The organism is Parapedobacter flavus (genome assembly GCF_035818675.1).
Taxonomy (GTDB): Bacteria; Bacteroidota; Bacteroidia; order Sphingobacteriales; family Sphingobacteriaceae; genus Parapedobacter; species Parapedobacter flavus.
Genome location: NZ_JAYKZZ010000021.1, coordinates 1 through 52,572 on the forward strand (window position 1 = coordinate 1; position 52,572 = coordinate 52,572).

Annotated in this window: 44 protein-coding genes; 32 read left to right on the forward strand and 12 right to left on the reverse strand. The window is 51.2% G+C overall.

Annotated features, from left to right (window positions below):
- Positions 1 to 226 precede the first annotated feature (226 nt).
- Together U9S71_RS16700 and U9S71_RS16705 are read left to right on the forward strand one after the other, a co-directional pair.
- The gene (locus U9S71_RS16700) at positions 227 to 1,540 is read left to right on the forward strand and encodes a Gfo/Idh/MocA family protein (protein ID WP_326328765.1); all 1,314 of its coding nucleotides are present in this window, start codon (positions 227 to 229) and stop codon (positions 1,538 to 1,540) included.
- Positions 1,541 to 1,639: 99 nt separating this feature from the next.
- Positions 1,640 to 2,356 carry an MIP family channel protein gene (locus U9S71_RS16705; RefSeq protein WP_326328766.1) on the forward strand — a complete coding sequence of 239 codons (717 nt, stop codon included), beginning with the start codon at positions 1,640 to 1,642 and terminating at the stop codon, positions 2,354 to 2,356.
- A gap of 44 nt (positions 2,357 to 2,400) precedes the next feature.
- Here U9S71_RS16705 and U9S71_RS16710 read toward each other — a convergent pair whose 3' ends face one another.
- Positions 2,401 to 4,275 carry a TonB-dependent receptor plug domain-containing protein gene (locus U9S71_RS16710; protein WP_326328767.1) on the reverse strand — a complete coding sequence of 625 codons (1,875 nt, stop codon included), beginning with the start codon at positions 4,273 to 4,275 and terminating at the stop codon, positions 2,401 to 2,403.
- A 63-nt stretch (positions 4,276 to 4,338) separates the two neighbouring features.
- On the opposite strand from U9S71_RS16710, the gene U9S71_RS16715 reads away from it, so the two are divergent.
- Positions 4,339 to 5,817, forward strand: coding sequence for an aminotransferase-like domain-containing protein (locus U9S71_RS16715; protein WP_326328768.1), 1,479 nt, complete (start codon positions 4,339 to 4,341; stop codon positions 5,815 to 5,817).
- A 96-nt stretch (positions 5,818 to 5,913) separates the two neighbouring features.
- A complete protein-coding gene (locus U9S71_RS16720) occupies positions 5,914 to 6,483 on the forward strand; it encodes a hypothetical protein (RefSeq protein WP_326328769.1) in 570 nt (189 codons plus the stop codon).
- A gap of 17 nt (positions 6,484 to 6,500) precedes the next feature.
- On the opposite strand, the gene U9S71_RS16725 is transcribed toward U9S71_RS16720, so the two are convergent.
- Complete coding sequence (locus U9S71_RS16725; RefSeq protein ID WP_326328770.1) at positions 6,501 to 7,448, reverse strand: zinc dependent phospholipase C family protein; 948 nt, start codon at positions 7,446 to 7,448, stop codon at positions 6,501 to 6,503.
- 269 nt (positions 7,449 to 7,717) lie between these two features.
- On the opposite strand from U9S71_RS16725, the gene U9S71_RS16730 reads away from it, so the two are divergent.
- The 3 genes from U9S71_RS16730 to U9S71_RS16740 all read left to right on the forward strand — a co-directional run bounded on the left by U9S71_RS16730 (position 7,718) and on the right by U9S71_RS16740 (position 10,858).
- Positions 7,718 to 8,719 (forward strand): glycosyltransferase family protein, encoded by a 1,002-nt coding sequence (locus U9S71_RS16730; RefSeq protein WP_326328771.1) that lies wholly within the window; start codon positions 7,718 to 7,720, stop codon positions 8,717 to 8,719.
- On the forward strand, positions 8,720 to 10,057 hold the full coding sequence (locus U9S71_RS16735; protein ID WP_326328773.1) for a GH1 family beta-glucosidase: 1,338 nt from the start codon (positions 8,720 to 8,722) through the stop codon (positions 10,055 to 10,057).
- 114 nt (positions 10,058 to 10,171) lie between these two features.
- Positions 10,172 to 10,858: a DedA family protein gene (locus tag U9S71_RS16740; RefSeq protein ID WP_326328774.1), complete on the forward strand. Its 687-nt coding sequence runs from the start codon at positions 10,172 to 10,174 to the stop codon at positions 10,856 to 10,858.
- 83 nt (positions 10,859 to 10,941) lie between these two features.
- Here U9S71_RS16740 and U9S71_RS16745 read toward each other — a convergent pair whose 3' ends face one another.
- Positions 10,942 to 13,491, reverse strand: coding sequence for an ATP-dependent Clp protease ATP-binding subunit (locus U9S71_RS16745; protein ID WP_326328775.1), 2,550 nt, complete (start codon positions 13,489 to 13,491; stop codon positions 10,942 to 10,944).
- Between the two features lie 212 nt (positions 13,492 to 13,703).
- On the opposite strand from U9S71_RS16745, the gene ettA reads away from it, so the two are divergent.
- From ettA to ccoS, 7 genes are all read left to right on the forward strand, one after another.
- Positions 13,704 to 15,383, forward strand: coding sequence for an energy-dependent translational throttle protein EttA (ettA, locus tag U9S71_RS16750; RefSeq protein ID WP_326328776.1), 1,680 nt, complete (start codon positions 13,704 to 13,706; stop codon positions 15,381 to 15,383).
- A gap of 6 nt (positions 15,384 to 15,389) precedes the next feature.
- Positions 15,390 to 16,595: a PAS domain-containing sensor histidine kinase gene (locus U9S71_RS16755; RefSeq protein ID WP_326328777.1), complete on the forward strand. Its 1,206-nt coding sequence runs from the start codon at positions 15,390 to 15,392 to the stop codon at positions 16,593 to 16,595.
- Positions 16,596 to 16,597: 2 nt separating this feature from the next.
- Positions 16,598 to 17,668 carry a response regulator gene (locus U9S71_RS16760; protein WP_326328778.1) on the forward strand — a complete coding sequence of 357 codons (1,071 nt, stop codon included), beginning with the start codon at positions 16,598 to 16,600 and terminating at the stop codon, positions 17,666 to 17,668.
- Between the two features lie 102 nt (positions 17,669 to 17,770).
- Positions 17,771 to 18,295, forward strand: coding sequence for a Rossmann-fold NAD(P)-binding domain-containing protein (locus tag U9S71_RS16765; protein WP_326328819.1), 525 nt, complete (start codon positions 17,771 to 17,773; stop codon positions 18,293 to 18,295).
- A complete protein-coding gene (hemN, locus tag U9S71_RS16770; RefSeq protein ID WP_326328779.1) occupies positions 18,276 to 19,646 on the forward strand; it encodes an oxygen-independent coproporphyrinogen III oxidase in 1,371 nt (456 codons plus the stop codon). The genes U9S71_RS16765 and hemN overlap by 20 nt, the downstream gene beginning before the upstream one ends.
- 13 nt (positions 19,647 to 19,659) lie before the next feature.
- A complete protein-coding gene (locus U9S71_RS16775; protein ID WP_326328780.1) occupies positions 19,660 to 22,074 on the forward strand; it encodes a heavy metal translocating P-type ATPase in 2,415 nt (804 codons plus the stop codon).
- Positions 22,071 to 22,253, forward strand: coding sequence for a cbb3-type cytochrome oxidase assembly protein CcoS (gene ccoS, locus U9S71_RS16780; RefSeq protein ID WP_326328781.1), 183 nt, complete (start codon positions 22,071 to 22,073; stop codon positions 22,251 to 22,253). Before U9S71_RS16775 ends, ccoS begins: the two co-directional genes overlap by 4 nt.
- Before the next feature lie 50 nt (positions 22,254 to 22,303).
- Here the strand turns inward: ccoS and U9S71_RS16785 are convergent, their stop codons facing one another.
- Entirely contained in the window at positions 22,304 to 23,071 is a 768-nt protein-coding gene (locus U9S71_RS16785; protein ID WP_326328782.1) for a DUF1444 domain-containing protein, read from the reverse strand.
- Positions 23,072 to 23,478: 407 nt separating this feature from the next.
- Here U9S71_RS16785 and U9S71_RS16790 point away from each other — a divergent pair, with 407 nt between their 5' ends.
- The 3 genes from U9S71_RS16790 to U9S71_RS16800 are packed head-to-tail and all read left to right on the forward strand — an operon-like array spanning position 23,479 to position 24,250.
- Positions 23,479 to 23,697, forward strand: coding sequence for a hypothetical protein (locus U9S71_RS16790; protein WP_326328783.1), 219 nt, complete (start codon positions 23,479 to 23,481; stop codon positions 23,695 to 23,697).
- A complete protein-coding gene (locus U9S71_RS16795; RefSeq protein ID WP_326328784.1) occupies positions 23,684 to 24,100 on the forward strand; it encodes a putative toxin-antitoxin system toxin component, PIN family in 417 nt (138 codons plus the stop codon). The genes U9S71_RS16790 and U9S71_RS16795 overlap by 14 nt, the downstream gene beginning before the upstream one ends.
- A 36-nt stretch (positions 24,101 to 24,136) precedes the next feature.
- Complete coding sequence (locus tag U9S71_RS16800) at positions 24,137 to 24,250, forward strand: cbb3-type cytochrome oxidase assembly protein (RefSeq protein ID WP_326328785.1); 114 nt, start codon at positions 24,137 to 24,139, stop codon at positions 24,248 to 24,250.
- On the opposite strand, the gene U9S71_RS16805 is transcribed toward U9S71_RS16800, so the two are convergent.
- From U9S71_RS16805 to U9S71_RS16825, 5 genes are read right to left on the reverse strand one after another with little or no spacing between them, the layout of a single operon-like run.
- Complete coding sequence (locus U9S71_RS16805) at positions 24,222 to 24,821, reverse strand: hypothetical protein (RefSeq protein ID WP_326328786.1); 600 nt, start codon at positions 24,819 to 24,821, stop codon at positions 24,222 to 24,224. The genes U9S71_RS16800 and U9S71_RS16805 overlap by 29 nt on opposite strands.
- Positions 24,811 to 25,470, reverse strand: a complete 660-nt coding sequence (locus U9S71_RS16810) for a hypothetical protein (RefSeq protein WP_326328787.1) — start codon at positions 25,468 to 25,470, stop codon at positions 24,811 to 24,813. Before U9S71_RS16810 ends, U9S71_RS16805 begins: the two co-directional genes overlap by 11 nt.
- Before the next feature lie 46 nt (positions 25,471 to 25,516).
- On the reverse strand, positions 25,517 to 26,140 hold the full coding sequence (locus tag U9S71_RS16815; protein WP_326328788.1) for a hypothetical protein: 624 nt from the start codon (positions 26,138 to 26,140) through the stop codon (positions 25,517 to 25,519).
- A 42-nt stretch (positions 26,141 to 26,182) separates the two neighbouring features.
- Positions 26,183 to 26,689: a hypothetical protein gene (locus tag U9S71_RS16820; RefSeq protein WP_326328790.1), complete on the reverse strand. Its 507-nt coding sequence runs from the start codon at positions 26,687 to 26,689 to the stop codon at positions 26,183 to 26,185.
- 41 nt (positions 26,690 to 26,730) lie between these two features.
- Positions 26,731 to 27,261: an outer membrane beta-barrel protein gene (locus tag U9S71_RS16825; RefSeq protein WP_326328791.1), complete on the reverse strand. Its 531-nt coding sequence runs from the start codon at positions 27,259 to 27,261 to the stop codon at positions 26,731 to 26,733.
- 260 nt (positions 27,262 to 27,521) lie between these two features.
- On the opposite strand from U9S71_RS16825, the gene U9S71_RS16830 reads away from it, so the two are divergent.
- The 8 genes from U9S71_RS16830 to U9S71_RS16865 all read left to right on the forward strand — a co-directional run bounded on the left by U9S71_RS16830 (position 27,522) and on the right by U9S71_RS16865 (position 43,993).
- The gene (locus U9S71_RS16830) at positions 27,522 to 28,085 is read left to right on the forward strand and encodes a hypothetical protein (RefSeq protein WP_326328792.1); all 564 of its coding nucleotides are present in this window, start codon (positions 27,522 to 27,524) and stop codon (positions 28,083 to 28,085) included.
- A 19-nt stretch (positions 28,086 to 28,104) separates the two neighbouring features.
- On the forward strand, positions 28,105 to 29,823 hold the full coding sequence (locus tag U9S71_RS16835) for a hypothetical protein (RefSeq protein WP_326328793.1): 1,719 nt from the start codon (positions 28,105 to 28,107) through the stop codon (positions 29,821 to 29,823).
- A gap of 9 nt (positions 29,824 to 29,832) precedes the next feature.
- The gene (locus U9S71_RS16840) at positions 29,833 to 36,288 is read left to right on the forward strand and encodes a carboxypeptidase-like regulatory domain-containing protein (RefSeq protein ID WP_326328794.1); all 6,456 of its coding nucleotides are present in this window, start codon (positions 29,833 to 29,835) and stop codon (positions 36,286 to 36,288) included.
- Positions 36,289 to 36,307: 19 nt separating this feature from the next.
- Complete coding sequence (locus U9S71_RS16845) at positions 36,308 to 38,347, forward strand: fibronectin type III domain-containing protein (RefSeq protein ID WP_326328795.1); 2,040 nt, start codon at positions 36,308 to 36,310, stop codon at positions 38,345 to 38,347.
- Positions 38,348 to 38,395: 48 nt separating this feature from the next.
- A complete protein-coding gene (locus U9S71_RS16850; protein WP_326328796.1) occupies positions 38,396 to 40,414 on the forward strand; it encodes a histidine kinase in 2,019 nt (672 codons plus the stop codon).
- Positions 40,415 to 40,417: 3 nt separating this feature from the next.
- Positions 40,418 to 41,173, forward strand: coding sequence for a LytR/AlgR family response regulator transcription factor (locus U9S71_RS16855; RefSeq protein WP_326328797.1), 756 nt, complete (start codon positions 40,418 to 40,420; stop codon positions 41,171 to 41,173).
- Positions 41,170 to 43,167, forward strand: a complete 1,998-nt coding sequence (locus U9S71_RS16860; RefSeq protein ID WP_326328798.1) for a tetratricopeptide repeat-containing sensor histidine kinase — start codon at positions 41,170 to 41,172, stop codon at positions 43,165 to 43,167. The genes U9S71_RS16855 and U9S71_RS16860 overlap by 4 nt, the downstream gene beginning before the upstream one ends.
- Before the next feature lie 67 nt (positions 43,168 to 43,234).
- Positions 43,235 to 43,993, forward strand: coding sequence for a LytR/AlgR family response regulator transcription factor (locus U9S71_RS16865; RefSeq protein ID WP_326328799.1), 759 nt, complete (start codon positions 43,235 to 43,237; stop codon positions 43,991 to 43,993).
- A gap of 16 nt (positions 43,994 to 44,009) precedes the next feature.
- On the opposite strand, the gene U9S71_RS16870 is transcribed toward U9S71_RS16865, so the two are convergent.
- A complete protein-coding gene (locus U9S71_RS16870; RefSeq protein ID WP_326328801.1) occupies positions 44,010 to 44,291 on the reverse strand; it encodes a hypothetical protein in 282 nt (93 codons plus the stop codon).
- Positions 44,292 to 44,534: 243 nt separating this feature from the next.
- Between U9S71_RS16870 and ccoN the strand changes: the two genes are divergently transcribed.
- The 7 genes from ccoN to U9S71_RS16905 all read left to right on the forward strand — a co-directional run bounded on the left by ccoN (position 44,535) and on the right by U9S71_RS16905 (position 50,816).
- Positions 44,535 to 46,661 carry a cytochrome-c oxidase, cbb3-type subunit I gene (gene ccoN / locus U9S71_RS16875; RefSeq protein ID WP_326328803.1) on the forward strand — a complete coding sequence of 709 codons (2,127 nt, stop codon included), beginning with the start codon at positions 44,535 to 44,537 and terminating at the stop codon, positions 46,659 to 46,661.
- Positions 46,662 to 46,679: 18 nt separating this feature from the next.
- Positions 46,680 to 46,865, forward strand: a complete 186-nt coding sequence (locus U9S71_RS16880) for a hypothetical protein (RefSeq protein WP_326328805.1) — start codon at positions 46,680 to 46,682, stop codon at positions 46,863 to 46,865.
- Positions 46,866 to 46,877: 12 nt separating this feature from the next.
- Entirely contained in the window at positions 46,878 to 47,759 is an 882-nt protein-coding gene (locus U9S71_RS16885) for a cbb3-type cytochrome c oxidase N-terminal domain-containing protein (RefSeq protein WP_326328807.1), read from the forward strand.
- Positions 47,760 to 47,780: 21 nt separating this feature from the next.
- Positions 47,781 to 49,145 (forward strand): cytochrome c oxidase accessory protein CcoG, encoded by a 1,365-nt coding sequence (gene ccoG, locus U9S71_RS16890; protein WP_326328809.1) that lies wholly within the window; start codon positions 47,781 to 47,783, stop codon positions 49,143 to 49,145.
- Between the two features lie 11 nt (positions 49,146 to 49,156).
- The gene (locus tag U9S71_RS16895) at positions 49,157 to 49,360 is read left to right on the forward strand and encodes a FixH family protein (protein ID WP_326328811.1); all 204 of its coding nucleotides are present in this window, start codon (positions 49,157 to 49,159) and stop codon (positions 49,358 to 49,360) included.
- A gap of 6 nt (positions 49,361 to 49,366) precedes the next feature.
- Positions 49,367 to 50,062, forward strand: coding sequence for a sulfite exporter TauE/SafE family protein (locus U9S71_RS16900; RefSeq protein WP_326328812.1), 696 nt, complete (start codon positions 49,367 to 49,369; stop codon positions 50,060 to 50,062).
- 94 nt (positions 50,063 to 50,156) lie between these two features.
- Entirely contained in the window at positions 50,157 to 50,816 is a 660-nt protein-coding gene (locus U9S71_RS16905; protein ID WP_326328814.1) for a hypothetical protein, read from the forward strand.
- Between the two features lie 206 nt (positions 50,817 to 51,022).
- Here the strand turns inward: U9S71_RS16905 and U9S71_RS16910 are convergent, their stop codons facing one another.
- The gene (locus tag U9S71_RS16910; RefSeq protein ID WP_326328815.1) at positions 51,023 to 51,814 is read right to left on the reverse strand and encodes a CPBP family intramembrane glutamic endopeptidase; all 792 of its coding nucleotides are present in this window, start codon (positions 51,812 to 51,814) and stop codon (positions 51,023 to 51,025) included.
- Between the two features lie 288 nt (positions 51,815 to 52,102).
- Complete coding sequence (locus U9S71_RS16915) at positions 52,103 to 52,507, reverse strand: hypothetical protein (RefSeq protein ID WP_326328817.1); 405 nt, start codon at positions 52,505 to 52,507, stop codon at positions 52,103 to 52,105.
- Positions 52,508 to 52,572: the final 65 nt, after the last annotated feature.

The following is a 52,572-nucleotide window of genomic DNA, read 5'->3' on the forward strand; positions in this document are numbered from 1 at the left end:
TCGCCGTTGCACCAGCGCGCAGCCGGAACAACAAATGCGGCATAGCCGGAGCACTTTGGTTACTTGGGTGCGTCCAAGTAACATGCCCGGCCGGCATAGAGGCCGGAAAGCCCTGCGTGCAAAAGCATAAAGCATCTCGCGCCGTAGCCAACAGTAGTGTGTTTCCCTAAAAATGTATATATTGGGGACCTATTTTGAGATGCTGAAACAATATTAAATAACAATCATGACAGACAACACCTTGCGTGCGGACGGGGGCGCTTCCCGTCGTTCATTTCTAAAGACGGCCGGCACAATGGCCGCTATCCTGCCGCTCGCGCATCCGTTCAGTTTCGCGGGCGAGCTTTTTCCCGCCAAAAAAAAGATACTTAAGATCGGGTTAATCGGCTGCGGGGGGCGTGGAACAGGGGCTGCCGCGCAGGCATTACGTGCCGACCCAGATGTGGAGCTGGTGGCCATGGGCGATATTTTCGAGGACCAGATCGCCACGGCATACGACGCATTGATGAAAGTCGAGCCGTCTAAAATCAAGATAAAAAACAAGCATAAATACATTGGGTTCGATGCCTATCAAAAAGTGATCGACGCGGGTGTAGATGTGGTCTTGTTAGCCACGCCACCGGTGTTTCGGCCGTTGCACCTTGAGGCAGCGGTAAATGCCGATAAGCATGTTTTTTGCGAAAAACCTGTCGCCATCGACCCCCCCGGTGTCCGCCGAGTGCTGGAAGCCGTGCGCAAATCGAAAGATAAAAACCTAGCGCTGATGTCCGGTTTCTGCTTCCGCTACGCAAACCCCAACCGAGCGGTCTTCGGGCGTGTAGGCGATGGGGCCATCGGTGATGTGCTGTCGCTATCGTCGTTCCGGTATGGTGGCGATCTCAGTTTGAAGCCCCGTCAAGCGGGTTGGTCGGACCTCGAATTCCAGCTGCGCAATTGGTTTTATTACAATTGGATGTCGGGCGATCTTGTTATCGAGCAAGCTGTACATAGTTTGGATATGATGTCGTGGGTGATGGGTGATATTTCGCCAGAGAAAGCCATCGGTAGCGGCGGGCGGCAAGTACGGGTAGATAAGGAGAAAGGAAATGTGTTCGATCATTTTTCTGTGGAGTTGACCTACCCCGGTGACGTGAAGGGTTACCATTTTGCGCGGCAGCAAACCGGCGTTGCCAACCGGAATAGTGTCGATGTCGTCGGAACAAATGGGAAGATGGCGGTCAATATTGGTAGCCAATACGAAATTCTCGGTACGAACGCATGGAAATACAATGGCCCCAACAATAACATGTACCAAACGGAACACGATGAGCTGTTTGCTTCCATCCGTTCGGGTACGCCCATCAATGATGGCGACTGGATGACCAACAGTACCATGGTTGGTATACTGTCTACATTGGCGGCATACAGCGGCACGGAAGTGACGTGGGAGCGGGCGCTGAACTCGAACGTCAGGTTCGGGCCTAGTCCCGAAGAATTCCACATGGATATGGGGGCACAGGCCATTCCCGTAGCCAAGCCGGGCAGCGGCCTGACGATCTAATCGTGGAAAAGCCCTGCTGTAGTGGGGCTTTTTTTATGTAAAAAAATCAACGTACTTCCGAGAAAGCTGTTACCTTTGGGTAAACCATTTTATAAAATCATGGAAATTAAAACTTCAACGAAATTCGTAGCCGAGATGATTGGCACCTTTGGATTGGTGCTTTTTGGTTGCGGGGCAGCTGCGGTTGCAGGAGCGGACACCCTAGCCGGCCTTTCGGGCTTGGGCCTATTGGGCATCGCATTGGCGTTTGGTCTGTCGGTAGTGGTGTTTGCATACGCGATCGGCGGCATCACGGGTTGCCACATCAATCCGGCCATTACCATCGCGATGTTGGTCAACGGCAAGATTTCCGTAGGCGATGCCATTGCCTACATCGTTGCCCAATTCATCGGTGCATTACTGGGCGCATTTGTGCTGCAGCAGGTGCTAAGTGGCCAGCTGGACGGTTTCACACCGGGCGAGTGGGCCTACGGTGCCAACGGCTGGGGTGCAGGCTACCAGAATGAATACGGCACCACGTCGGCGTTCCTGGCAGAAGCCATACTGACCTTCCTCTTCCTTTTCGTCATCCTCGGTACCACCTCCAAATGGGGTAACGGCACGATGGCGGGATTAGCTATCGGTTTTACGCTGGTGCTCATCCATCTAGTCGCCATCCCGATTACCGGTACATCTGTCAACCCTGCACGGAGCTTTGGCCCTGCTATTTTAGCCGGTGGTGCTGCGTTAAGTCAGCTGTGGCTGTTTATCGTCGCCCCCATCGTTGGGGCTGTGGTGGCAGCCATCGTATGGCGGCTGCTGGAAACGAAAAATTAATATTTATCAGGTATCCCGGTTTATCGGGATACCTGTTCTTACTTTCAAATCCCGTATTTAACCCCCAAACTAAACCATCTTCCCGGCAGCGGTACGGCGGCCGCTTCGATATAGGTGGCGTCAAATAGGTTTTGCACGTCTACGTAGAGATCAATAGGGCTGAGGCGATAGCCGAGCCGTGCGTCGCCCAGAAAGTAGCTCTTATAGCTAATGCGTTCGTTGAGCCGCGCTGCGACGGTAGCGGAAAACCGGCCCGACGAGAAATGGATGTTGGCGGTTGCCTGATGGCGCAGGCTTTCAATGACGTACTTAGAGAGGAAGCCTGCATTGTGGCTGTCGTCGAATTGGGGCGCTAACCATGTATAGCCGAGTCCCACCATCCACGTGGCCTCGGTCTGCCCACGGAATAGCCGGTAATTTCCGGAAAAGGTGAGCCCCTGCGTGCGGTTCCGCTGAAAGTTGTGGGGTTGCCAGGGCTCATCCAACGATAGCCGTACCCAATCGATGAAATTGTCCATGTTTCGGTAGAAGTAACCCACATGGGCGACCGTGCGGTTGTCGGCATACTTGATGCCACCCTCCGCATGCCAAGCGCTTTCCGATTGCAGCAGCGGATTGCCGATGTTGCCCGGTCGTTGGTCGAGATAAAGGTCGGTAAACGAGGGGATACGCTGGCCAGTGCCCGTGTGGGCCACCAGTTTCCATCGCTCGCTGAGCTGGTACCCCAGGTCGATTCCGGGAAATACTTGCCAGCCATAGTCCGAATTGTAATTCACATAGGCACCGGCGCTGAGCAGTAGCCGGTTTATTTTCTCAGTTTTGAATTCAGCATACAGTCCGTAATTATCACGGTTATGGTCGCCGATATTGCTGCTTCGGATGATTTCGTTGCGCATCTCTAGTCCAACGCCAATATCACCCACTGCCGTTTGCAGCGTGCTGTTGATTTCGGTGTTGATGGCGTGACCATGGTGCTGGCTCCGTGCGCGGCCCAGGTCGTGGCGGAAATAGCGATAATCATCGTATGCATAACGGTAGCTGACCCGTGGCGATATCGTCAGCTTGTCGGTCACGTGGCTCTGGTACCCCACAGCTGCCAGTACGGTTTGTACCACCTCGCGCGATTCTTTATCGCCCGGCGCGGCATAGAATCCGTTGGCACCGAAGCCATTGGATACATAGCCGCCCATCAGTGACAAGGCGTCCATGCCGTTTGTGGGTATTTCGCCCTGATAAAACACCTTGTTGTTACGGAAGGCGGTGTTATACCGGTAACCATTCCCTGATTCGTGGTTACCATAAAGCGAATGGCGGCCGGCATTGCCGACTACGGTGGCTCCGAGCTGTATGCCCCTTCCGTAGAAAAGCGCGTCGTTGTTTGCGGTATCGCGCTTAAACCCCGACCCGGTGTAAGCATGGGCCGACAACCCTGAATCGTCAGGTGTTTTCGTCACGATGTTGATGGCGCCCGTTAGGCTGTTGATGCCATAAATACGCGCGGCGGGCCCACGGATGATTTCAATACGTTCAATGGCGTCTGTCGGGATGGGCAGGTTGAGGCTGTTATGCGCCGTCTGTGCGTCCAATACCTTCACGCCGTTGACCAAGATGAGCGTCTGCTCAAAGCTGCCCCCATCGATACTTACATCGGCCTGCGTGCCAAAAGGCCCCCGTTGGCGAAGGTCTACGCCACTGATGTAGCCAAGGAGTTCGTTGATCGACCGGGCGGGCATAGCATCGATCTGTTTCCTGTCGATGATCTGGATGTTGCGGTTTTGTTTCGCGAAGGGCAATTGCATCCGGTTTTCCGTAATGATGACTTCCCCGAGTGGTATGGCGCTGGTATCCTCTTGGGCAATGGCCGAACCGGAACATACTACTGCTAAAATGGTGTAGGCTTCTTTAAAATATCGTGTCATTCGATTGATTTTTTGCAAAAGTCGTAACTTGCCGGCACATCAAAAGGTGCCAGTTTTTATTTTATGGCTAGTCCGGTTTCAGTACCTTATCAAAGTTTCATCCAGGTAGCCCGCGGTGCGAGCCATCCGGTTTACCTGCAGGTGGCCCACCAGCTGATCAATGCCATCCAGCGCGGCTATCTGCTGGACGGCCACAAGCTGCCGGGTAGCCGCCAGCTCGCCAAGTTGCTCGGGCTGCACCGAAATACCGTGGTAGCCACCTATACGGAGTTGGAGGCACAGGGATGGATAACCATCTATCCTAGCCGGGGGGCATTCGTGAGAAACGCGAAGCGGGATAGACCCCAAAGGCTTTCTACGGCGGAAAGCCCTGCGCTCATGGGCTACCCTGTGCGGACAGGCTTCTCCTTTAAACGGTGGTCCGTATTAGACGACCCGTTCGATCATGCGCCGGCCCGGTTCATGCTGGATGACGGGCTTCCCGACCCGAGGCTGTCGCACGTGGGCTACCTGTCGCGCTTGCTGCATACCAACATGAAGCGGAAGGGTAACCAGCGAAAGCTGGGTTATCACCCCTCAATGAGCCGCACGTACTATAAGGAACAACTAGTCAATTTCCTCAATCTCACACGGGGGCTGCATATTTCCGACAACAACATCTTGGTCACCCGGAGCCTCGAACTGAGTGTCTACATCGTGGCGGAGACATTGCTGTCGGCCGGCGACACCGTAGTGGTGGGCGAGCTCAGCTATTTCGCCACCAACATGATCTTCCAGAAAGCGGGTGCCACGGTGCTCACGATGCCGGTGGATGACGAAGGAATCGATGTCGAAGCGGTCCGTCGACTCTGCGAGCGTCGGGCCATCCGTATGCTGTACATCACGCCGCACCACCATTACCCCACCACCGCTGCGCTGAGCGCCCAGCGACGGGTGGAGTTGCTGGAACTGTCAGCCGCCTACGGGTTTATCATTTTGGAAGATGACTACGACTACGACTACCACTACGATGGGAGCCCCCTGCTGCCGATGGCAAGTGCCGATACAGCTGGTATGGTAGTGTATGTCGGTACCTTTGGCAAGTCGATGGCTCCTGGATTTCGCTCGGGCTTTATCGTAGCGCCCGGGGAGCTGATTGCGGAGATGGACAAACTGCTGGGCATCATGGATCGGTATGGCGACACGCTTACCGAAGCCGCACTCGGCGAGATGATTGCCGACGGTGAAATCCATCGTTATCTCAAGAAGACCGTGCGGGAGTACAGGGTGCGCCGCAATCATATGGTCGGCCTGCTAGCTAGTCATTTGGGCGACCGGGTTGATGCGGCGGTGCCCTCGGGCGGTCTGGCCGTGTGGACCAAATGGCCGGCCGATTATAATTTAATGCGTTTACGCGATGCCTGTGCCCGGCGCGACCTCTACCTGCCCCGTTACTTACTCTATCAATCGGAACGTTACTGCGGCATACGCCTCGGGTTTGGAAGCCTGTCGATGGAGGAGGCCACGGAGGTGATTGAAATTATCGGGAGTATTAATCCTTGATAACCAGCTGTTAAAATACACCAAATTAGGTATTGCCCGTCGCATCGATAGTTTATTCCTTTGTTATATCGATTACTTAATAAAACTTAATGGATTATGAAGACATTCAAATTATTGATGCTGGTTCTTGGAATGATTGCGCTTACGCAAACAGCTTGCGAGAAGGGTGATGCAGGGCCTGTTGGACCTGAAGGAGAACAAGGCGTGCAGGGTGAAAAGGGTGATAAAGGCGACAAGGGCGACAAAGGGGATGATGGGAATGCGAATGTAGTGCTTTATGAGCTCGGTTCGCACACCTTCACGGGTACGTTGAACCTCGAACTATCCGTTTCCAGAGCGATTGTAGACAACAGTATGGTCCTGGTATATTACAACCCTTCCAATGAGGCGGAAACGGCATGGTTTGCCTCCCCCGGATTGGGATCATCCGGCAATTACCAAACGCGGAATTTTCTTTATCAGTTTAACGCGTCGCCAAGTGTTTACCGACTCGGGATCCGGGCGCTGCAGCCCGATGGTAGCACACCTTACGGGTTACCGCTCACGTTTAGGAAGATCAAGGTGGTATTCGCCGAAGCGTCATCTGTCCTTTCCGCACAGGCTAGGGGGGAGCTGGATTTGCAAGATTACGGTGCGGTGAAAGCGGCATTTAATATTGCCGATTGATCTCGTCAGGAAGAAGGTCAATGCCACTCCTCCCTGCCGAGCAGTTTATCACCGGCTGCGGGCGGTGGTATCGAATCCGTGGCCGGTGATTCCTGTGGTAAGTGCCGGATGTCTGGCTGCCCGGCATCCACCCAAGCCGAAAACCAGAAACTGCCGATGCTTTTTATGGCGCCGCGCATCCGCCGCTCCACCATACCGTCCAGCGCTTTGTGGTAGGCGGCCGAATAGGCATCCGAGTAGGTGCGGATCAGTAGGTTATTCCGGGACACGTAGCCGTATTTCCGGTCGGCTGGGAATGTGTCGTTCAGCTGTGCCTCGACAGCCAGTACCGAGTCGACGAGGGCATAGCTCCCCTGCACAATGCGCCACGCTTCATCGACCGGCGACTGGATATATTCCGCACGGCCCACGAAAAAGTCGTATCCCTCCGAAAACAGCTCCGGCAACCGGCTCTCCCAAAACGCATGGATACCCACCTGGTTGGTCTGCTGACCATTGTAGTTGCTCGTGGTGTGCAGTGGCACATGGGCATCGGCAAGGTAATGGCCAATGTCTGACGAGTGGCGCAGTATCCGCCGGAAATCCTTTTCGCTGAACGCCCTGACCAGGGCGTAATAACTCCGGTTGATTTGCCAGGGGAGTACGCCGCGTAACAATAGCCTACGCTCGCTGAATTTCTCCACGGCGGCTGTCCAATGGACAGGGATGCTATCGAACGGTTGGGGGCCATATTCATCGGCATCGATGAAATGGCGGGGCGACTCGGCGCTGTCTGCGTAACACCGTTTGTCCGGATCCACGGCATGCTCCGTCATGTAGTCCACATGGTGCTTATAAAACCCGGCCATGTCTGTGGGCAGCGTAAATACCGCCATCCGGTTGATCAGCTTATGCGCGTGGAACCCCCACGAAGAAAAGAATATCACCGTAATGAGCGCTATGGGTAACAGGTAGATGCGGTTCATGCATTAAAGGTAAGCCATATGGCGAAAAATCACAAATCGTTCATCTCTTTTTAACGCTTGCATCATATCAAATCCCGTCCTTCGGTACCGAGGAAGTATACTATCATAGTTATGAAGCACATGTTATATTGGTTATCGGGTTTGAAAATCCGTATTTTTTGCCGTTTTTTGGTGTCGGCGTTCAGGCATTAATAAATGGCAGTCGATAATTGATCACTGAACGTGAGTCTAATGTCTGTTGTCTAGTGTCTAACGTCTAATAGCTCAACATGAAAATTCTCTATGCAGTTCAGGGTACGGGCAACGGCCACTTAAGCCGGGCAATGGATGTGGTGCCCTGTTTGCAGCGGCGGGCGGTTGTCGACGTACTGGTGAGCGGTATCCAGGCCGATCTGGAATTGCCGTTCCCCGTAAAATACCGCATGCATGGCCTCAGCTTCATCTTTGGGAAAAACGGTGGGGTAGACCTATGGAAGACGTTCATGAGTTCCACCGTCCGCAGGCTCATCCACGAAGTGGACACCCTTCCCATCGAAGACTACGACTTGATCATCAACGATTTCGAGCCTATTTCCGCTTGGGCTTGCCATACGCGCGATAAAGAATGCATCGGGCTCAGCCACCAAGCCGCCACCATGGATGCACAGGCACCCAAACCCAAAGAGCAGGATATGCTGGGTAAGTTCATCATGCGCAACTACGCGCCCGCGTCGATCAACTACGGCTTTCATTTCCGGCCCTACAACAACCGGATTTATACGCCGGTAATCCGCCAGCAGGTGCGGCAGCTCGACGTGTCCGACGGTGCGCATTATACGGTGTACCTGCCCGCTTACGATGATGCGCGGCTACTGAAGGAGCTGATGCGTTTCCCCGATATCCGTTGGGAGGTGTTTTCTAAGCACAATAAAACACCGTTCGAGATGCGCAACGTGCTCGTGCAACCCATTGCCAACGAAGCATTCATCCAAAGCATGGCCAGGTCTGCTGGCGTATTGTGCGGTGCCGGATTCGAAACACCCGCCGAAGCACTGTTCATGAAGAAGAAGCTGCTGGTGATCCCCATGAAAAACCAATACGAGCAGCACCTCAATGCCGCAGCGCTCGAAGAGATGGGTGTACCCGCGGTGAAAAGCCTGAAAGCAAAGAACGATATCGCCATCGAAACGTGGCTCAATAGCAAACGTACGGTCACCGTTGATTATCCCGACTGTACCCAAGATATCATCGACAGCTTGCTGGAAACGCATGTACCCAAAATACCCGTGTAGATGGTAAAAGCAGATTTCGGTGCGGACTTTCAATGGGGGGTATCTACCGCGGCGTTCCAGACCGAGGGTGCATGGGATGCCTATGGCAAGGGGCCTTCGATCTGGGATGCGTTTACCCATCGGAAAGGAAAAATCAAAAACAACGACCGCGCCGATGTGGCGTGCGATTTCTACCACCGCTACCGCGAGGATGTGGCGTTCGTGAAACAAATGCATATCCCCAATTTCCGGTTTTCGCTTTCTTGGCCCCGTATCTTTCCCAACGGTATCGGTACACCCAATGATAAAGGGTTGGACTTCTACGACCGCCTGATTGATCATTGCCTAGCGCAGGGCATTACCCCATGGGTGACGTTATACCATTGGGACCTGCCGCAGGCGCTGCAAGATCGGGGCGGGTGGACGAACCGCGACGTGCTGTCGTGGCTGTCAGACTATGCCGCGTGTGTCGCCAAACGGTATGGCGACCGCGTAAAGCATTGGATGGTGCTCAACGAGCCCACCGTGTTTACCGGAGCGGGCTATTTCTTCGGTGTGCATGCGCCAGGTCTGAGGGGATTACGTAACTTTTTCGCTGCCGCCCACCATGCCGCGCTGGCCATGGGTCAAGTAGGCCGGTTGTTGCGGTCGGCTATACCCGATGCGGCCATAGGCAGTACGTTTTCATGTTCCAGCATCCACCCGGCGAGCAGCCGGCGCCGCGACGTGGAAGCCGCCAAGCGCGCCGATGCCCTGATCAACCGATTGTTTATCGAGCCGGTGTTGGGGATGGGCTATCCGGTGGCAGACTTGCCGGCGCTAACGGGTATGGGAAAATACATGCAGGTGGGTGATGATGCCCTACTGCCATTCGATTTCGATTTTATCGGCATCCAGAACTATACACGGGAAGTGGTTCGGCATTCCTTTTTCGTTCCTTACCTAAAGGCGCGGATTTTGACGGCAAAGCGACGAGGTGTCCACCCCATTACCGAGATGGGGTGGGAGGTGTATCCTGAATCCATCTACGAAATGATCGAGAAATTCAGCGCATACCCGAACGTTCCCAAGCTGTATGTCACCGAAAACGGCGCAGCATTCGCTGATACCGTGGTGAATGGTGGGGTGGCCGACCAGCAACGGGTGCAGTACCTCCAGTCCCATCTGGCCCAGGTCCTCCGCGCCAAGCAGGCCGGGCACCATGTGCACGGTTACTTCGTATGGACGCTCACCGATAATTTCGAGTGGTCGGAGGGCTACCACCCCCGGTTCGGTCTGGTGCATACCGACTTCAAAACCCAGCGGCGCATGCTGAAAGATTCGGGCAAATGGTATGGCCAATTCCTGTCATCGCAATGACATTTCATGTCCATAACAAAAATGTGATACCCGTCATTGAAGTTATGGCATGATTTTATACAATATCTTTCCAGTATTCGTTCATTTCTTTGCTATTATTTTTTGGATTAGTTTGTGGAAACGTTTCTCGATTTTTTAAATAACCTGACCAATCCCGATTGGATTGTTGCCCATGGAGGCCTGTATTTATTGTTATTCATTGTGTTTGCCGAAACGGGTATCCTCATCGGATTTTTCTTACCCGGCGATCCCATTCTCTTTATTGCAGGTATTATTATCGCGAACCTTACGCTGGGGCCGGTAGATTCCGTACTTACCTTGTTGTACTGGATTGCCTTGATTTCCGCTGCTGGTATATTGGGCAATTTCGTCGGTTATTGGTGCGGCAAGTATTTCGGGCACCGCTTGCTCAAGATGAAAGACAATTGGCTTTTCAAGAAGGAATACATCTTCCGGGCGCAGGAGTTTTACCATAAACGCGGCGGGGTGGCCATTATTTTGGCACGGTTCCTTCCCGTAGTGCGTACATTTGCTCCCATTGTGGCCGGTATCGTAGAGATGGACATCAAGAAATTTGCCCTCTATAATGTAGTCGGTGGCATCCTTTGGGTGGGCAGCTTGGCTACGCTTGGTTACCTGCTTGGTGAGAACGATTGGGTACAACGCAACTTAGAGTATGTTATCATGGGTATTGTGGTGCTCGCTACGGCGCCGGTGCTGGTCAAGATGATCACCGGAGCCGGGAAGAAAAAGCCCGCGGCGGCAACTGTAGAATCCGAAGCTGTCGAAGAAGAATATTAGGAATAGAAGTTTTTTATTAAACCAAAAAAATCGGCCAGCTGACTTCTTTAGCTGGCCGATTTATATTCACCTTATTGTAAGCCTTAATCGTCTTTCTTTTCCTCGGCCAAGTCCGATGGTTTTGAGGAACCACCGTCGCCCGCCTGGATATTAACGACCACTTCTTCCTTGGTTTTATCGTAATCCACTTCCAGCGTATTGCCTTCGGCCACTTCGCCTTTAAGGATCTCTTCGGCAATGGGGTCTTCCAGGTATTTCTGGATGGCCCGCTTCAGCGGCCGTGCGCCGAAGTTGCTGTCGAAGCCCTTCTCGGCAACGAACTCCTTGGCGGCATCGGTCAGCTTGATGCTGTAGCCCAATGCTTCGATGCGGACGAATAGCGACTTCAACTCAATATCGATGATCTTGAAGATGTGCTCTTTATCCAGCGAGTTGAAGACAATCACGTCGTCCACCCGGTTAAGGAATTCGGGGGCGAAGGCCCGCTTGAGCGCATTCTCGATGACGCTGCGCGAGTGGGTTTCGGCTTGCTCGGCCTTGGCCGAGGTGGTGAAGCCCACGCCCTGGCCGAAATCTTTCAGCTGGCGCGCCCCGATGTTGGAGGTCATGATCAGGATGGTGTTCCTGAAATCTACCCGGCGACCGAGGCTGTCGGTCAGCTGCCCTTCATCCAATACCTGCAGAAGCAGGTTGAACACGTCGGGGTGCGCCTTCTCGATTTCGTCGAGCAGCACCACCGAGTAAGGCTTACGCCGCACTTTCTCCGTCAGTTGGCCGCCCTCTTCATAGCCCACGTATCCCGGAGGCGCGCCGACCAAGCGGGAGATGGCAAATTTCTCCATATACTCGCTCATGTCGATCTGGATCAGCGAGTCCTCGCTGTCGAACATGAAGCGCGCCAATTCTTTGGCCAGCTCGGTTTTACCTACCCCCGTAGGGCCGAGGAAGATGAAAGAGCCGATGGGTTTCTTGGGGTCTTTCAATCCGGCACGTGTACGCTGGATTGCCTTCACCAATTTCTTCACCGCCTCATCCTGTCCGATGATGCGGCCCTTCATGGATTCGGACATGCCGAGCAGCTTCTGGCTGTCGGATTGCCCCACACGTTGTACCGGGATGCCCGTCATCATGGATACCACTTCGGCCACATTGTCTTCCGAAACGGTGTATCGCTTGGTCTTCGTTTCCGCTTCCCACGCCGTCTTCTCTTCTTCCAGCTCTTCCAGCAGCTTTTTCTCCGTATCGCGCAGTTTGGCAGCCTCTTCGTATTTCTGGCTGCGTACCACCTTGTTTTTCTCGATCTTTATCTCTTCGATCTTCTCCTCGATATCGATGATGGTCTGTGGTACATGGATATTAGTCAAGTGCACTCGCGAACCCGCTTCGTCTAGCGCGTCGATGGCCTTATCGGGTAAAAACCGATCGGTAATATAGCGCGTCGTCAACGTTACACAAGCCTCAATGGCCTCCGGTGTGTAATTGACGTTGTGGTGTTCTTCATACTTCTCTTTGATGCGGTTGAGGATCTCTACCGTTTCATCGTGCGATGCCGGCTCGATCATCACCTTTTGGAAACGCCGGTCGAGTGCCCCATCTTTTTCGATGTACTGGCGGTATTCGTCGAGCGTCGTGGCACCGATGCATTGGATTTCTCCGCGCGCCAAAGCCGGCTTGAACATGTTCGATGCATCCAGCGAACCGGAAGCGCCGCCAGCGCCGACGATGGTGTGTATCTCGTCGATGAAGAGGATCACGTCGGGCGATTTCTCCAGCTCATTCATCACCGCTTTCATGCGCTCCTCGAATTGGCCCCGGTACTTGGTACCGGCCACCAGTGAGGCGAGATCCAGTGTCACCACGCGCTTGTTGAACAATACACGCGACACCTTGCGTTGGATGATGCGCAGCGCCAGTCCTTCGGCAATAGCCGACTTACCCACGCCAGGCTCACCAATGAGGATGGGGTTGTTTTTCTTGCGCCTTGATAGGATCTGCGACACGCGCTCGATTTCCTTCTCGCGACCTACGATGGGATCCAGCCGACCTTCTTCGGCAGCCTTGGTAAGGTCGCGGCCGAAATTATCGAGCACCGGTGTTTTCGACTTGATGTCGGAAACCTTCTTGGGCTGGTTGAAATGGTCGTCTTCCTTGAAGTCGTCATCGCCGGCCGTAGAGCCAGCGGCTTGCCCGGTGATGCCGGCCTTGTTCTGCTCCACATCGGCCTTGAACACATCGTAGTTGATGTCGTACTGTTGCAGGATCTGTGAGGCGATGTTGTCTTCATCGCGCAGAATAGACAACAGCAGGTGCTCGGTGCCAATGACGTCGCTTTTGAATATCTTGGCCTCAAGGTAGGTGATTTTCAATACTTTCTCCGCTTGCTTAGTGAGCGGCATATTGCCGATGGGCGCCCGAGACATCGAAGAACCCTTCACCGCATCTTCGATAGACTTGCGCAGTTCCGTGGTGTCGATCCCTGTGTGTTTTAGTATCTTGATGGCGATGCCGTCCCCTTCACGAATGAGACCGAGCAACAGATGCTCCGTGCCGATATAATCGTGCTTCAACCGGATGGCTTCTTCCCTGCTGTATGAAATCACATCCTTTACGCGAGGCGAAAATTTTGCTTCCATGAATGTATTACCTTTCTTTTTTTATGCTAAGGATTCGATAAATGTAGAAAAAATATCGATGGTACCTTCACTATTCGTGTAACTTTTATCAACAATTAAGCCATTGATACAAAGATAACATTTTGTCAGGCCGTATAAAAGCGTTTATTGCCCCATTCTGACTATCTTTGCGCTTCTGGGTTTATCCGTAAGCATCAAAACGAGTCAAAAATATGGCAGACGAAAAAGTGATTTTCTCTATGGCGGGGGTTAGCAAAGTCTATCCACCACAAAAGCAGGTATTAAAAAATATCTATCTCTCCTTCTTCTATGGCGCTAAAATCGGTGTCATCGGTCTCAATGGGTCCGGCAAGTCGTCGGTGCTTCGTATCATCGCGGGCCTGGACAAATCCTACCAGGGTGAGGTGGTCTTTTCGCCGGGCTATAGCGTGGGTTACCTGGCCCAGGAGCCCGAGCTCGACGCGTCCAAGACTGTTCGCGAGGTGGTGGAAGAGGGGGTGGCCGAAACCACCGAATTGCTCCGCGAATACGAAGAAATCAACGAGAAGTTCGGTCTGCCCGAAGTGTACGAAAATGCCGACGAAATGGACCGTTTGCTGGCCCGGCAAGGAGAAATACAGGACAAAATAGACGCGTCGGGCGCTTGGGAACTCGACAATAAACTGGAGCGGGCCATGGACGCCCTGCGGTGTCCCGACCCGGACCGCGGAATAGCCACATTGTCAGGCGGCGAGCGCCGTCGTGTGGCATTATGTCGTTTATTGCTCCAGGAGCCGGACGTACTCCTGCTCGATGAACCCACCAACCACCTCGATGCTGAGTCGATCGACTGGCTCGAACAACACCTTCAACAATATAAAGGGACGGTCATCGCGGTAACGCACGACCGCTACTTCCTCGACAACGTGGCGGGATGGATACTGGAGCTCGACCGTGGCGAGGGCATCCCGTGGAAAGGCAATTATTCGTCGTGGCTTGACCAGAAGGCGAGACGACTGGCACAGGAGGAAAAGACGGAGAGCAAACGCCAGAAAACGCTGGAGCGCGAACTCGAATGGGCGCGGATGGCGCCAAAGGCCCGTCACGCCAAGTCGAAGGCCCGCCTGCATAATTACGAAAAATTGGCTTCCGAAGAGACCAAAGAGCGGGAAGCGAAACTGGAACTCTTCATCCCACCGGGCCCCCGATTGGGCAATGTGGTCATCGAGGCCCAAGGCGTCAGCAAAGCCTATGGCGACAAACTGCTGTTCGAAGACCTCAGTTTCTCGCTGCCCCCCGCCGGTATTGTGGGCATCATCGGTCCCAACGGGGCGGGCAAGACCACGCTGTTCCGATTGATTACCGGGCAGGAGCAACCCGATACCGGTACCTTCCGCGTAGGGGAAACAGCCGTCCTGGGCTATGTCGATCAGATGCATGACGACCTCGACCCTGATCAGTCCGTTTGGGAAAACATCACCGAGGGGAATGAAAACATCCAACTGGGTAACCGCCCGGTCAACTCACGCGCATATGTGTCTAAGTTCAACTTCAACGGAGCCGACCAGCAAAAAAAGGTCGGCGTACTCTCCGGCGGTGAGCGCAACCGCGTGCACCTGGCCATCACCCTGAAGAAAGGGGCCAACGTGCTGTTGCTCGATGAGCCGACAAACGACATCGACGTGAATACCCTCCGTGCCCTCGAAGAAGGGCTCGAGAACTTTGGCGGCTGCGCGGTGATCATTTCGCACGACCGCTGGTTCCTCGACCGCATCTGTACGCATATCCTCGCGTTCGAAGGCGATTCGCAGGTGTATTTCTTTGAAGGGAATTATTCTGAATATGAAGAGAACCGTAAAAAGCGCCTGGGCGATATAACGCCTCATCGGATCAAATACAAAAAACTGACATAAACATAGATGGATACCTCCAGATTACTCAAAGCCATCATTGAAAATGCGATTGACGGCATCATCACGATCGACCGCCATGGTATCGTGGACTCCATCAACCCCGCCGCCTCCAACCTGTTCGGGTACGAGGCCGATGAGGTCATCGGCAACAACGTGTCGATGCTGATGCCCGAGCCCTACCGGAGCCAGCACGACCAGTACATTCTCAATTACCTGACCACCGGGGTGAAAAAAATCATCGGTATAGGAAGGGAAGTGCGGGGGCTCCGGAAAAACGGGACAACCTTTCCGTTTCGCTTGGCAGTGAGCGAGGTGCATTACGAAAATAAAACGGCGTTTACCGGCTTCGTACATGACCTTTCCAAAGAAAAAGAAGCAGAAGAAAAGCTGCTCCACCACATGGAAGAGTTGGAGGCTACGGTGAGCAACCGCACCAAAGACCTCATTAAGCTGGTATCCGAACTGGAGAAAACCAAGTCGGAAGTGAGCCAGTCGCTCGAAAAGGAAAAGGAACTGAACCAACTCAAATCGCGCTTCGTCTCCATGGCCTCGCATGAGTTCCGCACACCGCTCAGTGCTGTCCAACTGTCGGCGTCGCTTATTGAAAAATACGCCGAGAAGCCCGACCTCCCCAATGTGCTCAAGCATACCGGGCGCATCAAAAGTTCGGTGCAGCTACTTACCAGTATCCTCAATGATTTCCTTTCATTGGAGCGACTGGAGGCTGGTAAGGTGTTGGCCAATAACGAAGAGATTAACCTCGTGGAACTTGCCGAGGAAATCACTGAGGAAATGCAACTTATTTGCAAGGCAAACCAGCATATCGTTTACCAGCACACCGGATCCGAAGGTAAATTTGCATTGGACGCCAACTTGTTGAAAAACAGTATTATCAATTTGATATCGAATGCCATCAAGTACTCGGGCGAGAACACGTTTATCGAATTCAACACCGAAATCAATCGCGATACCTGCCAGGTCGTTGTGAAAGACGATGGAATCGGCATCCCCGAAGAAGACCAAAAGAATCTGTTTGAGCCGTTTTTCCGCGCCCATAACACCGGCAATATACCGGGTACCGGCCTAGGACTCAATATTGTGCGGCGATACGTGTCGCTGATGGGCGGGGAAGTCACCTGCCAGAGCGCACAAGATAAGGGTACCGTGTTTACGCTCACCTTCCGCAACGCTATACCAAACGCCACACCATAGTTATGTCTGCACCCACTGAACAAGCAACCGTATTGATCATCGAGGATAACGACGATATCCGCGAGAGCACCCGTGAAATCCTGGAACTCACCGGTTACCGGGTGCATGAAGCGCCCGAAGGAAAAACGGGTGTTGAACTCGCCCTGAAGTACCTGCCTGATGTCATCCTGTGCGACATCATGATGCCCGAACTGGATGGCTTCGGCGTGTTATTCATGCTGTCCAAACATCCAAAGGCGGCCACGATACCGTTCATCTTCCTCACGGCTAAGGCCGAGCGGGCGGATATGCGTAAAGCGATGGAACTTGGTGCCGACGATTACCTCACCAAGCCGTTTGACGACATCGAGCTGCTGAACGCCATCGAAACGCGCCTCAAAAAGCGCAAGCAACTGGGACCTGAACCAACGGCAGGCAAAGATACCCGCTTAAGCGAGGAAGAGCAAGAGCGGCTACTGCAAGAGCTTGTACAGCGCTCGCGCACCAAGATTTACAAGAAAAAGCAATTCATCTACCAGGAGGGCGATACCCCGCTGTACGTCTATTTCGCGAAGAAAGGCAAGGTGCGCCGGTTCCTGTCGTACCTGGATGGCCGCGAGCTGGCCACCGACATCCACGTGGATGGTTCGTTTTTTGGCTATGGAGCCATTTTGCTTCAACAACCCTATACCGACAATGCGGAGGCGCTGGAAGATAGCGAACTGGCCCTCATCGACCGCGATCATTTCTTTGAGCTGCTTTACCGTAAGCCCGGCATCGCCAGCAAATTCATCAAGATGCTGTCGGGAAATATCCGCGGCAAGGAAGTGCAGTTGCTGGCTTTCGCCTATGATTCGGTCCGCAAACGCGTAGCCAACGCGCTCATCCACGTGGCCGATAAAACGGCGGCGGGAGCCATGGGCGACGAATGCCTCATCCGTATATCACGCGATGACCTGGCCTCGCTGGCCGGCACCGCCAATGAGACCATCAGCCGGATGTTGGCCGATTTCAAGGATGAAAAGCTGATTGCCAAAGAGGGGAATGCCATCCGGATCCTTTCCATCAATAAATTGCAGCACATCAAGCAATAACCCGTCTTTATTTACTTAACAGCCGAAGAAGTAACCAAAGTCACTTTTTCGACTGATGCCATTCATTGCCTGACGGTGCCTACTGCCGTAGTTTTGGAAACAATGAACGATGCAGGAAATGATTCACCTAAGGACGCGGAGTTACGGATGAAAGCTATCGCATACAGCATAAAGCCACAGGAAAAGGAATGCCTGGCCCTGGCTAATGGAAAGAAACACGACCTTACATTAATTTCCAATGAATTGAACGAGCGTACCGTGTCGTACGCGCTTGGAAAAGAGGCCGTAATCGTGTCGTCCTATGACATCGTTGACCGCAAAATGCTTTGGGAGCTGAAGCATGCCGGCGTCACCAAAATCATCACGCGATCCAAAGCCACCACCCATATCGACCTCAAGGAGGCTACCCGGATGGATTTCAAAGTGGCTAATGTGCCAGACGAGGACCAATCCGTCGAAAACATCGCCAGGCAAACCATACGCAACCTCAATGCTTGGGGAGGGGGAACATGTGTGGGCAAAGCGTGTTGCTGCCAGAAGGTCTGCAGCATCGATAAAAAAAAAGTGACGCCGGAGGCTGAGCACCGGGCAGACAACTCCTATCGATATGGCCAAACAGGAAATTGACAGTGCAGTACTGGTCGAACGCTACAATGTGGCGGCACCGAGGTATACCAGTTACCCCACCGTACCCTACTGGGAAGCGGCTACGTGGAGCGCCGAGCGATGGGGCGACCATGTCCGGGCGCGCTTCCTCACGTCGTCTTCGCAAGGTGTTGCGCTTTACGTCCACCTTCCTTTCTGTGAGCGGTTATGCACGTACTGCGGTTGCAACAAACGCATCACCAAGAACCACGGCGTCGAAGCGCCATATATCGATGCCGTACTAGCCGAGTGGCAATTGTACCGTAACCTGCTGGGCAACGCCACCATCCCCATCAGCGAAATCCACCTCGGCGGCGGTACCCCCACGTTTTTCAGTCCCGGGCAGCTAAAACGGCTCGTGGTAGGGTTGCTCCAAGGCGCGCGCGTGCTGCCGAACCCCTCGTTTTCCTTCGAAGCCCATCCGGCCAATACGACGGCGGCGCATTTGCAGACGCTGTTTGACGCCGGCTTCCGGCGCCTGAGTCTGGGTATACAGGATTTTAACACTGAGGTGCAACGGGTTATCAACCGCTGGCAAACCGAGGCCGATGTCCGGCGGGTGATGGAAGACGCCCGCCGCATCGGCTACACCTCCATCAACTTCGACCTCATCTACGGCCTGCCATTGCAGACCGCTGACACCGTGCGCGAAACGATTACGGCGTCGCTCGCCATGCAGCCCGACCGTATATCGTTCTATAGCTATGCGCATGTGCCATGGATGCAGCCCGGCCAACGCCATTACACCGAGGCCGATATCCCCAAAGGAAAGGAGAAACTGGCACTTTACCGCTTGGGGAAGGCACTCATCACCCAAGCGGGCTACCGCGATGTGGGCATGGACCATTTCGCCCTGCCTCAAGATGCCCTTTGTATCGCAGCCGAAACCGGTGGGTTGCACCGCAACTTCATGGGTTATACCGACCGGTATTCGCCGCTGCTCATCGGCCTTGGCGTATCGTCCATCAGCGATGCGTGGACCGCTTTCGCACAGAATGAAAAGACCGTCGAGACGTATACCGATCGGGTGAATAGGGGGGAGCTTCCCGTCGTCAAAGGCCATGTGCTTTCCAAGGGAGACCTCACGATAAGGAAGCACATCCTCGACGTCATGTGCCGCGGCACCACCACGCTCGATATGCCCGCCGCCCAAGCTGCACCGATCTTGCTGCGCTTGGCACCGTTGGTTGCCGATGGACTGGTCCTTGTAGACGGTATGCAGGTACAGGTAACTCCCGAAGGCTTCTCTTTTTTGCGTAATGTCTGCGTGGCCTTCGATGAACGGCTCCACGAAAAACAGTGTACACAACCGCTGTTCAGCAGTGCGGTTTAATACCTAGAAATACATGGCGATAGCAACCAAAGCTTCCGAAGACACGAAATGTTTCCACTGCGGCGACGCGGTGTTGCATAGCGGTTTTGAAGCCGATGGCCACGCTTTCTGTTGCCTGGGCTGCCAAAGCGTATACCGCATACTAAGCGGCAACAACATGCAGTCCTATTACCGATACAACGCGCATCCCGGTAAAAAGAAAGCCGAACAGGGCGAACGGTACGACTACCTCGACGAACCCGCGATCGCCGATAAACTGATCGACTTCAAGAATAGCGACATCACGGTCGTCACCTTTTACATTCCCGCCATCCATTGCAGTTCCTGCATCTGGCTGCTGGAACACCTTTATAAGCTCAGTCCCGCCGTGGTGCGGTCGCAGAGCGACTTCATGAAGAAACAGGTAACCATTACCATTAAGCACCATGAGCTATCCATGCGTGGACTGGTCGAGCTGCTGGATGACATTGGCTATGCACCCAAAATCACCTTACAGGATGTGGTCAAGTCAGGCCGCAAGTTTTCCCAAAGCGGGCTAATTGCCAAAATCGCCGTGGCGGGGTTCTGTTTCGGCAACTCCATGATGCTGAGCTTCCCCGAATACTTCGGCATGGCTGCATTCGAAGCAAAATATGCCACCTTCTTCGGCTGGATGAATTTCGCGTTCACGCTTCCGGTGCTGCTGTATAGTGGGCGCGGTTACTTCACGTCTGCATGGCACAGCCTCCGGCAGCGGCAGCTCAACCTCGATGTGCCACTGGCGCTCGGTATCGCCGTGCTGTTTGTCCGCACGGCTTGGGAAGTGTTTTCCGGCAGCGGACCGGGCTTTGCGGACACCCTTTGCGGACTGGTGTTCTTCCTGCTGGTGGGTAGGTGGGTGCAGCAACGTACCTACCATCACATTTCATTCGAGCGCGACTACCGCTCGTATTTTCCGGTGGCGGTAACCCGTATTGTCGACGGAGCGACGAAGCCGATACCGCTTTCGGATATCCGGGTAGGCGACCGGCTGCTCGTCCGCAACGGCGAAATCGTCCCTGCTGATGCCATCCTTCTGAAAGGAGTTGCCGATATCGATTTCAGCTTCGTTACCGGCGAATCCGAGCCCGTACGGAAAGTGCTTGGCGAAATCATCTATGCAGGCGGTCGGCAGCTGGGCGAAGCCATTGAGCTGGAAGTGGTGAAGGACGTATCGCAAAGTTACCTCACCCAGTTGTGGAATAACGAAGCATTCAAACCCTACGAGCGGAAGTTCCGTACGTTCAGCAACGTGGTGAGCCGGTATTTTACCGTGGCGTTGCTCACCATTGCTGTTTCCTCCATGGCCTACTGGTTTTTTCAGGGCAACGCGGCCAAAGCGTGGGGCGCACTCACTGCGGTATTGATTATCGGCTGCCCGTGTGCATTGGCACTGAGCGGCCCATTTACGCTGTCGGCTGCATTGGGCATTTTCGACCGGAATCGGTTCTACGTAAAAAATACCGCGGCGATTGAGCAATTGGCGGCAATCGACTGCCTGGTTTTCGACAAGACAGGGACCATTTCCTCGCCGAATGCGTCGCGGATGCATTTCAACGGCGAGCTGACGCCCGATGAACGGGCTATGGTGGTGGCAGTGGCGCAGAACTCGAACCACCCCCTCAGCCGCGAGCTGGTCAACTGGGCCGGTCCGGTTGCTGCCATGCCGGTAAGCGGCTTCCGGGAGGTAACAGGCAAAGGTATCGAAGCCGTGGTGGCTGGCCGTGATGTGCGCGTAGGTAGCAGCGCGTTCGTAGGAGCAATGCACACACAGGGTGACGCCGTGCGTGGGAGCCATGTTTACATCGCCATCGATGGCCATGTGAAAGGTTGTCTGGTAGCTATGCAGCCCTGGCGGCCGCAGTTAGCCCAGGTAATGGGGCGCTTAGCGAACAATTACGAATTGAATCTGGTATCGGGCGACCACGACAAAGACCGCGAACAATTGCGCGCCATATTTCCTCGCCAGTCTGCCCTGTTATTCAACCGCCTGCCCATCGAGAAGCTGGAATACATACGCTCATTACAGACGGGGGGCAGCGCGGTGTGCATGTTTGGCGATGGCCTCAACGATGCCGGCGCATTGAAACAGGCCAATCTGGGGATAGCGGTGAGTGATGATATCAATAACTTCTCGCCGGGTTGCGATGCCGTGTTGGACGGCCGGTCATTTGCGTTGTTACCCCGCTTCTTTGCATTTGCGAAAGATGTACGTAAAGTCATTCACCGCAGCTTCGGTATTTCGTTGGTTTATAACGCGGTAGGCCTGAGTTTTGCAGTCACAGGCACCCTGTCGCCCCTGTTTGCCGCTATCCTCATGCCGTTGAGTACGGTTACCATTATCGGCTTTACTACCGTGGCTACCCGTATGTATGCCGCTAAAAATCAATTAACCGATAACGTATCATGAGCGCTATATTCTTCCTCATCGGCTGCAGCGTGTTCATCGCCTTGATTTTCCTAGCAGCTTTTTTTTGGGCCAATAAAACCGGGCAGCACGACGATACCTACACGCCGTCTATACGGATGCTGTTCGAGGACGACGAAGATGCGGCGGTGGAGTCCCGCGATGGCGACCGCCCTGCATAGCGTCGAAGGTTTGACAACATCAGCTGATGGAGGTTGGGGGCTGGCCTCGATTAAAATTTACCCACTGACCGAATTCCCCTGTCGGTCATGCTGAATACTTCACGGGTGAGGTGCAGGTCTTCATGCCGGTAAATGTCGTCAAACATATAAGAAAGCACCGATAGAGACTGCTTGTGCTTGATGTTTACCATGTAGCAAAATTCGCGCGTAGGTATAGCAAAATAGATGGGCCAACCTATTTTAGGTAAGATTTTCTTCTTGAAATCCTTCGTAAACAGTATTGCGGTATTCAGCCAGCTCAGGTCTGATTGGATGGCGGCGAACTTTACGCCGTGAGGCAATTTCATCACTTCGATCTCGGCGTCATCGAGCAGGGTACCCATGTTGTAATTGCACTGGCCTTTCACGGCGTCAAGGCTCACATTCCAGAACTTCAGCATGCTGTGGCTGATCCACGCGTGCTGGCCGTTGCGATGGTGTATGAATACTTTCACCACTCCGTCGGCAATGGGCTCGGTGATGTAATCTTCCTGCCCGGACTCCTTGGGCTGGGTGAGCATGCAAAAAAGGTTGGGACTGGCTTCCTCCCAGGGTGGCAACAGGACTCCCATCAACCCTTCATGTACGGAGGCGACGATTTTATCCAGGTGGTCCAGATCGCCGTGTTTCAGGTGGCTTGTACGGGCATTCCCCAGGTTGATGGTCTGATGGGTGTCACTATACTCGATTTCAATATTACCTTCGGCATCCTCAGGACCTATAGTAATCCCAAAGTCCTTTACCCGTTCTTTGAATTCCTCATAAATAAAGTCGCCCATAGTGTAGTAATTTTGGTGATGGGTTAAAGATAGGAGTTTTATTGGCTGCTGACCTAAAATCCTCACTAAAAGTACGGAGCATCCTTACGGGATATATAGCCCTTATGCTAAGGATACGTACCTATACAATAGTACACTACCGGTACTTTACCAGTACATTGCTAGTACTTGAGACATACTCGCCCTTTATTCAGACGTTCTTCTCCCTTTGTTCTAACTTCTCGCGTGCGGTATGCGGGGTGGATGTGAGCCGTATACGGGAAAACCTAACATACCGCCCGCATACGGCATGCGAGTGCCACGCGAGATGGGGCCAATTGAAATGCACGTATAGCGGATACCTCATTCGGGTTTACCAAAACATTTTGTAAATTTGCATAACAACATTTCGTGGAAAGGACATGATTATGGATCGTATCGTATTAGAAGTTGATAGTGCATTGGCCCGAGTTTGGAGAAACAGTGCTCCTGCACTCAAGGCGGAATATGAGCGTAAGATAGCTGAAATGCTCCGCGAATTGAAAGAGGCTGAATTTGATAGACTGCTAGACAAAGCTGGGAAAACAGCGAAAAAGAAAGGGTTAACCGAAACCAAGCTAAACCAATTATTGAGTGAAGACGACTAAGCGATATGTATTTGACACCAACACATTAGTTAGTTCTTTCCTTTTGCCCGGTTCTGTAGCTAGGCAAGCGCTAAATCTGGCACGACAAAGGGGACATATTGTTTTGTCTAAAGCAACTGCTGATGAGTTTAAAGGCGTATTCGTTCGCCCAAAATTCGATCGATATCTGCCGTTAGCTATTCGGTTGGAGATTATTGAAAGTTTCGACTCGCTAGCGGTGTATATCCACCCGCACCATACGGTAACGGATTGCAGAGATTCAAAAGACAATAAATTTCTCGAAGTTGCATTGAGTATCAAAGCGGACGCCATAATTACCGGAGACCAAGATTTGCTTGTGCTCCATCCATACCGGGATATCCCAATTATCAATGCTCGATCCTTTTTGGATACTTTCTCCTAAAATGTCTCGTTTTCCTCTGCTCTCCCTCCCCTAGTTTTGATTGTCGCTTTCTTCTGGGCTAACAAAACCGGACAGCATGACGATACCCATACGCCATCCATAAGGATGCTGTTTGATTTGCTTAGTCTTCCCAGTCTCCCCGGTTTATAATCGTATCAAATTCCCCGTCAGTTATCGTAATGATATCTGATTCGATATAGGCCGCTATTCCCGAAAACGTTCCTTTAATATGGTTGTCCGTAAGCGAGCTAATCGTTACGCCTTTGCTATCCGTATTATCGACGTCGGAAGAAAAGTATTGTTTCAGATTAAGGGGGTTGCCTTTTTCCGTTACACCGATATGGATTTCTGTGACAAATCCTTTATCATGCCATTGCCAGGCCCTCCCAAAGGGGTATTCACCAACCCCTTCTTCGGGCATGGTAACGTAAAGGTTGATCGTATATATGTTATCGCCTATTTCTTTCTCCCCCCGCAACCATAATTTATAGTGGTCGTTTCCATTGGGGCCGTAAACGTAAGGCTTGATGATATCATCCTTTTTGTGGGTGAACGCGAAATCTACTGATTCTCCATCACTAAACTGAAAAACTGCGGTTATTTCTGCGTCTGCGTCGGATTCATCCGTATCCGGCTTATCGCCGTCTTTACCGCAAGAAATAAACAGAAATACACTCAGTAGGCCGACTGTCAACAAATTAAAAATTCGATTATTCATCATGATATGCATCGTTGATAGTTATCGATGTAGGGGCAGCGCCAGACATCGGAAGGTTCGTAAACCAGAAAGGGACGTTGAACTTTCCGTTCGTTATTTTTACTCGTTTTATTTCGCCCGATGTGACCTCTCCATTTTCCACAATGGTGGAATTCTGAATCATCGTCGCCTCAAAAGAGCCGGTAATTCCCTTGTTTGACAAGGACGTGATATCAAAGGTCGCTGAACCGTCCATTTCGGTGTCATTATCCCTAATATTATCCTCGCCAAGGAAATAAATCTTCATAAAACTGTTTTCTGTACTATCTTGGAAAAACATCCCGTAGCTTTCAAAGCCATTTTCCCCCATGGTGTGCTTCCCTTTCTTAGCGGGGGTAATCATCAGGAACATTGTCATCGGGTTATCCTCGCCTGAAAAATACATCACCACGGTATCCCGACTGCCGGAACCCATGGCGCCCCACGAAGAGCCCGTAAACTGGACCTTTTCCCCCGTGTCTAGATATTCAATCGTAGCGGAGGCTGTGCCTTCACCGGCTGTTGGGTCAGGTTCCGGGTTATCCGAAGGATCTTTGCTGCATGCGTTGAATACTAGGGTGCCTGAAAGGAAAACAAGGCTCAACAGAAACGATAATCTTTTTGAGTTATTCATAGTTGTAATTTTTAATAAATAGTTTTGATTGTTACCAAATGCATTCCTACGGCGCTTTATAAGTGCCCATATCATCTTCGGGGCTGATGACAAAGGTGCCCGAAGCGTGGTAGGTTTCGTCGCTTTTCGTTCCGCTCGTGTATTTTGCAAAATCACCTTCAAATTTGAGTGTATACGCGGCAGCGCCAACTGAAGCGGTAGGTAACGCATACTTCAGATCTGAAAACGTTAGGGTTCCTGAAACTGATGTATACAAATCGGCTGTTCCCTCGGGTCGTATCTCTAAAACGCCACCGTCTGCTAAGTGGTAAGGCCCCAATTCAGTAAAGGGCTGGTCGTCATCATCCAGATCGAAATTGCCGTAAATACTGCCAGCCTCCTCGAGTTTTCCGAACAACATGGTAATGCTGTGTTCCGTTTCTCCAGATATCGTGCGGTTTCTATATATCGCACGCGCTTCATCGTTTGGTGCCGCACCCTTATATTCAATCGTATTAGCGGCGTCGGCCTTATTCACCAAGGTCACATCAAAGGTGTGGTCTGCACCGGCAGTGGTCTCCTCCTCTTCTTTGTTGTCTGGTCCTTTGTCATCTTTGCTGCAACCCGTGAATGCAGCACCGATAAGTAGTACAAATAGTATTTTCTTAGATAGTGCTTGTATGTTGGTCATTTCAAAATGGATTTAATTCGATAATTGTAGATCGTTTACGTTTCAATCAAGTAAAGGCTTTAGCTTCTGCGTGAATTTTCCTTCCATGGTGGCTCGTTTGCCGCTTTCTGAATACATTTCAGCCGAGAAGGTACCTTTTACTTGCTCATCGCTAATAGCCGTAATGGTAACTTCTCCTTCACCTTTCATTTCGTTATCTTGAAGAGAAGGGGAACGGTATGTATCACCGGCTACATTTCTAACGACAATACTTGGAAGGGTGAATTGCTGTCCCACGGTGGGTTCTTCGAAGCGAAGTACCTGAATGATGACAATCACATCTTTTTCGGTTAGGGAGGTACTGAATGAGCCTATCGGGCTGATACCACCCATCACTTGCATGGGGTCGTTTAGCTCAATAACAGTTCCGTCTTCCAGCTCAATTTTGACATAGCTGTCGTTAGCACCGTCATCTTCCGGCCCTTTATCATCCTTGCTACAGCTGGAAAAGGCTATGCCGATAAGCAGTGCAAGCAGGATGGTTTTGGATAATGACTGTATCTTTCTCATTTTTACAAGTTTTTATGTTCCAGGATGGGGGTCCTATCGGGTCAAAGCGTAAAATTATACGCGACCCGCAATCCGGCAAAGCCCGAGCTCGATCCGTTTTGTGAAAAGCCCTGGTATCGTGCGGAAAGGTCAATATTGCCGATGAGATACCCGATGCCTGCGGCATAGCCCAACGACGTGGTCGATGCGGTGCCGCCGAAGTCGACACCCGAAACCTTTACCTTGAAGCGGTTGGCGGAGAGGCCGATTTGGGGTTCCACATAGAAGCTGCCGAAATGGTGGCGATATAAGGCCAAAACGGGGATGACCCCGAAAGAGGCGCTATTTCCGTCGCCAAGGTCTTCTTTCGACCCAAAACCGATATATCCTAAGGTAAGCCCCACCTGGCCTGCATCACTGATACCGTACAGCCCTTTTACCGTGGCACCGAAGCCCACGCCATAGCTTTCACCTAAATCGCCAAGAGGAAAGGCACCATCTATACCACCATTGATATGGATGGCGCCTTGCTGCGCGTACGTCGCAATAGAAACTGTGGCCGTTAATAAGCAAGCGAGCATAAATTTTTTCATGGTTAACATCATTTTAGTTTTTTAATTCGTTGAAATCGCCTTTGATTATAAAATACGTCAGCAAACATAACAACAGCACCAAGCGGTTGGAACCCCCAATGAGTATATGGTAGGTGTCGGTTAGAATTCGGTAAAAAAGCCAAAGATCACCGAATTCTAACTCAACGCCGCCGAATACTCATTGGCGGTTTTCTATATATGGCTGCATCCCTACTTTCGTCTGCAAATCAACATCGCTGTAACTTTTAAAGAACACAATCATGAACGTACAATCACGAATGAAACAAGCAACGTTTCTGGTATTGAGTCTCGGCTTGGTGCTGTTTATTTCCTGCAGTAAGGACAAAAACGATGAACCGGAACCTGAATTCGAAAATAAAAAAGGGGTAACTGCTACCATCACCTATGAAGATGGCAACACCGCTAAATACGCCGGAGCCGTTAAAGTAGCGGTATGGTCCAAAGACGATGATGGTAACATCTTGTCTATTATAGCCGTAGATGAAAATTATAAAGATGCGGTCTTAACCTTCGGGATAAGCCATGCCGATGGAAAAGGAAGTTATTCGTTGGACCCCAATGAGTTGATGGCTAACCCCGCAAAACTGCTCTGGCCCGATATGGCATACGATAACTGGCCGGGATTTGTGACCGGTGATGCGAATGGTGATCAAGTAAGCGATGGTACCGGCACCTTTGAGATTACCACCCTGACCGACAAAGAAACCAAAGGCACTTTTTCAATGGTTATGGGTAACGATCTGGGCGAATCGATCACCGTAAAGGGGGAATTTAATTGTCCGGTGATGCGGGTCATTGAGTAACTGGTGATGAAAAGTCGGCATGAAAAGAAAACTATTCAACTGGATCGTTCTTGTCTTGCTGCTTGCACCATCCGTGCAAGCGCAAGACATTGGTCAGCTAAAAGACCAAAAGCCCGTTTCGTTTCGCGGCACCCTCGGTGGCGGGGCTAATTTCTTTGCCTCTAACGAAGCGTACGCTACCCGTGATCCGTTCGCATGGAACCTGTATGGTAATTTTACGCCTTCGTTCTATGGGATTTCCATGCCATTTTCTTTTGTCGTCACCCAATACACCAACAGCTATACGCAACCTTTTTCGCAGTTCGGTATCAGCCCATCCTACAAATGGGCAAAGCTGCATCTGGGCTACCGGAATATATCCTTTTCACCGTTGCTGTTCGACGGACAAAGCTTTCTCGGAGGCGGTATCGAGCTTGCTCCCAAAGGGTTCTACTTCGGGGCCTTTTACGGCAAGCTGAATCAGGCGATCAGCGAAGACACCACCAACATGGCGCGGCTGCAACCCCAATACGCGCGCAACGGCTACGGCGTGAAAGTCGGCGTGGGGGGCGAGCATCAGAATTTTAGTTTACAGTACCTTCATGCGAAGGATGACATCGGCTCGATACAGCGGATAGAAGACAGCCTGACCACCTTGCTCCCGCAGGAAAACAGCGTGGTGGGTTCATCGTGGAAATTCTCTTTTTTTAAAAAACAGCTGTCCTTTTCAGGGGATGCGGCGGTTAGCCTGCTTAGTCGCGACCTATCATACGAAACGATAGATAGTATCGGCGACACCAAACTGCCGGTAATCCTTCAGAAATTGATGCCGGTCAACTACAGCTCGGTGCTCAGTTGGTCGGGACAGGCACAAGTCGGGCTAATGCTCAAAAACCTGAACGCGATGGTGGGGTACCGGCGCGTACAGCCCGATTTCAAATCGCTGGGCGTACCTTATGCCCTAGACGATGTAGAAATGATAAGTGGCAACCTCAATACCACGTTTAACCAAGGTAAAATAAACCTGAATGCTGCCGTAAACAACCAGCGCAACAACCTGGAAAATATGCTCAGTTCTACGTTGGTAACCCGCACCGGTAACCTATCACTCAACACGTTTGTAAGCCAGCATGTCAACGTTAATATGAACGTAACAGGCGTGCGGATCCTGCAACAAGACGGATTACTCGAACTGAGTGATTCGGTTCGTATGGACCAGATGATGTTTACCGCGGTGCTTGCACCCTCATTGAATTTCTCGGATGCCAGTCGCCAACACACCGTCAGCGGTAGTTTTACGTATACCTCCTTGAATGACCATAACCCTGTAACCAAGGAACAAACCAACGGGAACAATTTCTCGTCGTCGGTCAACTACGGGCTGTATTTCCTGCAGCAATACATGGGCGTCAACACTACCGTGCTTTACAGCGTGTATGGCCAGCAAAACAGCCGGTACCAGTCGCTCGGGTTGGATGTGGGGGCCAACGCACAGCTACTCAAAGACCGCAGCCTGAGCCTGCAGGGCAGCGTGGGTTATTTTCTGAACAAAGCGACAGATTCTCCAACGGGCAATAACCTCACCTTTTCGTTCAATGGGAATTATGCCGTATGGAATAGCCATTCGCTTGGGATTTACGCAAGCTATATGATTACGCCGCCGGTAAACCTGAATCCGTTAAACGATATTAATCACGTGCCCTATGCGGTCAATAGCAAGCTGTTTTCCGGTGGCATTACCTACGCTTATAACTTTTAAAATCACCTGATGATGAACTGCATAGCAAAATTGTCCCGATTGGTAATGGCGCTCGTTTTTATACTGAGCTTGCTGCCCGTTGCTTCATACGCACAATATCCGATCCGCATCAATGTAAACGTTCAGCAACCGGTACCCCCATACCTACCGCAAATAAAGGCGAATATCATGGGCAACCGCTCGGGCCAATTGAATCAAGACATCAGCAGGCATCTGGCGGTTACGCTCACCAATTCGGGTAGTACGCAAACCCGTGTCAAGCTTTCTGCAACCATCCAACGGTTGTCGCCCGCACCCATGAGCATTTCCCTGCGGCCGGATTACCAGCCGGCCAATCCGATCGGGATGAACCCCCAACAGATGGTCAGGCTGAACCAGTCCATGCTGGATGAAGCCTTTGGCGGCTTTACGCAAGATGACCTGGTTTTCCAGAATGCCGACATGGGCGACCTGCAACAAGGTGCTGTGAACTACAAACTACCGGAGGGAACGTACCGCATCTGTGTAACGGCTTACGACTATGAAACGCCGGGGCAATCGGCGCCGCTTTCGGCCCCCGGAACGGGCTGTGCCACCTTCATTGTCTGCTACCGTGCCGCGGCGCCGCAATTGGTGATGCCGGTATCGACCATGATGCAGTCCAATAGCGGTTTCCAGGATTTTACCCCGCAGACCCCCCAGATCCAGTTTTCCTGGACACCACCGACCACCACATGCGGCACCCCGCTGGGTGCGCTAACCTACGATCTGGAAATCCGTAAGGCATTTCCCGGCCAGACCGTAAAAGATGTCTCCACGAATCCATCGGTTTTCCACCAGCGGAACATACCCACGACCACTTTCCTATTGGATACGTTGCGGTTCCCGCACGTGTTGCGTGCGGGAGAACGCTACACGGTACGCGTCAAAGCCAATTTCCAGGCCCGGCCGGGCAGTCCATTGGAAATAGCTAACGAAGGGTACAGCCAAATCGGCGCTTTCGTCTACACACCGCCAGCGGAGCAGGCAACGGGTCAGCTCGCTGAAACACCCCCTCGGCCCCAAATGGAAAGGGATGCCCCGCAATACACTACGAATCGGGTCAGCGGACGCCTGTTGTGGGCATTCAAGCAATCGGAAGTAACTTTTTCCGAAGATTATGCTTTTAGTCCTTCGGATGTGACTGCGCTGTCGTCCGCTGCGTCGGAGCTGACGTTGCCCAATGGGCTGTCCGTCGATGCGATCGGTACCACACCCGTGGGTATATATGTGGGTGGCAACGACATCCAAGCAAACCATTTCGTGGCAATGGGGCAAACCGACCCGACCTTGAGTATAGCTTCCGCCAGCTTTACGGCAACTCCGGCCTCTTTTGATCACCTACAGGGGTTGATGAACCTGCCGGAACGGAAACCTGCCGACGAGGTGATCAGTACCCATGCCGCAAACACCTTGCGTTATGCGTACAAATCTTCCGGCACCGATACCGCCGAACAGCGATTCCCGTTGGGCCATGTAACGGTGGTTTTAAAAGGAAAGAAAAAAGCCGCGACCATGTCGCAACCGACGGCTACGTTTGTCGGCATGGGCCCCAGCGAACAAACCTATACGATGGAAGATGACCTGAAGTATAGCGGCTTGCGTACGGTGCAAGCATGGCCCGGGTTGGTAGGGGAACAGGCGACGGCCGTGCCACCAGCAAACACCCCCGATGTGGGGTTAAAGGTCTTGGCATCCGGCACCACCGATGAGGACGGGAATTATACCTTGAATTTTATCCATCCTAAATTTTCAGGCCTTGATCAATACGAGGAACTGGTGCTGACCGCCAGTGCTCCGGGGTTCTACGACCTGAACTACCGTATACCCGCCGGAGAAATCGATTCTTTGGCCGAAATCAACCTGGGGGAGCAGGTGCTGCTCGCCAATACGTATCGCTTTTCGGCGACGGTAAACGCACCTGTTATTCTGGACAACGAAGCCGACCTCGGGAAAACGCAGGTGCGGCTGTACCGCGAAGCGCGCGAAATAACCCAATCGCCTTACCTGGAGCAGGAAGGTAATGTGCCGGCAGACGCCCGCGAAACGAAAACCATTCATGGAAAACGCTACGTATTGGTTGCGGTAGACAGCGTAGGGGAGGGGCAATCTCATGCGCAGCTGTTCAATTTCGGTAAGCTGTTTTATCAGGGAAGCCTCCACGCCGTCGTCCAGTCCGATGCCAGCAACCTGGGCGAGCTGCAAACGGACCTGCGGGTTACCCCGCAGCAGACCGCTGTCTCCAACGTCATGCAGGTGTATGCAGGCTATGACGCCACCCCCAGCGACCCGGCTGTGAAAGGACGTGTGGTTTTATATGCCGGCGACAATACGGTGTCCATACCGCATGCCGTTGTGAAAGTAACGTACAACCCCGACGATGTGTTATCCGGCGGACCCCCGCCATTATCGGAAGCCGAAATAGCAGCCCAGATCCGTAACAATCGCCCGGAAGAGTTGGATTTGCCAACGGGCGTTGTCCTCGATCCCGTTCTCGACCCGCTGGAATTCAGCACGACCTATACCATAGGAAACACAGCCATGCCGGTGGAAGTGAGCTCATCCATGGCCGTTTCGTCGCCAACGGCCGGCATGGTGGGGCAGTTCAGTGCACAGCCGGTGGTTTCAGCTTGGACGCCCACAAGTATCAATATGGATGCATTAAACGTTGCGCTCCCAGACAGCTATTACGGTCCGTATACCACCCAGTCGGATGAATCGGGCAATTTCTATATCGGCAATCTGCCCATCCTGAAACCCGATGCCGAATTTACCATCGAGCTGGTTTCTGTTCCCGCCAGGTATCGCAACCTCGCCGTTCAACCCGAAAGCAAAAAGATAAACCGGGCCATCGTTGCCGGCATCACGGCCGAAGCGGCCTTTCAGCTCAATGCGGAAGTGACCCCGCTGGCAGGCCGGGTGGTGGATGCAACCGGAAAACCCATGCCATATGCCCGCCTGCATTTTGAAGGCAGCGATGCCTATTTTGATACCGACGAGTCCGGGGCTTTCCAAACCAGTTTCTACCCCGGCACGCATACGCTGATCGTCGAAAAAGCGGGGTACGTAAAAAAAGAAGGCCAAATCAGCATTGAGGACGGTCAGGTAACCGTAGATACCATTCTCCGTCCTGAACTGCCCCAGCAAATGGTCATGTCTGGCCCTGGTTTGGCGATGGCGCCAATGACACCGGAAATCGACGCGTCTATGGAGGCGTCAATGGAGGCGTATATCGCCACGCTGGCGTTTCCCGAAGCGGCCAACGAGGCACTGAATATAGGGGAAATCGGTTACCTGGATGTGAAACGGGCCCGGGTACGGTTTATCGTCAAGGATGAAGCCGACCCCACGAAGTTGCTGGAAGGCGTCAGCATCAGTCTTTTTGACACCACACAGGTAACCAATGAAAGGGGCGAATGGCTATACAACGGGTTTGGCGGGAAGGTAGACGTCACGCTTATTCCGCAAGAAGGCTCGGGGTACCTCCCGGTAGAGACATCGGTTGATCTGCAAGCGGATAACCAACTGATCGAAATGACCTTGTTTATGGAACAGGGTACCCGGTTGTATGGAACGGTGAGTAGTAACAACACCGCGCTGGATAGCGTGCACGTATCGGTAGAAGGCAAGAAATACCTGGCTGCGTTGTCGCAGGAAGACGGCTCGTATGAGTTGTACCTGCCTGCGGGCGAACAGGAGATACGCGTAGCGAAAACAGGGTATATGGTGCATAAAACGTATCAGACCTTCCAGAAAGGGAACGATGTGGAAATGGACTTCACGCTGGAGGACGGCGGCGGCAAAAACATCAGTCAGCTACTGGGCTTTCAGATCGAACTGGAAAAAGCAGACTCCACAGCGAACGGTGCCGAGATATGGACGGGCAGTTTTGTGGGGTTGAATCCCTATTTATCTGTTTTCGAACCGGACGGACGGCTCTCTCTCCCCTTTGCCAATATTAAAGTCACGTTTGACGGGGAAGGGAACGCCATACCCGAAAACAAGGAAGTCGTTACCGACGCCGTGGATTTGCCGTTGACGTTATTCGGCTACCTGCCCCTTACCTTCCAAAACGATGGGGATCAGATCGTCGTCACCGAAAATGCCAACGGATGGGGCAGCATCAGCGGCCAGCTGCAGCTGGATCCCGGTCGTATCCTAGGGCAGTATGATGTTGCTTTTGTAGAAACATTACTGCCTAAGGTGATTACCAAAGACCGCACGAGCCCCGGGTCCATCGAAATATTCCTGGGCGAGGGTGCCCGAGGGCTGCCGGGCCTCGGGGCGGAGAATATGAGCAATCTGGAAGATGCGGCAACCGATGCAGCACAGGATATGGCCGGTAACCTGCCGGGCAATAGCGACGCGTTGGAAGACCTCCAAAACGAGGCGCAAAACATACAGGACGAAGTGGACGGGTATATCGTTGATGCGGAGAACCTGGAGTTCCGGTTGGCGGCAGAAGGTACCGAACCGGTAAAGATCGAGCTGTATGGTTTTACCGTGGAACTGGACCTGGCCAACACCACCGTCAGCCCGGACGGGCTTACCCTTGCCGGAGACATCATGACGCCGCAATTCGGGCCGGTGGCATCTATTGATATCCCGTTAAAAACCCTGATACTCGATCGTTCCTTTGCGATCACGGAGGTCGAAGTCCCAACGGATAACCTGCCCGTGCTGGAAGTAGGCGATTGGAAAGCTTCGTTGGCCTCCTTGGTCATCAATGAGAACGGCCTGAAGCTGGGCGGGGAAATCAATGTCAAGCTGCCTGCATCGGATGTTTCCACACTGGCCTTCTCCGATCTACGGATAACCAAAGACGGTGTATATGGCGGCAAGTTTGAGGTAACCCGGAATGGCATCGACCTGTTTGATGCAGCCGTCATCGAAGACAACGGCTCGGAACTGCGGTTCGGGCAAATCGGAAACAGCGGTGTCTATAGCTTATCGGGAAGTATTGATATGCGTTTCAAAAAGCTGATTGACGAGGCCATTGAAATTCCCCGTTTCCAGATCCAGACGGACGGCCATTTCGCGGTTCAGGTCCCGGCGAATTACAGTGCTGATTTTGGCTTTGCGTCGTATAACATCAGTGGCTTTGCGGTGAGCAACGCAACCGGGCAGATGCCTTATATTGAGCTGCTGGGTGAGTTGAGCACCGATATTCCTTTTCTGGATTTCAGTGCGGGGAATATCAGATTCCAAGCGACGGAAAATGGCGAGGCGGAGTTGATCGTCGGTAAAATTGATGCCAGCCTGGATGTTCCGGTGATGGAATGCGGACTGGAACTGGAGTTGGAAGAGAACGGCTTTGCCGGTGGCGGGAGCTTGGAAATACCGGGCACTTCTATTGGAGCGGATATTACGTTTCATTATTTCAAGGTACGCAATGGTGTAGATATGGGCGCTTCGTTTGTGGTGGGTGCGCCGATCCCCATCGGCGCCATAACAATCGCTAAAGTGGGGGGCGGCTTTAGTTACAACACCGGGAATAATAAATTTAAAGTGTCCATCAAAGGGGAAGCATCTGTCGCCAACCTGTCTCAGGCCGTTAAATTGGCTAACATCAACCTCTCGGTAGAATCCGGCCCGATCATCAAAGGAAGTACCGAAGTGGTGGTCGGCGATAATTTCGAACTGGCGAAGTCGACCGTAGAATTGAATTTTCCGGCAAAATTATTTGCCATTACTGTTAAAGCTGAAATGGAACCCATGGAGGGATTATCCAAAGCCTCACTAAATGGCCTGATGCGGGTCAGCTGGGATACCAACAATCCGTATGCTTTCCTCGGTGTGAATACAACCATCAAGGTGGCAAGCCTGTTGGATACCTACGGCGAATTTGCGCTGGGAGTGAATGTGAAAAATCCAAAACACGGAGATAACGACATTTCCCAGTATTTCCGTAACTTGGACGATGACCTGATCGGCGGTGGTAACTATACATTCTCCGGCTTGTATGCGTATGGCGGTGTAGAAATCGGCCCGCCCAACCCTAAAATAGGAGGAGATTTTTGGATAGCAAGCTTCTCGGCGACTTACCATGCTAGCGCATCCGCTTGTTTCCTGATGAACTTCGCAGAAGGCGATTACTTGCTAAGCTTTAAAGGTAACGTAAGCGCATCGGCAAAAGCCTGTATAGATCTTGCGGTTTGGGAAGGCTGTATGGAGGCAGGTTTTGATGCTTGTTTCGCTTTTGCCGGCGGGCGCACCAGCCAGAAAGGATGGTTCTTTAAAGGGAACGCAGGGGCTTCCCTAACCTTTAAGGTTGGAAGTTTGAACCCCGGCTGTAATGACTGGACCTCGGATACCGGATTTTGGTATGTTAAGTTTGGCGCAAAAGGCTGTATAAGTGCGCATGCAGGCATTGATTACGGCCAATATACAGGTTTGAAACTAAGCGGCGGACTTGGAGGAAGCAACAGTGGAAACCTATGTTTATAAACATCATATCGAAAAGCTCATGAACAACTATAAAATGAATCTTATCCGGCTAACCCTTGCGTTCGTCGCGTTAACTGCAAGCATGCGGGTGCACGGCCAGGAAGTACAGACCAACATGTTGCTCCCAGGACCGGATGGTGTGGTGATGACGATCGGCGAGCTATTCACGTACAAACAAGGGGAAACGACCGGCTTTTTTCCTTCCCCGGAAGTGAAAATCGAAATCTATAAAACCCCTCAGCGGGGAAGCTCGGATCAACACGTCGCGACCGTTTCATTCCCGGCATCTGCGGCCGAAATGGAAGAAGGAATGGGCCAGGCGTTGAAAGCTGACCTGCTGAAATACCTGAAAGCGGCTACGATGCAACAAGCCTACGAAACGCTCATAAAACATGGAATAGATACCTTGGGGCCATTGATTATTTCCGACGAGCTACAGGAATCCTTGGGTTTGGTCTATATTGATAAAACATGGCAGCTGGGTGAGAAAGTAACGTATTATTTCGACCGGATAGACGGAACAGGTACACAGGAAAAAATCTATTCGGAATCGCTCGACGGAACGCTTCCCACGTATACCACCAAGTTCAAGCTGTTGACGTATAATATTTTTGAAGACAATGCATCCGCAACTTGGGGAACCGAACTGCCAGCGGGAAAACACATTCCATTGTATGTACAGCTATATGCAGCCCAAACGGATGAAGATTTTATAGTGGTAGACAGCATTTTTACCAACCAGCTATCTCCGGATAGTGTTACGGTGTTTTATTCAAACGAGACCGTGCCAGACAGCCACATCGCCTGGTATATCCGGACGGTAGACCGTGCCGGAAACCTGGGCATACCGTCGGATACGTTAAATGCCATCAATTTCGATCGGAACCAGATCGCACCCATTGAGAACCTACAGGTAACCGATACATTGGATGGCCTGTTGGTACAGTGGGAACCGCTGCCTGCAAAGGCGTACTACACCGCCATTCAGGTGCTGAAATCCCGGATGCTGGGCGAAGACTATGTGGTATTGGATACCATCGCACCTACCGAAACCCATTTTCTGGATCAACAGGTGATCGCCGGTTCCAATTATTTTTACAAAGTACGCCCGTTGCTAGCTGATTTGCCCGGTGTATCCCCCATGCTATTCAGCGAGGCTTCCGGCTATATCGCGATCCCCGAAGGGGTGGCACCATCAACGCCGCAAGGCCTGCAGGTGGCTGCACATGAAGGGCGGATTGAACTGGGCTGGTTACCGAACCCCGAGCTGAATATTTTCGGCTATTACGTGCTGCGGGGTACTTCTACCGACAACCTGCAGGTGGTGGCCGGACCGGTGAAGAGCCACCAATACACAGACAGTGCGTTCAGTGCATCATACTCCGGCCAATATGTGTATGCGCTCCAGGTGATGAACAGCGGCCAGGAAATGAGCGATACATCGTCCGTGGCTTCGGTATCGATACGGCAGCCGGTGACGCTACTTGCGCCCGGAGGCATGCAAGCCAGCCATCAACCGGAAGGGATTGGCCTGCAGTGGGAGAATACCCGTACGCAGGATAATACCATTACCGGCTATATCCTGTACCGCAGGGAAAAGGGAAGCCAGTCGTACCATTTGGTCAGTGCCACACCCATCCCGCTTCCAGCGTATGTTGACTCAACCGCAGTGCCGGGGAAAAATTACGAGTACGCGGTAAGCTCCATAGACGCTTGGGGGAACCAAAGCATACTCTCGCCTTATGCAAGCACCGCTGCCGACCAAGCGGCCTATATGCACCCGCCGGAGCGGATTTCCCTTCGAAACCTGCGAGCAGGGATCGAAGTGTCCTGGGCAACTCCCCAGGAGGCGGGTACGCGGACATACGTGATTTATCGCAGCACCGTAAAGGGCGATGATTTCGAAAAAGTAGCAACGGTTAATCCGTCCACACCTTATGTGGACGAAAATGTACAGGCAAATGTTCTTTACAGGTATGCGGTAGCTATTGCGACCGATGATTCGGAGGGCAATAAAAGTAAAACCTACCTCATTAGACGGAATGAGGTAGAAAGATAGTGTTTCATTAGGCGCGTGGCGCATAAAATTAGTACATTAGTTCGATTAATGAAGACCTATTTTTTAATAACGTTTTGTTTTTTAGCGAGTTTTGTGCCGGTAAAGGGGCAGATTGTGGCCGATTCCATCGCCGATCGACTGCCCTTGGCATCTAATAAAAACGTTAAAGCGCTGCTGACCGATCTCACAGCCACCTTTGATGAAATTAGGGTGAGCCATGCTTGGAAAGCTTATGATACGACGGACACCATTACACCTGAAACCGCACTTTGGTTAGCATTTGAACTGGAGAATCGGTCGAAAGATACCGTTCAAACCTACCTTTACAGCGTTGTTCACAATGCCACCGTCTATCAGCAAAGTGAGCAGGGCTTTAACCAGGTAGAAAATGGCTATTATGTGCCGCTACCGCAACGGGCCAATAAGTCCGAGTACTACTTTACCAACTTCACCGTAGCCCCGGCCCAGCGCGTACAGCTATATGTCCGGTTGACTGCGCCTGAGTTGCCTGAACCCCTGGCCCTCTTTTCCGAAAGTGGCTATCAGAAGCTTTCCGAGCGCAATCAAAACGATCAGGTTAACTCCATCGTTTTCGTTTATTTCTTTATCTTTTCGTTAGTAACCCTTTTTATATTCGTTTTGGTTTTCTGGCTACGGGTGCGCGGGAAACTCTACTTCTATTATTTGGGCTATTTGTTTTTTCTGTTGGTTTACGGGTTTATCGTACTTCGCAAAACCGAGGCACCCGTATGGAATTTCTTTCAATACGCACCCGAACTGTCCAATAATCTCAGTGAGCCTGTCCAGTTTGTTTTTATAGCGTTCTATATATTTTTTATACGAAATCTACTGCGGGTTAAGGTGTATGACAAGCGATTGGCCCGGGTGCTTTGGTACCTGGGTGTGGCCTGTTTGGTGTATGCCGGTGGCCGCTTGTTGGTTAATGTGTTTGTTTTCGACCCGCAATTGATGATGACGGTATTCAATATCGTACGCCTTATTATCCTTCCGATTAATTTTGTGCTGATCTTTTGGATTATGTTTAAAGTAAAACATCCCTTACTCGGCTATTTTGTCATCGGCCAATCGCTCTTTTTTATGGGCGCTGTACTGGGATCCTATATTAATTATTCCGGTATGGAATTCCTTCCTGGCCATTTCTTCAACTTTACGGAAGCTTCGAATATCGTTTTCCAGATAGGGCTTATTGGAGAAGTCTATTGTTTTTCGCTGGCGTTGGGAAAAAATGTGTTCCTCATTCAGGAAGAAAAAGAACAAGCAGATGCGGCCCTGATCAAACAGTCGCAAGAAAATGAGCGGCTGCAGGCAAATATGAACCACGAGCTGGATACCAAAGTGCGCGAAAAAACGGCCGAGCTCATCCAGCTCTATGTGGAAATCGAACAGGAAAGGGAACAAAAAATAAAAAATGAGTTTACTCAAAAGCTAAAGGAGACGGAAATGGTGGCCTTGCGATCACAGATGAATCCGCACTTTATCTTCAACAGCATGAATGCCATTAAAAACCTGATCATGACCGGTCGGGATGATGATGCAATGGCTTATTTGGATGATTTTTCCAGCTTGCTCCGGCACATCCTGCAAAATAGCCAGCACAGGGAGGTAACCGTAGAAGAAGAGCTTGAAACCCTGGAGCTGTACCTTTCGTTGGAACAGAGCCGAATGGGAGCGGGCTTTAGTTACCAGATTAACGTTTCATCCAGGGAAGAGCTCTCACAATACCAGATTCCACCGTTGCTTTTACAGCCTATTGTCGAAAATGCCATCTGGCACGGGCTTCACCCCAGTTTAAAAACCGAAAAAAAATTGGTGATTACCTTTGATACCACAGAAAGCCTGAAAATCGTCATTGAAGATAACGGCATTGGTAGGGAAGAGAGTGCCAAAAAGAAGAAATTGCATGCCGCTATGGGCACCACCCTGATCAGGGACCGGCTGGCATTGCATAACCACCTGAGCGACTACGATGTACTCCTGGAAATCGCTGACCTGAAGCAAAATGGAAGGGCACTGGGAACGCGGGTCACATTAACGTATAACTATTGAGCGATGACAAACATAATTATCATTGATGACGAAGCGCATTGCATCAATGTGCTGAAGCAATTGATTGAAAAGATACATGCGGATTATACGATAACCGGTGTTTTCACCGATCCGCACCAAGGGCTGGAATTCATCAAGCAGCACCCGCCAGATTTGCTGTTCCTCGATATCGAAATGCCCAATCTCAATGGGTTTGCCCTGTTGGATACGCTGCGGCCCTTTGGTTTTGATGTGATCTTTACCACGGCTTACGACCAATACGCCGTCAAAGCATTCCGGTACAGCGCCATCAATTACCTATTGAAACCAATTGCCGAAAAAAGCCTCGTGAAAGCGCTGTCATACTGGGAAAAAAGACGGGAGAAGACCTCCGAAAAACAATGGGAATTGCTTCATGAATATTTGGGAGATGGAAGACAGGAACAACCTAAAATTGCACTCCCAATAGGGGGAGGATACCGTATTGTAGCCATCAATAACATTGTTCGGTGCCAATCGGATAACAATTACACCAACATTTTCTGCGACGATGAAAACAAAATTTTGATTAGTCGTACCTTGAAGGAAATTGAGGAGCTCTTGAAAGATCACGGTTTTATCCGGGTGCACCAGTCGCACTTAATAAATCCTAATTATGTAAAAGGGATATTGAAACAAGACGGCGGTAGTTTAATCATGGTCGATAATACGGAAGTGCCGGTTTCCAGACAGAAGGCGAAACAAATCAATGAAATCTTAGAAAAAATGCTTCAGGTATGAGTAAGACCTTATTGCTTTCCATACTATGCCTAGCGTGGGGGTCGGGCGCATTTGCGCAACAGCATATCGACAGTTTGCGGAAGCAGCTGTCTGTCGAATCCAACGATTCGGCACGTGTGGTGATGATGATCGAACTATCGCGTGAAATGCACCGCGCGGCTCGACAGGGCGATGAAGATATCCAGATGGCTACACAGGCGATGGAGACGGCGGCGGCACAGGATACCTTCTTATACGCCCGGGCCATAGACAACCTCGGGTTACTCTACCGCTTTTACCAGCAGTATCGAGAGGCCATTACCTTTCATGCCCGAGCGTACGAGATGATAGCGGACCTGGATGGACATGCCGTGGATAAGATGCGCTATGCCAACAATGCGGGGGTAGCATGCCGATACAATGCCGATTACAACCTGGCTATTGATTACCACATGAAGGCCCTCCGCCTAGCCGAAAAGGAAAACGATACACGGAATATCGAGATTGCCTGCAATGGGATTGGTAATACGCTCATGGCTATCCCGGGAAAAGAGGAAGAAGGGCTTGCCTACCTTGAAAAGGCCTTGGACATTGCAAAACAGGTGGGCAACCAGCGCGGAATAGCCATACAGAACTTAACCATAGGCGGGTATTACGATCAATTAGGCCAGCACCGTAAAGCGCGGACCTACCTCCGTGAGATATTGAAAATCAACGAAACCCGAAAAGACGCCAGGGGGAGGGGCATGGGCCTCAGGGCGCTCGGGGAGAGCTACCTGGCGGAAGGCACGGACCTGCAACAGGCCGAACGGTATTTTGACGAAGCATTAGCGGTGTTCCAAGAGATCAATGACCGGCAGCAACAGGCAACCACGCTATTGGAATTGGGTAACTTGGGTGCTCTGAGACAACAATACACGCAGAGCTTATCCAAACTGGAACAGGCCATGCAGATTGCCGGCGAGTTGAAAGACCAGGAGCTACTGCAAGCTACGGCCAAAACGATATCGGAGCATTATGAGGCGTTGAACAACTACCCTTTGGCGCTGAGCTACTATAAGAAAGCACAAAGCTATCAGGACAGTATTAACCTCACCAATCAGTTGGTGCAGGTTTCAGCAATCGCCCGTCGGTATGATGTAGAAAAGAAAGAGTCGGAAATCGAGTTGCTGAAAACGGAGCAATCCATGCAGGAATTGCAGTTGGAACGGCGCACCAGTCAACTGAATGCCCGCGGTATCATTATCCTATTGTTGGTTGCTTTGTTCTTAGTGGTGGTAATCGTCGTTCTGCTTCGGAACAGAGGCCGCAAAGATCGGATAGAAGCGGAACGGCTATTGGCAAAAGCGGAAAACGAGCGGCTCAAAGTCGTGTACGAAAAAAATCTGATGGAGGCAGATATCTTAGCTAGTCAAATGCAAATCAATCCGCATTTTCTGTTCAATTGCCTCAACTCCATCAAAAACATGATCCAACGCAACGACAACCAACACGCAACCAAATATCTGGTTAAGCTTGCGCGCTTTGCACGGATCGTACTCGAAACGGCCAACAAACCGGTACATTCGTTACACGATGAACTGGCACTGATGGTATACTATGTCGAACTGGAGAAAAACAGGTTTGACGATAGCTTTGGTTACTCCATTATCAACTCACTTGAATCCGAAGGCAAAGACATTGCACTACCGAGCCTGCTGTTACAGCCTTTCGTGGAAAATGCCATATGGCACGGACTGCTCCCGAGCAACAAGGCAACCAAAATGCTCACCATCACCGTGGAACAAACGGAAGATGGTGTTCAGGTAGCAATAGACGATACCGGAGTGGGCAGGCTCCACGCTTCCAAAAGTACCAAAAGACACAAAAGCCGGGGAACGGAAATCAATAACAAACGTATCGGATTATTCAATAAAAGCCATCCGAACAGCATAAACTACGAATTTGTAGACAAAAAAGATGAAGCGGGCCGTGCATTAGGTACTTCCGTTGTCATTCGTATCCAACAAACATGAAATTGACGTTTATGCCAAATAAATCATTTACATTAAACGCCTTTAACGTATAAATACATCTTTACCCATGAAGATAGCTATCCTTGACGACGAATTGCATTGTGTAGAAAGCCTGGTATTAGATATCGATCGGCTATTCCCTGAATTGCCCATAGTTTATAAGGGCACCAAACCGATAGAGGCCATTGAAGCGTTGAAACGTATAGACGTCGATTTGCTTTTCTTAGATGTAGAAATGCCACTGATGAATGGGTTTGACTTTCTGAATCAATTTGATGAGCTGGCGTTCGACGTGATCTTTACCACCGCCTACAGCCAATATGCCATAAAGGCATTCAATGTACAGGCAATCGATTACTTGTTAAAACCGATTGATGAAGACGAGCTTAAAGAGACCATGACTCAACACCTCGAAAAAAGGAACAAACCGGACGACCCTGCCGCGGATGTGGCGCAGCTATTGGGCTTTTTGAAAAAGGAGGGTATATTGAAGAATAAGCTTGCTGTCCCAACCGCCGACGGGATGGAATTCATCGAAATAACAAGCGTTATTTATTGCGAAAGCCAAAACAACTACACCAAGATATACACCCTCGATGGTCGGTCAATTTTGGTTTCCCGAGCATTGAAAGACGTGGAAAAAACGTTGGAAAAGTTCATGTTCGTACGCGTCCATCAATCCTATCTGGTCAATCCAAATTACGTAGAGAAGTACAGCCGGAACGATGGCGGTTTCCTGATATTAACCAACAATGAACGGATTCCCGTAAGCCATTTCGAGCAAGAGCTCATTATCGACGTTTTTGAACGCTTACGCGGAGAGTAGCTCGCCACGGTCGGGCTCACATGATTTTCACCAATTCTTCCCATTCCTCCTCCAGCGTGCCACTGTAGCGTTGGCGCTTGGCCCGTCTGTACCAGTAATCGGCATTCCATTGGTCGCCCTCCTTACGGTGCAGGTAGGCATGCACGTGGGCAGATTGCAAGTCATCCAGATCGTTGACAAGATCATGGGCCTTTTCCCAGTCGCCCTTGCCGTCGTACCACAACGCTTCCAATTGCACCGTGAGGCCAATGGGAGGCACTTCCTGTTGCAATGAGTCTTTAAAGTCAAAAATATCCATAACGTTTATCCTAACCCAAAGGTAGTGAATTCAGCGTTAACCGCCAGTCGTGTTAAAACCTAAACATCCTTTTGCCCCATACCTTCCCTATCGTTTCACTTTAAGAAGCCGTGTTTTGGCATTTTCCCCGAAGTATGGTAGGCAGTGAAAATATGTGACCACCATTACTTTTAAATCCAATGCCCATCATTCAGCTGACATTGTGATGACAGTAATTTTACCGCCAGAAAAATACGTTCATCCATGCAGTTAACTAAATTCAATTACGACAATAAAATTGTCAGAAATTTTGCGATTGCCACCATCGTATGGGGTATCGTGGGCATGTCGGTCGGTCTGTTGGTCGCCATGCAACTCGTGTGGCCATTCATGAACTTCGACCTGCAGTATACCACCTTCGGGCGCATAAGACCCGTGCATACCAATGCCGTGGTCTTCGCATTTGTGGGTAATGGGATTTTCATGGGGGCATACTATTCCCTCCAGCGATTGCTCAAGGCCCGCATGTTTAGCGATTTCTTGAGCAACGTGCATTTCTGGGGCTGGCAGCTCATCATCGTGGCTACCGCCATTACGTTGCCGTTGGGGCTCACCACATCGCATGAGTATGCCGAGATGGAGTGGCCTATTGACGTGGCCATAACCGTCATTTGGGTCGTGTTCGGCATCAACATGTTCGGCACCATCATCAAGCGGCGCGAGCGGCATATGTATGTGGCGATCTGGTTTTACATCGCCACCTTCGTCACCGTTGCAGTACTGCATATCGTCAACTCCGTGCAGCTGCCCGTTTCCATGTGGAAGAGTTATTACCTCTACGCGGGTGTACAGGATGCGCTGGTACAGTGGTGGTACGGGCACAACGCCGTGGCATTTTTCCTTACCACGCCGTATTTGGGGTTGATGTACTATTTCCTCCCCAAAATGGCTAATAGGCCTATTTATTCGTATAAACTCAGTATCCTCCATTTTTGGTCGCTAATTTTCATCTATATCTGGGCGGGGCCGCATCACTTGCTCTACACCTCGCTTCCCGAGTGGGTGCAGTCGCTCGGCGTAGCCTTTTCCATCATGCTCATCGCACCCAGCTGGGGCGGGATGATCAATGGGCTGCTTACGCTGCGAGGCGCGTGGGACAAGGTACGCACCGAACCGACATTGAAGTTTATGGTGGTGGCATTGACGGCTTACGGTATGGCCACGTTCGAAGGCCCCATGCTGTCGCTGAAAAAGGTGAACGCCATTGCGCACTTTACCGACTGGATCGTGGCACACGTGCATGTGGGGGCCCTGGGGTGGAACGGCTTCATGACCTTCGCCATCCTCTACTGGCTCGTGCCGCGTATCTACAAAACCGAATTATATTCGAAAAAACTGGCTTCGGCGCACTTCTGGATTGGCACACTGGGCATCCTGTTCTATGCCATACCGATGTACTGGGCAGCGGTGGTACAGGGGCTCATGTGGAAAGAGTTTACCCCAGAAGGGGTGTTGAAATACCCCAACTTCCTGGCCACTACCCTCCAGATTATCCCCATGCACATGCTGCGCGCCATCGGTGGTGCCCTCTACCTGTCGGGTGCACTTATGATGACGTATAACCTCGTGAAGACCATGAAGAAAGGGCGGCTACTGGCCAATGAGCCGGCCGAAGCGCCCGAATTAACACCCGTGGTGGTCAACGAGCGCGCACCCCACCGCAGGCTGGAACGTAAGCCCATCTTATTTCTGGTGCTCGCCCTGATTACCATCCTCATTGGAGGCATGGTGCAGATGATGCCGACCTTCATGATCTCGTCAAATGTGCCTACCATTGCCAGCGTGCAGCCGTATACGGCACTGGAGATCCAGGGGCGCGATCTGTATATCCGCGAGGGGTGCGTAAACTGCCACACGCAGACCGTCCGTCCCTTCCGGTCGGAAACGGTCCGGTATGGCGAATACAGCAAAGCTGGCGAGTTCGTTTACGACCATCCGTTCCTTTGGGGATCCAAGCGAACTGGTCCCGACCTGCACCGCATTGGCAAGAAATACCCGAATAAGTGGCACTACGACCACATGCTCGATCCCACGATTACTTCGCCGGGCAGCATCATGCCCGCCTATCCGTGGCTCATCGAACAAACGCTCGACGCGAGCACGACGAAGGCCAAGTTGAATGCCATGCGGATACTGGGCGTTCCGTATAGCGATGAAGACATCCAAAACGCCGATTCCGACCTCCATGAGCAAGCCGAAGGGATTGCAGCTGATCTTAATGGACAGGGACTGAATGTACGGCCAGATCAGGAAATCGTTGCACTGATCGCCTACCTGCAACGATTGGGCACGGATATCAACACGCCGGCAGCGACGGCAACAAACGATTAGTGAATTAAACGAACGACCATGTTTAAGCAAATAACGGATTTAAGCGGCAATGAGTGGTACCTTATTGCATCGCTATGGATATTTCTCCTCTTTTTCATCATCGTAGGTATCCGCCTGTTCCGGATGCGGAAGGACGACGCCGATTACATGAAAGGCATCCCGATGGACGATGGGGGGCACTTGGATGAGGAGTCAGTAAACTAAATGCATCGAACCATGGAAACAATCCTCATGCAAGTTATAACGATAGAAACCCATGCGGGTTCTACATTCTTAGGAAGTGGCAATATCAATAACGATATCCTCACGGTGGCACTCTTCGTGGTGATGCTGATCATCCTGCTCGCAGCGCTGGTGGTTTTGCGCGCTGTGCGGACGATGGTACGGGTTACCATGCCGGAGGTGCTCGCGGATGAGTCGGCCGCCAAGGCGAAGCAGGTGCGCGGCGACAGCCATACGCCATGGTGGAATAGGCTCATGGGGCTGCGCCCGATGGCCGAGGAAAAGGATTTAGTGATTGACCACGAGTACGATGGTATCACCGAACTGGATAACCCGGTGCCGGCATGGTTTAACGGTATGTTTTATGCCAGCCTGGCATTTGCCGTGGTGTACCTGTGTGTATACCATGTGTTCGGCTGGGGGGCCACCCAGGAAGAAGAGTATGCACGCGAGATGGCACATGCCGAGCAGGCACGGCAGGAGTGGCTCTCGCAGGCGGCAAATAACATCGATGAGAATACCGTAACGGTAGACCTCCGCCAGGAGACCGTGGCGGCCGGACATGCCATCTTTACCCAGAATTGTGCCGCTTGCCACGGTGGGATGGGAGAGGGCGGTATCGGCCCGAACCTCACGGACGATCATTGGCTCCATGGCGGTGAAGTACAAGACGTATTCCGGGTTATCAAATACGGCGTATTGGATAAAGGAATGGTGCCCTGGGAGCAGAGCCTTACACCGGCGCAGATCGCCGAGGTGAGCAATTACATCGTTTCCCTACGGGGTGCCAACCCCCCGAACGCGAAGGAGCCACAAGGAGAAAGGGTCGAGTATCAGGAGTCCGATACGCCGGACCCGGTACCATCGGGTGGGTAAGGAATGGGAAGCAAACAGCAAATGGCAACAGCAGTAAACAAGATGAAAGCCAAGCGCGAGTGGGTTTATGCCAAGAAGCCCGGTGGGAAATGGTTTAACCGTCGGCAAGGGGTGGGATACGCACTCTTGGCGTTTTTCGTGGCTGCCCCATTTGTCAAGATCGCCGGGGAGCCGCTCTTACTATTCAATATCATCGAACGCAAGTTCGTCCTGTTCGGCAGTGTGTTCTGGCCACAAGATCTACACATATTCGTATTCGGTATGCTGATCGCCATGGTATGCATTGTTCTTTTTACAGCCGTTTACGGGCGCGTGTGGTGCGGATGGGCCTGTCCGCAGACCATCTTCATGGAACTGGTGTTCCGCCGGATCGAGTTTCTGATAGAGGGCGATTGGCTGCAGCAGAAGAAGCGGGATAAGGCATCCGGCACGACAGCGAAGTACTTGAAAAAAGGCCTGAAACACGCTGTTTTCCTACTGATTTCCTTTGTGATTTCAAACCTTTTTCTAGCGTACATCGTTGGTGCCGAGGCACTCTGGAAGATCATGACCGACCCCATCCAGCAGCACCTTGGCGGCCTCGCTGCGATTATCGTGTTCACCCTGGTGTTTTATGGCGTGTTCGCCTACCTGCGTGAGATCGTGTGCACCACGATATGCCCATACGGGCGACTGCAGAGCGTGCTGATGGACGAGAAGAGTGTGACCATCGCTTACGACCATCGTCGGGGCGAGCCGCGTGGCCATCGGAAAAAAGGAGCGGACCAAGCCGTGGGCGACTGCGTAGACTGCAACCTCTGCGTGCAGGTGTGCCCCACGGGGATCGATATCCGCAATGGGCTGCAGATGGAGTGCGTGAGCTGCACGGCATGCATCGATGCCTGCGACGCCGTGATGGAAAAACTCGACCGGCCCAAACAGTTGATCGGTTTCTTTTCGGTCAGTGAAATCGAGGGCGAAGGGGAGTCGAAGAAGGGAAACACGCGGGCTATCGCGTACACCGTAGTACTTGCTGCTTTGGTCGCCGTGTTTGGCTGGCTCGTTTTCAGTCGGTCGCAAGTCGACGGAACGCTGCTGCGCGCCAGGGGCAGCACGTACCAACTCTTAGACGATGGCACGGTGAGTAACCTTTATAGTTTGGAGTTGATCAACAAATCGAGCAACGATATCCCGTTTAACCTGGAGGTGCTGGATGAAAACATGTCTGTTCGGATGGTGAATCCGATCACGGTACTGAAAGCGGAAGCAACGGCGCAAATAACGTTCTTTCTCATCAGTCCGCAACACTCGGTAAAAACCTACAAAACGAATGTTAAAATCGGCGTGATGGCGGAAGGGAAGGCCATGGAGACGTTGAAAACAACTTTTGTAGCACCACCGAATTAAAAGCAACAAAAATGAGCTGGGGAATAAAAATAGTGATTGCATTGGCGTCTTTTATGGTGCTGATCGTTTCATTTGGAATTTACATGGTCAGTACAGACACCGATACATTGGTTGCCGAAGACTATTACGAACGCGGATTGAATTACGATCGGTTGCATCATATTGATTCTTTGCAGCAATCTGCCGATTCTGTCGAGCGTGTGCTAGAACAATAAGTAGACATGAGTTACCTTGCGCTTGCATTTTTCATGGGCCTCTTCGGCAGTCTGCATTGCGTGGCGATGTGTGGGCCACTTGTGCTGGCTTTCGCTGCGCCAAACGACCATCGACCCGTCCGACTGTTTGCCAACACGGTACTTTACCATATGGGGCGCGTAATAATGTATGGATTGCTTGGGCTTGCCATCGGCGCGATAGGCCACCTGCTCGACGTAAAAGGCTGGCAACGGGGCATCACGCTCGCTACCGGTTTCCTGCTTGTCGGTATGGGGGTGTTTTCGCTTTTCGGGCAGCAGGCCCACCGGTTTGTCGACCTCCAGCAACGCTTCGTTACACCCCTAACCCGGTGGGTGGGCTACTGGCTTTACCGGCCGGGCGGACACTTCGTGGTAGGCATGCTCAATGGGCTGCTGCCCTGCGGGATGGTATACATGGCACTGGCTGCTACCCTAAGCGCCGACACGGTGTACGGGAGCGGCTTATTTATGCTGTCGTTCGGCATGGGTACCTGGCCTGCTATGCTGTCGGTTGCCCTGATCAGCAGCTTCGCCAAAACCCGTATCCGCTTCAACTTTGCTTTTTGGCTACCCGTTATCTCCATTATCATGGGCGGATGGTTCCTATTGCGGGGCGCTAATCTCGATATTCCTTTCCTGAGCCCGCTGATCTACCCGAAGGGGGCGATTGTTTGCGGGTAAGTACTTCACTCCCTAAAAATACTCACCATTAGGTATTTTTTGGTTTACCGCCAGCCCATAAATTTGTTTATGGTTACACATAATAGGCTATCCAATGAACGGTAACAATTGGGCGGTGCTGCTGAAGCATACCGCGAAGGTGATGATAATGATTGCCTGCGTTTTCCTGTACAGCTGTGAAAAGAAAGCCAACGGCCTCGATGGCGACCCCGATGACGGCTCATCGGGGTCGACGGCAGGCCTATTCGTCAGTTTCAAAACACCCGGTTGGAGTGAGAAAATAGATTGCAGCCATTTGAGTTTCCAGCCGAACAGCTGTAGCAGTCAGGCCAATTCGGTTTATTACGTCACGGCGACCTCAGCATCCACCAGAATGAGTTTCCAGATCTCCTATCCGGTAGACAGTGCGGCATTCGGTAAACTCGCCACTGGCCGGCGATTCCCCCTTCGGTTCAACGCCTGTGCGGCCGAGGAGGCCATTCAAGGCGCCATTTCCTTCATGGTGGTTGTACCCCAGTCTAAAGGCAACACCAACCGGTGGTTTCCAATCCCCGAGATGAACGAAGAAAGCTATGCCACACTTAAGTCGGTCACCTATGTAAAGTCCGACAAGTATTACGCCTATTACCGTATAGCAGGTACCTACACCCAGTTATCGGCCTTAGGCGATGCCAATCACGAACGCATATCCGACGATGATAAGGTAATCAGTGGTGATTTCCAGTTGATGGTATTGACAGACCGCGGGAAATAGTTTTTGTGATGATTCACGGTATTTTTGTGACGAAGCGAGCGGGAATCGGAAAAGTTTGTAGATTCTTTCGATAGACTTATCACGGCGACCGCAATCGATGGGGATGCCGATTATTTCACTTAATCCGAATAGTGCAAAGTATCCTGTAAACGCAAAGATTGACCGCCTTTTGAAACAGGCCGCCTTCAGGCAGGATGCCAGCCTTGCTATATGCCGTTTTGCTTTTTCAGCATTAATGTTCGTCTGTTAATTATTAATTTTTCGTTTCTATTTTTCTTATATAAAATTGTAAATATTATTGCAATTAGAATAGTCAAACCTCTAAAAATATTTGTTGTCATATCGCCCAAAGCAGAATTGTCAACTTGAAATAAACTCCAAGATAAGTTCATTAAGGTGTGTGTCAAAATTGGAACCCATAAATTATAACTCCATTCTACATAAAGCCAACCAAAAAAAACAGCTCCCGAAAACGTAATCATAAAAATTCCGATTAGTTCACCTACATCTTGACTTTGGTATAAATGTCCAAAAGCAAAAATCAATGCACCAAAAATTATTGATGGTATAAAACCTAAATTGGTCTTTCGGAACAATTGTCCAAAAAGAAAACCCCTAAAATAAAGTTCCTCCATAAATCCTGCAACGATAGTCCCTGAAATCAAATTTTCAATATCAATATGTTGATTAAATTTAAAGAGAAGCAAGCCACCTATGAACATTGGCAAAGTGAATAATAGACTTGTCCACAATGCAGTCGAAATACTTGATGAAAGTCCAAGGCTTTTAAAAATACTAATCGTCTTGTTGAGTAATAATGTTCCTGTGAAAATTGGAATTCCAATTATTAAATAAGTCAAAACATAACTAATCAAACCTTGTTGGGTGATTTTGTCAAGTCCAATTTTTATAGGTTTAAAATTTTCAAAAAGAAAATAGTACGCCGAAAAGCTTAGAATAACAAAAAGTATTACTTTTTTCGTCTGATTTGGTTTCATCTATTGTTGCTGTCGGGTTTACGCTCGGTTAATATGGCATATAACGGTCTCGGCTATGCGTAGTGCGGGATTTCAAGGCACTTCACTTTCCGTTTAGCAGTTAGTTTATTAAATGTAATTACTTTCATTTCAGCACTTTCGCCCGCATTACGTATAGCCACTGTTGGGCAATCGTACTTTTTTTCCGTCCGTCTGTCAGCGTTGGCAAAGACATACTCTTTGGCAAGTTTTGGCTTGTGTGTCGGCTGGTGCGACTTGCCAATGTGTATGGCTTTTAGCGTTGGCATATTAGTTATTATTCAATTGTCTTAATTTTTTAAACCAATCTGAAACTTCTTCAAAAGCATTTATATCTTCAAACAAATCTTTTGTCATTGACTTTACTAGATTTTTGTTAGCAATTGATTTTACTCTTTTTTCAGCTTCTTTGAAGCCATTATTCGGATTGTTGCGAGTTTCAGGTATTCCAAACTTAGCTGTTCTTTGCGTTACAATATTTGGGACATCAATTTCACTCCAATTACCAATTTCAGCTTCCGTAAACTTTATTTCAAAATGTGTTTCATATAATGATGGGTGAATGTAATTTTCTAGCTCTCTAAAATTGGTTAAACATCCATCAGAATGGTTTTTTCGTTGTTTAACTTTGTCTATTGACTCTTGGTATTTGCCATCTGTATCTTTATCATACAAATGGTATTCAATTACATTAGAATATAATTCCCCCCAATCATTGGACAGATTTTTTATAAACTAAG

Excerpts from the sequence above, each read along its gene's own strand:
- U9S71_RS16710 (WP_326328767.1), bottom strand. The coding sequence starts at position 4,275 with ATGACACGATATTTTAAAGAAGCCTACACCATTTTAGCAGTAGTATGT.
- U9S71_RS16775 (WP_326328780.1), top strand. The coding sequence starts at position 19,660 with ATGGCGATAGCAACCAAAGCTTCCGAAGACACGAAATGTTTCCACTGC.
- U9S71_RS16790 (WP_326328783.1), top strand. The coding sequence starts at position 23,479 with ATGGATCGTATCGTATTAGAAGTTGATAGTGCATTGGCCCGAGTTTGG.
- U9S71_RS16895 (WP_326328811.1), top strand. The coding sequence starts at position 49,157 with ATGAGCTGGGGAATAAAAATAGTGATTGCATTGGCGTCTTTTATGGTG.
- U9S71_RS16880 (WP_326328805.1), top strand. The coding sequence starts at position 46,680 with ATGTTTAAGCAAATAACGGATTTAAGCGGCAATGAGTGGTACCTTATT.
- U9S71_RS16760 (WP_326328778.1), top strand. The coding sequence starts at position 16,598 with ATGTCTGCACCCACTGAACAAGCAACCGTATTGATCATCGAGGATAAC.
- U9S71_RS16825 (WP_326328791.1), bottom strand. The coding sequence starts at position 27,261 with ATGAAAAAATTTATGCTCGCTTGCTTATTAACGGCCACAGTTTCTATT.
- ccoS (WP_326328781.1), top strand. The coding sequence starts at position 22,071 with ATGAGCGCTATATTCTTCCTCATCGGCTGCAGCGTGTTCATCGCCTTG.
- U9S71_RS16735 (WP_326328773.1), top strand. The coding sequence starts at position 8,720 with ATGGTAAAAGCAGATTTCGGTGCGGACTTTCAATGGGGGGTATCTACC.
- U9S71_RS16730 (WP_326328771.1), top strand. The coding sequence starts at position 7,718 with ATGAAAATTCTCTATGCAGTTCAGGGTACGGGCAACGGCCACTTAAGC.
- ccoN (WP_326328803.1), top strand. The coding sequence starts at position 44,535 with ATGCAGTTAACTAAATTCAATTACGACAATAAAATTGTCAGAAATTTT.
- U9S71_RS16820 (WP_326328790.1), bottom strand. The coding sequence starts at position 26,689 with ATGAGAAAGATACAGTCATTATCCAAAACCATCCTGCTTGCACTGCTT.
- U9S71_RS16910 (WP_326328815.1), bottom strand. The coding sequence starts at position 51,814 with ATGAAACCAAATCAGACGAAAAAAGTAATACTTTTTGTTATTCTAAGC.
- U9S71_RS16815 (WP_326328788.1), bottom strand. The coding sequence starts at position 26,140 with ATGACCAACATACAAGCACTATCTAAGAAAATACTATTTGTACTACTT.
- U9S71_RS16705 (WP_326328766.1), top strand. The coding sequence starts at position 1,640 with ATGGAAATTAAAACTTCAACGAAATTCGTAGCCGAGATGATTGGCACC.
- U9S71_RS16720 (WP_326328769.1), top strand. The coding sequence starts at position 5,914 with ATGAAGACATTCAAATTATTGATGCTGGTTCTTGGAATGATTGCGCTT.
- U9S71_RS16765 (WP_326328819.1), top strand. The coding sequence starts at position 17,771 with ATGAACGATGCAGGAAATGATTCACCTAAGGACGCGGAGTTACGGATG.
- U9S71_RS16855 (WP_326328797.1), top strand. The coding sequence starts at position 40,418 with ATGACAAACATAATTATCATTGATGACGAAGCGCATTGCATCAATGTG.
- U9S71_RS16745 (WP_326328775.1), bottom strand. The coding sequence starts at position 13,491 with ATGGAAGCAAAATTTTCGCCTCGCGTAAAGGATGTGATTTCATACAGC.
- U9S71_RS16900 (WP_326328812.1), top strand. The coding sequence starts at position 49,367 with ATGAGTTACCTTGCGCTTGCATTTTTCATGGGCCTCTTCGGCAGTCTG.
- hemN (WP_326328779.1), top strand. The coding sequence starts at position 18,276 with ATGGCCAAACAGGAAATTGACAGTGCAGTACTGGTCGAACGCTACAAT.
- U9S71_RS16870 (WP_326328801.1), bottom strand. The coding sequence starts at position 44,291 with ATGGATATTTTTGACTTTAAAGACTCATTGCAACAGGAAGTGCCTCCC.
- U9S71_RS16830 (WP_326328792.1), top strand. The coding sequence starts at position 27,522 with ATGAACGTACAATCACGAATGAAACAAGCAACGTTTCTGGTATTGAGT.
- U9S71_RS16805 (WP_326328786.1), bottom strand. The coding sequence starts at position 24,821 with ATGATGAATAATCGAATTTTTAATTTGTTGACAGTCGGCCTACTGAGT.
- U9S71_RS16810 (WP_326328787.1), bottom strand. The coding sequence starts at position 25,470 with ATGAATAACTCAAAAAGATTATCGTTTCTGTTGAGCCTTGTTTTCCTT.
- U9S71_RS16715 (WP_326328768.1), top strand. The coding sequence starts at position 4,339 with ATGGCTAGTCCGGTTTCAGTACCTTATCAAAGTTTCATCCAGGTAGCC.
- U9S71_RS16700 (WP_326328765.1), top strand. The coding sequence starts at position 227 with ATGACAGACAACACCTTGCGTGCGGACGGGGGCGCTTCCCGTCGTTCA.
- U9S71_RS16850 (WP_326328796.1), top strand. The coding sequence starts at position 38,396 with ATGAAGACCTATTTTTTAATAACGTTTTGTTTTTTAGCGAGTTTTGTG.
- U9S71_RS16755 (WP_326328777.1), top strand. The coding sequence starts at position 15,390 with ATGGATACCTCCAGATTACTCAAAGCCATCATTGAAAATGCGATTGAC.
- U9S71_RS16905 (WP_326328814.1), top strand. The coding sequence starts at position 50,157 with ATGAACGGTAACAATTGGGCGGTGCTGCTGAAGCATACCGCGAAGGTG.
- U9S71_RS16860 (WP_326328798.1), top strand. The coding sequence starts at position 41,170 with ATGAGTAAGACCTTATTGCTTTCCATACTATGCCTAGCGTGGGGGTCG.
- U9S71_RS16725 (WP_326328770.1), bottom strand. The coding sequence starts at position 7,448 with ATGAACCGCATCTACCTGTTACCCATAGCGCTCATTACGGTGATATTC.
- ettA (WP_326328776.1), top strand. The coding sequence starts at position 13,704 with ATGGCAGACGAAAAAGTGATTTTCTCTATGGCGGGGGTTAGCAAAGTC.
- U9S71_RS16840 (WP_326328794.1), top strand. The coding sequence starts at position 29,833 with ATGATGAACTGCATAGCAAAATTGTCCCGATTGGTAATGGCGCTCGTT.
- U9S71_RS16835 (WP_326328793.1), top strand. The coding sequence starts at position 28,105 with ATGAAAAGAAAACTATTCAACTGGATCGTTCTTGTCTTGCTGCTTGCA.
- U9S71_RS16885 (WP_326328807.1), top strand. The coding sequence starts at position 46,878 with ATGGAAACAATCCTCATGCAAGTTATAACGATAGAAACCCATGCGGGT.
- U9S71_RS16865 (WP_326328799.1), top strand. The coding sequence starts at position 43,235 with ATGAAGATAGCTATCCTTGACGACGAATTGCATTGTGTAGAAAGCCTG.
- U9S71_RS16845 (WP_326328795.1), top strand. The coding sequence starts at position 36,308 with ATGAACAACTATAAAATGAATCTTATCCGGCTAACCCTTGCGTTCGTC.
- ccoG (WP_326328809.1), top strand. The coding sequence starts at position 47,781 with ATGGCAACAGCAGTAAACAAGATGAAAGCCAAGCGCGAGTGGGTTTAT.
- U9S71_RS16785 (WP_326328782.1), bottom strand. The coding sequence starts at position 23,071 with ATGGGCGACTTTATTTATGAGGAATTCAAAGAACGGGTAAAGGACTTT.